The sequence below is a fragment of the Bacillus swezeyi genome, assembly GCF_001969815.1.
GTDB lineage: Bacteria > Bacillota > Bacilli > Bacillales > Bacillaceae > Bacillus > Bacillus swezeyi.
Genome location: NZ_MRBK01000005.1, coordinates 1 through 55,930 on the forward strand (window position 1 = coordinate 1; position 55,930 = coordinate 55,930).

The 55,930-nt window shown below is 45.1% G+C and carries 60 protein-coding genes, 1 pseudogene, 1 riboswitch and 1 other annotated feature (1 of these 63 cut by a window edge); of the genes and pseudogenes, 18 read left to right on the top strand and 43 right to left on the bottom strand.

Annotated elements, in window-relative coordinates:
- Positions 1 to 342: 342 nt before the first annotated feature.
- The 3 genes from BTA30_RS05555 to BTA30_RS23315 all read left to right on the top strand — a co-directional run bounded on the left by BTA30_RS05555 (position 343) and on the right by BTA30_RS23315 (position 2,208).
- A complete protein-coding gene (locus BTA30_RS05555; protein WP_076760275.1) occupies positions 343 to 741 on the top strand; it encodes a globin domain-containing protein in 399 nt (132 codons plus the stop codon).
- Positions 738 to 1,640, top strand: coding sequence for a protease adaptor protein SpxH (spxH, locus tag BTA30_RS05560; RefSeq protein ID WP_076760276.1), 903 nt, complete (start codon positions 738 to 740; stop codon positions 1,638 to 1,640). Before BTA30_RS05555 ends, spxH begins: the two co-directional genes overlap by 4 nt.
- 400 nt (positions 1,641 to 2,040) lie before the next feature.
- Positions 2,041 to 2,208 (top strand): hypothetical protein, encoded by a 168-nt coding sequence (locus BTA30_RS23315; protein WP_094777299.1) that lies wholly within the window; start codon positions 2,041 to 2,043, stop codon positions 2,206 to 2,208.
- Between the two features lie 70 nt (positions 2,209 to 2,278).
- Here BTA30_RS23315 and pepF read toward each other — a convergent pair whose 3' ends face one another.
- Both pepF and BTA30_RS05575 read right to left on the bottom strand, forming a co-directional pair.
- Positions 2,279 to 4,321, bottom strand: coding sequence for an oligoendopeptidase F (pepF, locus tag BTA30_RS05570; protein ID WP_076760277.1), 2,043 nt, complete (start codon positions 4,319 to 4,321; stop codon positions 2,279 to 2,281).
- Positions 4,318 to 5,466, bottom strand: coding sequence for a competence protein CoiA family protein (locus BTA30_RS05575; RefSeq protein WP_076760278.1), 1,149 nt, complete (start codon positions 5,464 to 5,466; stop codon positions 4,318 to 4,320). The genes pepF and BTA30_RS05575 overlap by 4 nt, the downstream gene beginning before the upstream one ends.
- A 185-nt stretch (positions 5,467 to 5,651) precedes the next feature.
- Between BTA30_RS05575 and BTA30_RS05580 the strand changes: the two genes are divergently transcribed.
- Both BTA30_RS05580 and BTA30_RS05585 read left to right on the top strand, forming a co-directional pair.
- The gene (locus tag BTA30_RS05580; protein WP_239693672.1) at positions 5,652 to 7,208 is read left to right on the top strand and encodes an ATP-binding protein; all 1,557 of its coding nucleotides are present in this window, start codon (positions 5,652 to 5,654) and stop codon (positions 7,206 to 7,208) included.
- A complete protein-coding gene (locus BTA30_RS05585) occupies positions 7,205 to 7,927 on the top strand; it encodes a response regulator (RefSeq protein WP_076760280.1) in 723 nt (240 codons plus the stop codon). Before BTA30_RS05580 ends, BTA30_RS05585 begins: the two co-directional genes overlap by 4 nt.
- A 19-nt stretch (positions 7,928 to 7,946) precedes the next feature.
- Here the strand turns inward: BTA30_RS05585 and BTA30_RS05590 are convergent, their stop codons facing one another.
- The 5 genes and pseudogenes from BTA30_RS05590 to BTA30_RS22985 all read right to left on the bottom strand — a co-directional run bounded on the left by BTA30_RS05590 (position 7,947) and on the right by BTA30_RS22985 (position 11,970).
- Positions 7,947 to 9,452: a tripartite tricarboxylate transporter permease gene (locus BTA30_RS05590; RefSeq protein ID WP_083696943.1), complete on the bottom strand. Its 1,506-nt coding sequence runs from the start codon at positions 9,450 to 9,452 to the stop codon at positions 7,947 to 7,949.
- Positions 9,453 to 9,474: 22 nt separating this feature from the next.
- Positions 9,475 to 9,930, bottom strand: a complete 456-nt coding sequence (locus BTA30_RS05595; protein WP_076760282.1) for a tripartite tricarboxylate transporter TctB family protein — start codon at positions 9,928 to 9,930, stop codon at positions 9,475 to 9,477.
- A gap of 108 nt (positions 9,931 to 10,038) precedes the next feature.
- Complete coding sequence (locus BTA30_RS05600; RefSeq protein WP_239693673.1) at positions 10,039 to 11,064, bottom strand: tripartite tricarboxylate transporter substrate binding protein; 1,026 nt, start codon at positions 11,062 to 11,064, stop codon at positions 10,039 to 10,041.
- A 160-nt stretch (positions 11,065 to 11,224) separates the two neighbouring features.
- Positions 11,225 to 11,860, bottom strand: coding sequence for an adaptor protein MecA (gene mecA / locus BTA30_RS05605; RefSeq protein WP_076760283.1), 636 nt, complete (start codon positions 11,858 to 11,860; stop codon positions 11,225 to 11,227).
- A pseudogene (locus tag BTA30_RS22985) lies at positions 11,842 to 11,970 on the bottom strand (hypothetical protein). Before BTA30_RS22985 ends, mecA begins: the two are co-directional and overlap by 19 nt.
- 171 nt (positions 11,971 to 12,141) lie before the next feature.
- On the opposite strand from BTA30_RS22985, the gene BTA30_RS05610 reads away from it, so the two are divergent.
- Complete coding sequence (locus BTA30_RS05610; protein ID WP_076760284.1) at positions 12,142 to 12,804, top strand: TerC family protein; 663 nt, start codon at positions 12,142 to 12,144, stop codon at positions 12,802 to 12,804.
- Between the two features lie 40 nt (positions 12,805 to 12,844).
- On the opposite strand, the gene spxA is transcribed toward BTA30_RS05610, so the two are convergent.
- The 7 genes from spxA to BTA30_RS05645 form a co-directional block, all read right to left on the bottom strand.
- On the bottom strand, positions 12,845 to 13,240 hold the full coding sequence (gene spxA / locus BTA30_RS05615; RefSeq protein ID WP_009328833.1) for a transcriptional regulator SpxA: 396 nt from the start codon (positions 13,238 to 13,240) through the stop codon (positions 12,845 to 12,847).
- Positions 13,241 to 13,415: 175 nt separating this feature from the next.
- Entirely contained in the window at positions 13,416 to 13,994 is a 579-nt protein-coding gene (locus BTA30_RS05620; protein ID WP_076760285.1) for a GNAT family N-acetyltransferase, read from the bottom strand.
- A gap of 236 nt (positions 13,995 to 14,230) precedes the next feature.
- Positions 14,231 to 15,151, bottom strand: coding sequence for an ABC transporter ATP-binding protein (locus tag BTA30_RS05625; RefSeq protein ID WP_076760286.1), 921 nt, complete (start codon positions 15,149 to 15,151; stop codon positions 14,231 to 14,233).
- 1 nt (position 15,152) lies between these two features.
- A complete protein-coding gene (locus BTA30_RS05630; protein WP_076760287.1) occupies positions 15,153 to 16,220 on the bottom strand; it encodes an ABC transporter ATP-binding protein in 1,068 nt (355 codons plus the stop codon).
- 13 nt (positions 16,221 to 16,233) lie between these two features.
- Positions 16,234 to 17,151 (bottom strand): ABC transporter permease, encoded by a 918-nt coding sequence (locus BTA30_RS05635; RefSeq protein ID WP_076760288.1) that lies wholly within the window; start codon positions 17,149 to 17,151, stop codon positions 16,234 to 16,236.
- A 4-nt stretch (positions 17,152 to 17,155) separates the two neighbouring features.
- Positions 17,156 to 18,091 (bottom strand): ABC transporter permease, encoded by a 936-nt coding sequence (locus BTA30_RS05640; protein WP_076760289.1) that lies wholly within the window; start codon positions 18,089 to 18,091, stop codon positions 17,156 to 17,158.
- 97 nt (positions 18,092 to 18,188) lie between these two features.
- Positions 18,189 to 19,817: a peptide ABC transporter substrate-binding protein gene (locus BTA30_RS05645; protein ID WP_076760290.1), complete on the bottom strand. Its 1,629-nt coding sequence runs from the start codon at positions 19,815 to 19,817 to the stop codon at positions 18,189 to 18,191.
- A gap of 459 nt (positions 19,818 to 20,276) precedes the next feature.
- Positions 20,277 to 20,498, top strand: a binding site (T-box leader).
- Between the two features lie 52 nt (positions 20,499 to 20,550).
- Between BTA30_RS05645 and trpS the strand changes: the two genes are divergently transcribed.
- The gene (gene trpS / locus BTA30_RS05655; protein WP_076760291.1) at positions 20,551 to 21,546 is read left to right on the top strand and encodes a tryptophan--tRNA ligase; all 996 of its coding nucleotides are present in this window, start codon (positions 20,551 to 20,553) and stop codon (positions 21,544 to 21,546) included.
- A gap of 257 nt (positions 21,547 to 21,803) precedes the next feature.
- Here trpS and BTA30_RS05660 read toward each other — a convergent pair whose 3' ends face one another.
- From BTA30_RS05660 to BTA30_RS05700, 9 genes are all read right to left on the bottom strand, one after another.
- Positions 21,804 to 22,556 (bottom strand): YjbA family protein, encoded by a 753-nt coding sequence (locus BTA30_RS05660; RefSeq protein WP_076760292.1) that lies wholly within the window; start codon positions 22,554 to 22,556, stop codon positions 21,804 to 21,806.
- A 130-nt stretch (positions 22,557 to 22,686) separates the two neighbouring features.
- Positions 22,687 to 23,601, bottom strand: coding sequence for an oligopeptide ABC transporter permease (opp4C, locus tag BTA30_RS05665; RefSeq protein WP_076760293.1), 915 nt, complete (start codon positions 23,599 to 23,601; stop codon positions 22,687 to 22,689).
- Positions 23,602 to 23,620: 19 nt separating this feature from the next.
- The gene (locus tag BTA30_RS05670) at positions 23,621 to 24,571 is read right to left on the bottom strand and encodes an ABC transporter permease (RefSeq protein WP_076760294.1); all 951 of its coding nucleotides are present in this window, start codon (positions 24,569 to 24,571) and stop codon (positions 23,621 to 23,623) included.
- A gap of 88 nt (positions 24,572 to 24,659) precedes the next feature.
- On the bottom strand, positions 24,660 to 26,303 hold the full coding sequence (locus BTA30_RS05675; RefSeq protein ID WP_076760295.1) for a peptide-binding protein: 1,644 nt from the start codon (positions 26,301 to 26,303) through the stop codon (positions 24,660 to 24,662).
- 112 nt (positions 26,304 to 26,415) lie between these two features.
- The gene (locus tag BTA30_RS05680) at positions 26,416 to 27,438 is read right to left on the bottom strand and encodes an ABC transporter ATP-binding protein (protein WP_076760296.1); all 1,023 of its coding nucleotides are present in this window, start codon (positions 27,436 to 27,438) and stop codon (positions 26,416 to 26,418) included.
- Between the two features lie 4 nt (positions 27,439 to 27,442).
- The gene (locus BTA30_RS05685) at positions 27,443 to 28,417 is read right to left on the bottom strand and encodes an ABC transporter ATP-binding protein (RefSeq protein ID WP_076760297.1); all 975 of its coding nucleotides are present in this window, start codon (positions 28,415 to 28,417) and stop codon (positions 27,443 to 27,445) included.
- A 169-nt stretch (positions 28,418 to 28,586) separates the two neighbouring features.
- Positions 28,587 to 29,375: a DUF2268 domain-containing putative Zn-dependent protease gene (locus tag BTA30_RS05690; protein WP_076760298.1), complete on the bottom strand. Its 789-nt coding sequence runs from the start codon at positions 29,373 to 29,375 to the stop codon at positions 28,587 to 28,589.
- Between the two features lie 85 nt (positions 29,376 to 29,460).
- Complete coding sequence (fabF, locus tag BTA30_RS05695) at positions 29,461 to 30,699, bottom strand: beta-ketoacyl-ACP synthase II (RefSeq protein ID WP_076760299.1); 1,239 nt, start codon at positions 30,697 to 30,699, stop codon at positions 29,461 to 29,463.
- Between the two features lie 21 nt (positions 30,700 to 30,720).
- Positions 30,721 to 31,659, bottom strand: a complete 939-nt coding sequence (locus BTA30_RS05700; RefSeq protein WP_076760300.1) for a beta-ketoacyl-ACP synthase III — start codon at positions 31,657 to 31,659, stop codon at positions 30,721 to 30,723.
- A gap of 169 nt (positions 31,660 to 31,828) precedes the next feature.
- On the opposite strand from BTA30_RS05700, the gene BTA30_RS05705 reads away from it, so the two are divergent.
- Positions 31,829 to 32,077 carry a hypothetical protein gene (locus BTA30_RS05705; RefSeq protein WP_076760301.1) on the top strand — a complete coding sequence of 83 codons (249 nt, stop codon included), beginning with the start codon at positions 31,829 to 31,831 and terminating at the stop codon, positions 32,075 to 32,077.
- Positions 32,078 to 32,130: 53 nt separating this feature from the next.
- On the opposite strand, the gene BTA30_RS05710 is transcribed toward BTA30_RS05705, so the two are convergent.
- From BTA30_RS05710 to BTA30_RS05725, 4 genes are all read right to left on the bottom strand, one after another.
- On the bottom strand, positions 32,131 to 32,316 hold the full coding sequence (locus BTA30_RS05710; protein WP_076760302.1) for a ComZ family protein: 186 nt from the start codon (positions 32,314 to 32,316) through the stop codon (positions 32,131 to 32,133).
- A gap of 13 nt (positions 32,317 to 32,329) precedes the next feature.
- A complete protein-coding gene (locus BTA30_RS05715) occupies positions 32,330 to 33,280 on the bottom strand; it encodes a BMP family ABC transporter substrate-binding protein (protein ID WP_076760303.1) in 951 nt (316 codons plus the stop codon).
- An 87-nt stretch (positions 33,281 to 33,367) separates the two neighbouring features.
- Entirely contained in the window at positions 33,368 to 33,943 is a 576-nt protein-coding gene (locus BTA30_RS05720) for a hypothetical protein (protein ID WP_076760304.1), read from the bottom strand.
- Between the two features lie 81 nt (positions 33,944 to 34,024).
- Complete coding sequence (locus tag BTA30_RS05725; RefSeq protein WP_076760305.1) at positions 34,025 to 34,759, bottom strand: hypothetical protein; 735 nt, start codon at positions 34,757 to 34,759, stop codon at positions 34,025 to 34,027.
- 240 nt (positions 34,760 to 34,999) lie between these two features.
- Between BTA30_RS05725 and BTA30_RS05730 the strand changes: the two genes are divergently transcribed.
- Complete coding sequence (locus tag BTA30_RS05730) at positions 35,000 to 35,185, top strand: YjzD family protein (RefSeq protein ID WP_076760306.1); 186 nt, start codon at positions 35,000 to 35,002, stop codon at positions 35,183 to 35,185.
- A gap of 75 nt (positions 35,186 to 35,260) precedes the next feature.
- Here BTA30_RS05730 and BTA30_RS05735 read toward each other — a convergent pair whose 3' ends face one another.
- Positions 35,261 to 35,440: a YjzC family protein gene (locus BTA30_RS05735; RefSeq protein WP_076760307.1), complete on the bottom strand. Its 180-nt coding sequence runs from the start codon at positions 35,438 to 35,440 to the stop codon at positions 35,261 to 35,263.
- Positions 35,441 to 35,622: 182 nt separating this feature from the next.
- Between BTA30_RS05735 and BTA30_RS05740 the strand changes: the two genes are divergently transcribed.
- Entirely contained in the window at positions 35,623 to 36,435 is an 813-nt protein-coding gene (locus tag BTA30_RS05740) for an undecaprenyl-diphosphate phosphatase (protein ID WP_076760308.1), read from the top strand.
- A 37-nt stretch (positions 36,436 to 36,472) separates the two neighbouring features.
- Here BTA30_RS05740 and argF read toward each other — a convergent pair whose 3' ends face one another.
- The 11 genes from argF to BTA30_RS05795 all read right to left on the bottom strand — a co-directional run bounded on the left by argF (position 36,473) and on the right by BTA30_RS05795 (position 48,065).
- On the bottom strand, positions 36,473 to 37,423 hold the full coding sequence (gene argF / locus BTA30_RS05745; RefSeq protein WP_076760309.1) for an ornithine carbamoyltransferase: 951 nt from the start codon (positions 37,421 to 37,423) through the stop codon (positions 36,473 to 36,475).
- Entirely contained in the window at positions 37,411 to 40,500 is a 3,090-nt protein-coding gene (carB, locus tag BTA30_RS05750; RefSeq protein WP_076760310.1) for a carbamoyl-phosphate synthase (glutamine-hydrolyzing) large subunit, read from the bottom strand. The genes argF and carB overlap by 13 nt, the downstream gene beginning before the upstream one ends.
- Positions 40,493 to 41,557 (bottom strand): carbamoyl phosphate synthase small subunit, encoded by a 1,065-nt coding sequence (locus BTA30_RS05755; protein WP_076760311.1) that lies wholly within the window; start codon positions 41,555 to 41,557, stop codon positions 40,493 to 40,495. The genes carB and BTA30_RS05755 overlap by 8 nt, the downstream gene beginning before the upstream one ends.
- Before the next feature lie 68 nt (positions 41,558 to 41,625).
- Positions 41,626 to 42,783, bottom strand: a complete 1,158-nt coding sequence (argD, locus tag BTA30_RS05760; RefSeq protein ID WP_076760312.1) for an acetylornithine transaminase — start codon at positions 42,781 to 42,783, stop codon at positions 41,626 to 41,628.
- The gene (gene argB, locus BTA30_RS05765) at positions 42,780 to 43,556 is read right to left on the bottom strand and encodes an acetylglutamate kinase (protein WP_076760313.1); all 777 of its coding nucleotides are present in this window, start codon (positions 43,554 to 43,556) and stop codon (positions 42,780 to 42,782) included. Before argB ends, argD begins: the two co-directional genes overlap by 4 nt.
- Before the next feature lie 11 nt (positions 43,557 to 43,567).
- Positions 43,568 to 44,788: a bifunctional ornithine acetyltransferase/N-acetylglutamate synthase gene (argJ, locus tag BTA30_RS05770; RefSeq protein WP_076760314.1), complete on the bottom strand. Its 1,221-nt coding sequence runs from the start codon at positions 44,786 to 44,788 to the stop codon at positions 43,568 to 43,570.
- 18 nt (positions 44,789 to 44,806) lie between these two features.
- On the bottom strand, positions 44,807 to 45,844 hold the full coding sequence (gene argC, locus BTA30_RS05775) for an N-acetyl-gamma-glutamyl-phosphate reductase (RefSeq protein ID WP_076760315.1): 1,038 nt from the start codon (positions 45,842 to 45,844) through the stop codon (positions 44,807 to 44,809).
- 142 nt (positions 45,845 to 45,986) lie between these two features.
- Complete coding sequence (locus BTA30_RS05780) at positions 45,987 to 46,205, bottom strand: hypothetical protein (protein WP_076760316.1); 219 nt, start codon at positions 46,203 to 46,205, stop codon at positions 45,987 to 45,989.
- A gap of 245 nt (positions 46,206 to 46,450) precedes the next feature.
- Positions 46,451 to 46,867, bottom strand: coding sequence for a VOC family protein (locus tag BTA30_RS05785; protein WP_076760317.1), 417 nt, complete (start codon positions 46,865 to 46,867; stop codon positions 46,451 to 46,453).
- A 57-nt stretch (positions 46,868 to 46,924) separates the two neighbouring features.
- Entirely contained in the window at positions 46,925 to 47,233 is a 309-nt protein-coding gene (locus BTA30_RS05790; protein WP_076760318.1) for a metal-sulfur cluster assembly factor, read from the bottom strand.
- Positions 47,234 to 47,297: 64 nt separating this feature from the next.
- Positions 47,298 to 48,065 carry a prolyl oligopeptidase family serine peptidase gene (locus tag BTA30_RS05795; protein ID WP_076760319.1) on the bottom strand — a complete coding sequence of 256 codons (768 nt, stop codon included), beginning with the start codon at positions 48,063 to 48,065 and terminating at the stop codon, positions 47,298 to 47,300.
- Between the two features lie 122 nt (positions 48,066 to 48,187).
- Here BTA30_RS05795 and BTA30_RS05800 point away from each other — a divergent pair, with 122 nt between their 5' ends.
- The 4 genes from BTA30_RS05800 (at position 48,188) to guaC (ending at position 50,636) form a co-directional block, all read left to right on the top strand.
- Entirely contained in the window at positions 48,188 to 49,000 is an 813-nt protein-coding gene (locus BTA30_RS05800; RefSeq protein WP_076760320.1) for a Cof-type HAD-IIB family hydrolase, read from the top strand.
- 99 nt (positions 49,001 to 49,099) lie between these two features.
- Positions 49,100 to 49,240 carry a hypothetical protein gene (locus tag BTA30_RS23320; protein WP_164470220.1) on the top strand — a complete coding sequence of 47 codons (141 nt, stop codon included), beginning with the start codon at positions 49,100 to 49,102 and terminating at the stop codon, positions 49,238 to 49,240.
- 2 nt (positions 49,241 to 49,242) lie between these two features.
- Positions 49,243 to 49,440: a DUF3813 domain-containing protein gene (locus tag BTA30_RS05805; RefSeq protein WP_076760321.1), complete on the top strand. Its 198-nt coding sequence runs from the start codon at positions 49,243 to 49,245 to the stop codon at positions 49,438 to 49,440.
- Between the two features lie 215 nt (positions 49,441 to 49,655).
- Complete coding sequence (gene guaC, locus BTA30_RS05810; RefSeq protein WP_076760322.1) at positions 49,656 to 50,636, top strand: GMP reductase; 981 nt, start codon at positions 49,656 to 49,658, stop codon at positions 50,634 to 50,636.
- A 112-nt stretch (positions 50,637 to 50,748) separates the two neighbouring features.
- Here the strand turns inward: guaC and BTA30_RS05815 are convergent, their stop codons facing one another.
- Complete coding sequence (locus BTA30_RS05815; RefSeq protein ID WP_076760323.1) at positions 50,749 to 51,204, bottom strand: BsuPI-related putative proteinase inhibitor; 456 nt, start codon at positions 51,202 to 51,204, stop codon at positions 50,749 to 50,751.
- 16 nt (positions 51,205 to 51,220) lie between these two features.
- Positions 51,221 to 52,063, bottom strand: coding sequence for a YitT family protein (locus BTA30_RS05820; RefSeq protein ID WP_076760324.1), 843 nt, complete (start codon positions 52,061 to 52,063; stop codon positions 51,221 to 51,223).
- A gap of 166 nt (positions 52,064 to 52,229) precedes the next feature.
- On the opposite strand from BTA30_RS05820, the gene BTA30_RS05825 reads away from it, so the two are divergent.
- Positions 52,230 to 53,090, top strand: coding sequence for a DegV family protein (locus tag BTA30_RS05825; RefSeq protein ID WP_076760325.1), 861 nt, complete (start codon positions 52,230 to 52,232; stop codon positions 53,088 to 53,090).
- Between the two features lie 40 nt (positions 53,091 to 53,130).
- Here the strand turns inward: BTA30_RS05825 and BTA30_RS05830 are convergent, their stop codons facing one another.
- A complete protein-coding gene (locus BTA30_RS05830; RefSeq protein WP_076760326.1) occupies positions 53,131 to 53,337 on the bottom strand; it encodes a spore germination protein in 207 nt (68 codons plus the stop codon).
- Between the two features lie 158 nt (positions 53,338 to 53,495).
- Between BTA30_RS05830 and BTA30_RS22700 the strand changes: the two genes are divergently transcribed.
- Positions 53,496 to 53,618, top strand: a complete 123-nt coding sequence (locus BTA30_RS22700; RefSeq protein ID WP_094777300.1) for a DUF3941 domain-containing protein — start codon at positions 53,496 to 53,498, stop codon at positions 53,616 to 53,618.
- Positions 53,619 to 53,656: 38 nt separating this feature from the next.
- Here BTA30_RS22700 and BTA30_RS05835 read toward each other — a convergent pair whose 3' ends face one another.
- Positions 53,657 to 54,505, bottom strand: coding sequence for a CvfB family protein (locus BTA30_RS05835; protein WP_076760327.1), 849 nt, complete (start codon positions 54,503 to 54,505; stop codon positions 53,657 to 53,659).
- Between the two features lie 157 nt (positions 54,506 to 54,662).
- Between BTA30_RS05835 and BTA30_RS05840 the strand changes: the two genes are divergently transcribed.
- Together BTA30_RS05840 and BTA30_RS05845 are read left to right on the top strand one after the other, a co-directional pair.
- Positions 54,663 to 55,154, top strand: a complete 492-nt coding sequence (locus tag BTA30_RS05840; RefSeq protein ID WP_076760328.1) for a YajQ family cyclic di-GMP-binding protein — start codon at positions 54,663 to 54,665, stop codon at positions 55,152 to 55,154.
- 77 nt (positions 55,155 to 55,231) lie between these two features.
- A riboswitch (SAM riboswitch) is annotated at positions 55,232 to 55,343 on the top strand.
- Positions 55,344 to 55,419: 76 nt separating this feature from the next.
- A protein-coding gene (locus tag BTA30_RS05845) for a bifunctional homocysteine S-methyltransferase/methylenetetrahydrofolate reductase (RefSeq protein WP_076760329.1) crosses the window boundary here: on the top strand, positions 55,420 to 55,930 show its beginning. The gene runs 1,319 nt beyond the window's last position; only the first 511 of its 1,830 coding nucleotides appear in the window; the start codon lies at positions 55,420 to 55,422; the stop codon falls past the right edge of the window.

Below are 55,930 nucleotides of genomic sequence, written 5' to 3' on the forward strand. Positions count from 1 at the left end.
CGTGAGCACCGACGCGCAGGCCTGACAACGAATGCGAGGATTTGTCGACACGCTGAAGCCAGAAAGTTTCCCTTTCTGGCTTTTTGCCGTTCAAAAAACCTCCAAATTTATCCTCCTGATATAAAAAATACACATTTAATAATCGGATATGATATGATATTTCATACAAAAACAGCGATTCCAATCTGCAGGCTAAAAGTCGGTTTGTTTGTAGAAATGGAACAGGGTTGATAAAATAAGTATATACAATCTTGAAATAATAAATGATGCACAAGATAAATATTTTTTTGCGATAGGAATCGTTATTTTTTCCTATTAGCCATATTAAAAGGAGTAGTCAACATGGGACAATCGTTTAACGCACCTTATGAAGCGATTGGAGAAGAACTTCTATCGCAACTTGTTGATACTTTTTATGAACGAGTGGGACGGCATCCGCTGCTCTCCCCGATTTTTCCGGATGATTTGACGGAAACGGCCAGAAAGCAGAAACAATTTTTAACGCAATATTTGGGCGGCCCCCCGCTTTATACAGAGGAACACGGGCATCCGATGCTGAGGGCTCGGCATCTTCCATTTCCGATCACACCTGAACGAGCGGATGCATGGCTTTCGTGTATGAAAGAGGCAATGGATCATGTCGGTTTGACGGGCGATATCAGGGAATTTCTTTTTGAAAGGCTGACATTGACAGCAAGACATATGGTCAACCAGCCTAAAATGGAGGATGGTTCACATTGACAATTTATCAGCGTGACCAATTTTTCTCCCATTGCCATGGACACCCGCAAAAGCCGATGGAAATTTATATGTTTGTTGACCCTTTATCTCCGGAATGCTGGGCTCTGGAGCCAGCGATAAAAAAATTAAAAATCCGCTATGGCCGATTTTTCACAATGCGCATGATCGCCGCCTGCAGCCTTACAGCATTAAATGTTCAAAAGCGAAAGAAGCACCGTCTCGCAGAGGCTTGGGAAAAAATCGCCTGCCGTTCAGGGATGTCCTGCGACGGAACGCTTTGGTATGACAAAGCGCTTTCCGCTCCATACCTCGCCTCCCTTGCGCTAAAAGCGGCAGAGCTGCAAGGCAGAAAAGCCGGAATGCAATTTTTGAGATGTATGCAGGAGAGCTTGTTTCTTAATCAGCAGGATATTACAGAAGAACAGGTGCTGTTTGATATTGCGGAACATACACAGCTCGATCTGGACGAATTTCAAAAGGATCTTCATTCACAAAGCGCCGTAAAAGCGCTGCAATGCGATATGAAAATCGCTGCTGAAATGGAAGTCTCATCGGTTCCAACCCTCACTTTTTTTAATAATCTCCGCGAAGGAGAAGGCTTAAAAGTAACGGGAAATTATTCATATGAAATATACGAAGAGGTGTTGTTTGAAATGCTCGGCGATGAGCCAAAGCCATCGCAAACTCCGCCGCTCGAGCTATTTTTTGAATACTTTCAATTTGTAGCGGATAAAGAAATTGCAGTCGTTTATAACTGGACGCTTGATGAAGTCGAACGCGAAATGAAAAAGCTCGCTTTCGCCGGAAAAGCCGAAAGAGTGGAAGCGAAACACGGCATGTTCTGGCGTTATGTGAACGAAAATGATGATGCCGGACCGCTCTATCAGTGCGAGAAATAGCACGGGTTTTTCCGTGCTTCTTTTTTATGCTTGTTACCGAACTTATGTTCTTTTTTAGAGCAGTAAGAAACCGCGCCGGGATAAGCGCGGTTTCTATTATGTCTTAACGACAACAAAGGGGATGGGAGAAATTTTTCACGGTCAAACAAAGGGGTAAATGTTTGTTTGTGATCAATTTCACATCTTTATAATATCAAATCATGTCGAGTTTTGACAACTGATTTCATTACTTTTCACATTTTTGTCACAAAACATAAAAGATAGATGTCCATCATATGATGAAAGTAGGAAAGAAAACGGCTGATTCACACGGCAAAATGCGGGAAAGAATGCGGGTTCACGCACTGTAAAGCGTCATTTTTCGCTTTTTGACATTTTATCAGTCCATAGGAGGGTTTTTATGTTACAAATGATTTTGGGACTTGCATCGATTTTGTTTTTTTTCGTATTGAACATTTTAGGCTGGATGCAGATGCTTCCTCTTTATATTACGTCTCCTCTGCTGTTTATATCCATCCTTTTTACGATCAGCCGCTTCAATCATCGGAAAACATTTAAAGGTTTTTAGGCAGTGTGTCTTAAGCTTGTGCAAAAAGGCTGCCGCTATTTACGGGCAGCCTCCAAAGCCCTGAATTCACTTATTGATTTAATTTAAGCAGAAGCTCCTCCATTTCATTGAGCCGCTCTTCAAATGTTTTGCATGCAGCTTCGATCGGTTCTGATGACGTCATATCGACGCCCGCTTTTTTCAGCACTTCAATCGGATAATCCGAGCTTCCCGCTTTTAAAAAGTCAATATAGCGGTCAACAGCTGGTTTGCCCTCTTTTAAAATCTGCTGGCTCAAAGCCTGGGCTGCGCTGAAGCCGGTCGCATATTGATAGACATAGTAATTGTAGTAGAAATGCGGGATTCTTGACCATTCAAGACCGATTTCTTTGTCAATCTCAATATTGTCTCCGAAGTATTTTTTATTCAAATCATAATAGATGCTCGTTAACAGCTCAGGAGTCAGCGGCTCTCCTTCCTGGGCCTTGACATGGATTTCATGCTCAAATTCGGCAAACATCGTCTGTCTGAATACTGTTCCCTTAAACCCTTCGAGCATGTGGTTTAAAATATAAAGCCGCTGTTTTTCATCATCTATCGTATTCAGCAGGTATTCCCCTAAAAGCGCTTCATTTGTCGTTGAAGCCACTTCGGCGACGAAAATGCTGTAGTTTCCATACGGATACGGCTGATATTTTCTCGTATAATAGCTGTGCACAGAATGGCCGAATTCATGAACGAGCGTAAACAGGTTGTTGACATTGTCGTGCCAGTTCATCAAAATATACGGGTTTGTCCCATATGTCCCGGAAGAATAAGCTCCGCTCCGTTTTCCTTTGTTTTCATAAACATCGACCCAGCGGTTGTTTAAGCCTTCCTTCAAGATGGAGGAATACTCTTCGCCCAAAGGTGCCAGACCCTTCACCATATAATCCTTCGCCTGTTCGTATGTCACCTTCATGCCGGAATCTTTTACAAGCGGAGTATACAGATCATACATGTGGACCTTATCAAGATCGAGCACTTTTTTTCTAAGCTCCACATACCGATGCAGAAGCGGCAGATGTTTATTGATCGTCCCGACGAGATTATCATAGACCTCTTCTGGAATGCTGTTTCGCGAAAGCGCCGCTTCCCTCGCCGACTTATAATGTTTGACTTTCGCATAAAAGTTATCTTTTTTCACCGCTCCGCTGAGCGTTGAAGCAAGCGTATTTTTAAAGCGTCCGTACGTCTCGTAAACCGCCTTGAATGCAGCGCGGCGGACATCGCGGTTCTCACTTTCTAAAAAGGTAATATAATTGCCGTGGGTGATCTGCCGTTTTTCTCCGTTTTCATCGGTGATCTCCGGGAATTCCATATCGGCGTTATTCAGCATCCCAAATGTGTTTGACGGGGATGAAAGCACATCTGAAGCCTCGGCCAAAATCCCTTCTTCCTCCTCGCTCAGCACGTGGGGACGCTCTTTGTTAATTTCTTCGAGAGCATGTGAGTAGAGCTTCAATTCCTCTTTTTCCAAAAGGAACTGCTGAAGTTTTTCCTCCTGAATCGATAAAATTTCCGGCACCATATAAGCTGTGGCGCTCGCTGCCTGTGTATAGAGGTTGGCCGCTTTATCATTGAGACCTTGATAAAACGAGTTTCCCGTATCTTGATCATAGCGCATATGTGCGTAAGTATACAGCTTGCCCAGCCTTTCCATTACCTTATCCTGATACGTCAGCGCCTCATATAAATCATCAGCTGAATGGCCGAGCTTGCCCTTGAATTCGGAGAGCTTAGGCAGCAGCTCTTTCACCGCTTGGAATTCCTCATTCCAAGCATCGTCTGATGGGAAGATATCCTCGAGTTTCCACGTCTCTTCTTTCTTCACCTCATCTCTTGAAGGCAGTTTCTTTGTTTGCTTTTCTTCAGCCACTGTAAATCCCCTCGCTTTCTTTACTCCAAGTCCATTGATGTTCAATAAACTTGTATTGTGTTTATCTTCTGTTTTTTCACCGTCTTTTGTCAAATCATTTGCGGAAAAAATCATGCTTGATGCGGCAACCAAAATACAACATACATACCTTTTGAGCTGAAACAGTCCGGACACCACCTTCCTTTCCTTAGGTTGGACGAAAGGCTTGGTGATCATTCGGAAAAATACCGTTCATCTCTTTTCAGCAGCTCCGCCAGCCTTGGCTTTAAAAAAATCGGACCGGCGGGATAATAAACTTCTTCCTCCTTCTTTAAAAATCCTTTTTCGTGTAAAAACTGAATATATTCACATACGGCGTTCACAACCGTCTCCCGCTGATTCCGCCTCAGCTTCAGCTTTTTTGATTGAACCAGTTTGTCCATATAAAGAACGGCCGATTGCATGTGAAAAGAAGACCGCGTCGTCAAGTACAAGTAAAGATGGCCTTGCCACACATAAACCGGATGAGCAAAAATATAGCCGCTGGGCACGGGAAGAAAGACTTCCGATGGGAAAAATGGAAGCGGAATTTGAAACCTTTCATAAAACAGCGCGGCTATCTGCTTTGACTCTTTTGATAAAAAACGGCTGGGTGTCGTCCGAAATTTGAGGAGATTCCTTTTCCATGCATCAAGCTGATACGAGGAACGGCTTTTAGAGGAGGTTAAATCGTGCCATTTTGTCTGCTGCAGAGGGAGATACCTTGCCGATGCGGATGTTTTATTTGTCAAAAACGGGATTAAATGTTCAAGGACGAGAAAAGCTTTTTGATCGGGGCAAAAAAACAAGAGCTTCGGAAGTTTTTCATTTCTCATGCTGAACTGCCAATGGAAGCCGGAAAGCTGAAAAAAGCAGCCTGCTGAGCGCTTCAGACGATTTCCGCCGACAATCCAGAGCGGCTCGATCCCGAGTTTCAGGAAGCCAGCCGTCCTTTTTTGATACTCTTTTAGATTGAGATTCGCGCATTGAAATTCAACCGCCATTTTGAGCGTCCCGCTGTTCACAAGCAAATCAGGCCTCTGTCTGATCGTCCGCAAATACGGTTCGAGCTCTGGCCTCAGCCCTTGTCCGCCAAGCCATTCATACAAGAGCCGCTTCCCTTTCAAATGATAAAGGCTTTCCGGCTCATGCGGAACAGGGCACGCTGAACCCGGCTTATGGGCAAAATGATGAAGCTTTTTGGCGCCGATTTTGAGATCGAGCTTATGATGACAGGCCGGGCAATAAAAAGTATGCCTCTCCCTCATCCGTTTGAGCTCATCTGCTCTGTATCCGTCAGCCAGACAAATCAGCCGCCCTTCTTTGCTTTGCGCGCTGAACATATTGCATTCCTCCTTTCTGTACCACTAAGTATTCAACAGGTATCTGCTCTCTCCTTTTTTTGAAAACGCTTCAAATTTAAGCTGATTTTCTATAAAGTAGTATTATAGAGCACGAAATTTTCAGAAAAGGAGTTTTTGATATAAAACAGAAATTGACCACAAAACTGACATTGCTGATATTAACGTTGCTGTTTATCTTACTTTCTGTCATGAGCGGCCTTTATCTATTGATTTTAGAAAATTCTTTAAAAACACAAATTCAGGCCAGAGCGCTTGATATGGCAAAAACGCTCTCACAAATGCCTTCCATCAGCGAAGCATTCGAAACCTCAAATCCGTCTGAAGCGCTCCAGCCGATTGCAGAAAAAGCAAGAAAACAGTCCGGTGCACAATACGTGGTCATCGGCTCGACCAATTCAATCCGCTATGCCCACCCAGATCCGAACAAAATCGGCAAACCGATGGTCGGAGGAGACAATGAGCGCGCCCTTGAAAAAGGTGAAGCATATGTTTCCGAAGCCGTCGGCACACTAGGGGCCGCCATCAGAGGCAAAGCGCCGGTCCGAGCCGCAAATGGAGAAATCGTCGGGATCATCTCGGTTGGTTTTTTAAAAGAAAATATTCAGGATGTCGTCTATCAATATCAGACAAAATTCATATTTTTATTGGGATTCGTCGTGCTGATGGGGGTTTCAGGGGCTGTCTATATTTCCCGCAATGTAAAGAAATCCATTTTCGGCCTTGAGCCTTATGAAATTAATCAATTATATACAGAAAAACAGGCGATCACCGAGTCTGTGCATGAAGCTTTAATCGCCATTAACAAATATGAAAAAATCACCCTTTTAAATAAAAAAGCCTGTGAACTGCTTGATGTGGAAAGTGAAGATCACTGGATCGGCAAGCCGATTTCCCAGCTTCTCCCTAACACAATGCTTCCTGAAGTCCTGAAAACGAAAACCGCCCAGAAAGACCAAGAACTAACGATTGGAAACGAAGAATTGATCGTCAACAGGGTGCCGATTTTTGAGAATGAAATCATCCGCGGGGCTGTCGCGAGCTTCAGAAAAAAGACGGATATTGACGAGCTATCGAAAAAATTAGCGCAAACATCGCAATACGCAGAAGGTCTGAGAGCCCAGACCCACGAATATTCAAACAAGCTGAACACAATCGCAGGCCTGATTCAGCTTGAAAGCTATTCAGAAGCGCTCGAACTCATTCAGAAAGAAAACAAAAGCCATCAGGATATGCTGCAATTTTTGATTCATTCCATTCCAGACCCTCTCCTTTCCGGGCTTTTACTTGGTAAGATCAATCGTGCGAAAGAGCTCCATGTCGAGTTAGAAATCGATGAAAGCTCCAAAATCGACGCATTGCCTCCTGAAATGGATCAGGGAAAGTTCATTACGATACTGGGAAATCTGATTGAGAACGCATTTGATGCCGTTTCGCAAAAAAAAGAGCGGAACATTCTTGTGTTTTTATCTGACGGGGGAGATCATTTGTTAATCGAAGTCGAAGATTCAGGAGACGGTATTCCCGACGCTGATACAGAAAAAATATTTCAAAAGTTTTATTCGACAAAGTCGGAAAACCACCGCGGTCTTGGGCTCCATTTAGTGAAAGAAGCTGTCAAAGCATTAAACGGAGAAATTAAAGCGGAAAAAAGCGACCTTGGCGGGGCATTGTTTACTGTCGTTATACCAAAATCAAGAGATACGCTGGGGGACCAAAGATGAAAGAATTGCAAGTATTTATTGTCGAGGATGATATCAAAAACGCCGATATTCATCAAAAATTGATCAGTAAAATTGAAGGATTTTCCGTCATCGGGATCGCCGAACATTTTCAAGATGCCAAAGACTTGCTTCCGGCCGTAAAGCCTGACCTTGTCTTGTTGGATATTTTCCTGCCGGATGGCTCCGGTATGGAGCTTCTCTGGCTGATCAGGCAGAAGCTCAGGCATACAGATGTCATGATGATTACGGCGGCCAAAGAAGTTGAATATGTTGAACAGGCGATACGCGCAGGAGCCGTCGACTATTTGATTAAGCCGATCATGTTTTCCAGATTGAAAGAAACCCTTTTAAACTACCGGTCTTACCGGCTCAAGGTGAATACATTGTCATCAATTGATCAGACAGATGTCGATACGTTAATGGCAAAAAGAAGAAATTTGATGAAAGAAAAGCAAATGGCAGATGCCGATTATCCGAAAGGCATTGACGGCCTGACATTAAAAAAAGTAGCCGCTGTTTTACATAACGGCGAAAACACGGAGGGCATTACTGCAGAAAATCTGGGCCGCACCATCGGTGTCAGCAGGACGACCGCAAGGCGCTATTTAGAATTTTTAGCAGCAGAGAAATACGTCAAAACAGAACTTTACTACGGGACCGTCGGACGCCCTGAGCGGCGCTATAAGCAGGTCAAAGCCGATGAAAGTCCGGAAACATAGCGTTCCGGACCTCAAAAGCTTATCCTTCTAAATCAATCGATTTTTTATGCCTGCTCTTCATTGCCCGGGAAATCGATGGCAAGATGAGAGACAGAAGCGCCGCCATCATCAGCCCGATCGTGACAGGGCTTTCGAAAAATACGGTCAGACTGCCGGAGGACAGCGTCATGGCCTGTCTGAACGATTCTTCCATCAGGCCGCCTAAAATAAATGCCAAAATAAACGGCGCGGCCGGAAAAGACAAAACCCTCATAAAATACCCGAGAATGCCGAAGAAAACCAAAATATAAAGGTGAACAATATTAAAGGTCACGGCATAGACTCCGATCAGACAGAAAACAAAAATGAGCGAAATCAAAAGCTGCTTAGGAATCAGCAAAATCTTTGACAGGAAAGGAATAAGCGGCAAATTTAAAATCAGCAGAAACAAATTGCCGATATACATGCTGGCGATGACGCCCCAAAAAACATCGGGATGATCCGTCAGCATAAGCGGACCAGGCTGAACACCGACAACCAGGAGTGCGCCAAGCAAAACGGCGGTTGTCCCTGATCCGGGAATTCCCAGTGTCAGCAGGGGTACAAAGGCGCCGCTCGTTGCCGCGTTATTCGACGTTTCAGGTGCTGCAATGCCTTTAATATTCCCCTTGCCAAACGACTCGGGATTTTTTGAGATTCTCTTTTCTGTAATATAAGAAATAAAAGACGCAATCGTTGCTCCAGCCCCCGGCAGTATTCCGAGCAGGAATCCGATCACCGAATGCCTTGCGATCGGTCCGGAAATCTCTTTCATTTCGCTTTTTGTCACCTTCAGGCTGCCGACTTGGGATGCTCCCTCTGTCATCGGTTTGTTTCGCGTTTTAATTAAAAATGCAACTTCAGCTAATGCAAACAGTCCAAGGGCCACGATCAGAAAGTCGATTCCTTCTAGAAGGCTTGCAGCACCAAATGTAAACCGCTCTGTTCCCGTCTGCGGATCAATTCCGATGGTGGCGGTCATAAAGCCTAATGTAGCCGAGATCAATGCCTTGACCGTCGACCCTTCTGAAAGGCTGGCAATGGCCACCAGGCCCAGCAGCATCAGGGCAAAATACTCAGTGGGTCCAAATGTAACGGCCACGTTTGCCATTGTCGGAGCCACGAGCATCAGTGCGACGACGGTGATCGTTCCGCCTGCAAACGAACAGATGGCAGCCACGGCCAGCGCTTTTCCCGCTTTCCCCTGCTTTGCCATTGGATAGCCGTCAAACGACGTGGCAACAGTCCCGGCTATACCAGGGGCATTTAAAAGGATGGAAGAAGTCGATCCGCCAAATACCGCTCCATAATAGACACCGGCCATTAAAATCAAGGCTGAGGCTGGATCCATCCCATAGCTTAACGGAATCATGATGGCAATTGCGGTAATCGGCCCGAGTCCCGGAAGCATGCCGATAACCGTCCCGATCAGTACGCCAATAAAGGCAAACATAATATTTTGCGGGGTCAATGCCACCTGGAATCCGTATAAAATGCTGTCTAACATGCTCATCCCTCCTTATCGTTGATTAAAAAGGCAAAACCCCCTGCGGAAGCATAATGTTCAGCAAATAATGAAATGAAAAATAAATCGTGCTGGTGAAAATCAGCGAAACGACAATAGCTGTTTTCCACTTTCTATATCCCAATATCGCCGGCAGGGCGATAAGCAGTATAATGGTTGACAGCAGAAATCCGGCCATTTCTAAGATCGTAATATAGATGAGCAACGAAACAACGCAAAGGGTCATGACCTTTACATCTTTTTTCTTTAATTGAAACAGCTTTTTCACATTCGTGTCTTTTTGATCTTTTTCAAAAAACAAAAATATTCCGAGAATAAGGAGCAATATACCCAAGCTTTTCGGAAGCACATCCGCATCAATGACGGCATACGGATAGCTGTCTAAATTAAAGCTGAGCACCAAATAAATGGCGGCCACAGCTAAAATCACAACGGATACGACCCGGTTTGTGATCCTCATGGTTTACACCAGCCTTTCTCGATTTCCTCCTAAGCCGGCAAGCGTCAGCCAAACGGCTTGGCCTTTAGCCTGACATGCCGGCTCCGCGATCTTCACATTCTGGTCTGTTTATTTGGCCTTTTCCCCAAGTCCGATCTCATTCAGCAGACTTTCCATCTCGTTATATTGATCATCAAGATATTTTTTGAATTCTTGATGATCCATATAGTTATCGGTCCAGCCATAGCTGTCCCGAATTGATTTCCAGCTGTCTTTCTCCATCATCTCTTTGATTTTTTCCTCATAAAACTGAACAGCTGATTCGCTCATTCCCGGAGGGCCCATAAAACCTCTCCAAACCGTGAATTCATTATCGATTCCCTGTTCTTTTAAAGTCGGAAAATCTTTGACGGTCTCCCCTTTCATGCGCTCCGGGGCGGTAATGGCCAATACTCTGACCTTGCCGGCCCGCGCCTGTTCCGCGGCTTCACCGACACCGGTCGAGTAGACATCGGCTTTTTTGCCAAGCAGCATACTCATTCCGGCACCGTCTTGCGCCGTTATATACTTAAGCTGTTTTGCGTCAACACCCGCTTTTTGAACAGCGCTTACAAACTGCATGTGATCCATGCTTCCAGGAGAAGATGTGCCCACAATGGAAACGGCCTTCGGATCTTTTTTGAGTGCATCCACAAGATCTTTCATTGTTTGATATGGCGAGTCTTTATGAACGACAAACGCTCCGTAATCGGCAATCACGCTTGCAATCGGTGTAAAGTCCTCATAACCGTATTGGGATTGTCCGTTTAAAGGCACGAACAAGATCGGCGGTGACGTGACGAACAGCGTATGATCATCGCCTTTTTTGCGGTGAACGTATGACCAGCCGGTTGCACCGCCGCCGCCAGGTTTGTTGACGACAGCCATCTTATCGATCAGTTTTTCTTCACCCAATATTTTGGATACGGTTCTTGCCGTTGTATCCCATCCCCCGCCGGCACCGGCAGGCGCAACAACCTCAATCGGTTTTGAAGGTTTAAAGCCTTTTTCTTCGGCAGCTTTATTTTTTGAAGCCGTGCTTCCGCCGCATCCTCCCAAAATGAGCGCAAACACAAGTAAAATGAAAAAGCCGCAAAGTGTACCCCTTTTTGCCATGCTGTGTTCCCCCTTTTTTGTAATCGCTTTCATTATAGCTTCGTCTGCTTCTCTTGCACAGTTTAACGGCATAATGTTCTTTTTGTTCATAAAGTTCACAAAAAAAACCTTTCCCGACACGCAGGAAAGGTTAAAAGCCGATTTCAAAAGAAACCGGCTTTTATGCAAAGTGTTTTTTTATTGTATGAAGAGCATGATCCGCTGCAACCAGTTTTCCATACTCTTTCAGCATATGAATCGTCATTTTTGATTCTGAGGCATATTCCAGCAAAATACTCAGCTGATTTTCAACCTCTTCATCAGGCAGTTCATTGAAATCCACGAATAAATAATAGCGGTTTTCATGAGAGTACAATGTCGTTTGGCAGCCGCTTATCGTCATTTTTGATAATGAGATTAAATCCTCAAAATCAGCAAATTTTAATACAAATTGCAGCTTCTGCTCTTCGGCTTCTTCCTTTTGAAAATCTTCCAGCAAAGCGTCAAGGCTTTCTTCTGCTGCATCTTGCTTTTTATCTTCAGGAATCGGCAGTTCAAGCTTTTGTCCGTCTTTAGAGAGCTGAGCTCTTGTCACAATGATTTCCAATCCCTTATCAAGGGCCTGCACTTGAATCCAAAGGGGGCCTTCAACGGCAAACTCTTCTTCTTCGTGCACTTCGTCCATCATTTCCCAAAAAAGCTCTTCACTGCGTTCTCGATTGTACCAAATTTCTTCTCTGTCAAACCCTCGGTCTTCTATATCACCGTAGGAAATATAAAATTTAACCGTATGTTCGTTTATTCTTTCGATTTCCATTTGCCAACCTTCCCTTCTTTGTAAGATGTTGAAGGGATAACTAAGCTCCCAATTAATTGTACTTTACTACACTTTACCCATTACGTCCACTTCTTAACCTTATACCTGATCAATCTTTATTTTCTATTTTATGATAAAAAAGGCGCAAAAGAAATAAAAATGCATGAAAAGACAGGCTAACATAAATTCCGGCCCTCTTCATATATTAGTTGTACAAGCAGCAGCTGAAGATGCGGGCTTCGCCAAAGAGGCAGCCCGCCAGCAAAGTGAGGTGCCAGTTGATGGAACACGAATTACTGATGTCATTCCTTGTCATCATAGGAATCGACCTCATTCTCGGCGGTGACAATGCTGTTGTCATTGCGATGGCGAGCCGCAATTTGCCTCCACAGCAAAGACAAAAAGCAATCATCATCGGCACATGCATTGCCATCTTGTTGAGAATCATGCTGACCACAGCAGCAGTATATCTGCTGGCGGTTCCCTACCTGCAATTTACCGGAGGAATTTTTCTTCTGTATTTAGGATATCAGCTCCTGATTGAAAAGAAAGACGCCCAGCATGTCAAAAGCGGGACATCCTTATGGAAAGCGATTCGTATTATTGTGGTTGCCGATTTGTTCATGTCCCTCGATAATGTCATTGCTGTTGCCGGAGCCTCGCACGGACGCCTGATGCTTGTTGTGGCCGGCCTTATGATTTCGGTTCCGGTGATCATTTGGGGCAGCAGGCTGATCCAGACCGCCATGGCCAAATTTCCGCTTCTGATCTATGCTGGAAGCGGGCTGCTCGCTTATACAGGCGGCGAAATGATTGTCAGGGAACAGGAGCTGTCTTCCTTTATGGCAAGGCACAGCATCCTTGAAATGCTCCTTCCAATCCTCACGGTTATTTTTGTTGTTTTAGCCAGTATTTATTATGAACAAATGGGTGAAAAACATTAAAAAAGAAGGCTGAAAAATTCAGCCTTCTTTTTCTTCATCATCAGTTTGCCAAGCGTTGCGCTTCCCTTAATTGGAATGTGCGCACTTTGCGAGGAAGGAATCGGCGGATTTCATCCTCATTGTATCCAACCTGCAAGCGTTTTTCATCGATGATGATCGGACGGCGCAAGAGGCCTGGATGTTCATTGATGAGCTGGTAAAGCTCCTGAAGAGGCATTGTTTCAAGGTTGACGTTCAGCTTTTGGAACACTTTTGAACGAGTTGAAATGATCTCGTCTGTTCCGTCTTCCGTCATCCGTAAAATTTCTTTTATCTCATCAATTGATAAAGGCTCAGAAAAAATGTTTCTTTCCGTAAATGGAATATCGTGCTCTTCCAACCATGCGCGCGCCTTTCTGCAAGACGTACAGCTTGGTGATGTATATAATGTAACCATCATGCTTCACTCCTTAAAAAGTAGAATGAAATAGCGTATTCTTAAATTGAAATAAATCTAAAAAAGTAATCTTTATAGAGTATTATACTATAAAAAAGTAAGTGTGAACAGTCTGCAACAGAATTTTTTTGACAATCCTGCAACTTTTGTTCTTTTCGCCTATTATCATTCTCAGTTAGTTTAGTTCATCGAAAATGTTTTTTTGCTTTTGATCATCAACGATTTCCAGCACATCATCGACATCTTCAAATGATTCTCCATACCATTTTTCATCTTGATATGTATGGATTTTTTCATACGTTTCTTTCATTGCTTCAAACACTTCTTCTTCCGTGTTTGATTTCGGGGACCAGTATAAAATCTCCATTTTGCTGACTTTGCCGGTAGCCAGCGACCGGCGGCGGTAACCGATTGACTCAGCATGTTTAAAGTTTTTCTTTTGATAAAATTTAAGACGTTTTGCTGTATCTGCATCATCTTCATCTACTGGCTCGACCTCAAGGAGTATCGGTTTGTTTTTCTCTTTGAGCTTCTCGATCAGTTTGGAACCGAGTCCCTGACCTCTGGCGTCTTTAGAAACGAAAAGATAGTCGATGAAAATAAAGGAATCAAACTCGGCATACATCAAAATATGATGGCGGCCTTCTTCTTTATGGTAAATATCGTTTTGTTCCTTTAATAGCGCTTCCATGTGCTCTTTTGATTTCATTTCTTCAACCGGAAAATACTCGCTAAGCTTTTCATACCAGTTCATAGATTTGCTCCTTATGAATTTTCTTATGATTCACACCTTAGATATACCCGCTTTCTCATTAGTTTAAACAAGATCTTTCGGAAAAGAACAAGGAGCTTATCAAGCTGAGCATGTTACCTATATATACTAAGACGAACGTCATCGCCGAAGGTTTCAATTTTTTTCACAAAAAAACGAAGCGGATGCTTCGCTTTCACCAAAAAAGGCAGCGGTCAGGCTGCCTTTCAAATGTTTATTTAGATTTGATATGCTTGAAACTCTTCTTCAGAACACATGACAAAATGTCCAGGCTTCACTTCGCGAAGCTCCATCTGTTCGCCGTCTTTCAGCTTATGGACCGACGGATCATACGTTTTCCGCACACGGGTGCGTTCGTAATCCGGATCCGGAAGCGGGATGGCCGAAAGCAGTGATTGTGTATACGGATGAAGCGGATTTTCATATAATTCATCGGCCGGCGCCAATTCAACGAGCTTTCCGAAATACATGACACCGATCCGGTCGCTGATGTATTTCACCATGGACAGATCATGGGCGATAAACAGGTATGTCAGTCCCCGTTCCTTTTGCAGATCCTTCATTAAATTGACGACCTGCGCCTGAATGGACACGTCAAGCGCCGAAATCGGCTCATCGGCAATGATGAATTCCGGTTCGACCGCAAGCGCTCTTGCGATTCCGATCCGCTGGCGCTGTCCTCCGGAAAACTCGTGAGGATAGCGGTTTGCGTGTTCTTTGTTTAGACCGACAAGATTCAGCAGCTCGTTCACCCGTTCAACACGTTCTTTTTTCGTTTTTGCCAAACCGTGAATGTCGATTCCTTCGGCGATGATGTCGGCAACCGTCATCCGCGGATTTAATGAGGCATACGGGTCCTGAAAGATCATCTGCATCTTCCGGTTGAATTCGAGAAGATCTTTGGCAGACTTTTTGTCGTGCACATTCTTTCCTTTAAATAAGACCTCACCGGATGTCGCTTGATATAAACGAATGATTGACCGGCCTGTCGTCGATTTTCCGCAGCCCGATTCGCCGACAAGGCCAAGCGTTTCTCCTTTGTAGATGTCAAAAGAGATGCCATCTACAGCTTTAACAGTTCCTTTCGGCGTTGAAAAGTGCTGTTTTAAGTTCTTAATTTCGAGAAGTTTTTCTGCCATGTCATTCACCTTCTTTCACTTGAACCGGTTTTTCATATTGATCTTTAAACTCCCGCATTTTGCTTTTGACAGCAGCCGGCGGCTCGACCTTCGGTGCATCTGGATGCAAAAGCCATGATTTCACATAGTGAGTGTCGGATATTTTAAACATCGGCGGCTCTTGTTCAAAATCGATTTTCATCGCATAAGGGCTCCTTAATGCAAATGCATCTCCCTTTGGCGGATTGGTCAAATCAGGCGGTGATCCCGGGATTGCCATCAATTCTTCATCACCGTCATTATCAAGGCTCGGCATTGAAGCGAGGAGCCCCCAAGTGTATGGATGCTTCGGATTATAGAAAATTTCGTCAACCGCTCCAATTTCAACAATCTGTCCGGCGTACATCACGGCGACTCTGTCCGCCACATTGGCGACGACGCCGAGATCGTGCGTGATAAAAATAATCGATGTTTCAATCTTTTTCTGCAAATCTTTCATCAGTTCCAAAATCTGCGCCTGGATCGTCACATCAAGAGCCGTTGTCGGTTCATCGGCGATCAAGAGCTTTGGATTGGCGGCAAGCGCCATCGCGATGACCACCCGCTGTCTCATTCCTCCGCTGAATTCATGAGGATATTGATTGACGCGCCGTTCAGGCATCGGAATCCCTACCAGGCTTAGCAGCTCAACCGCCCGCTTATGAGCGTCTTCTTTTGAGATTTTCTCATGCTTAAACAACACTTCTGTGATTTGGCGGCCGACTTTCATTGTCGGGTTCAAAGAAGTCATCGGATCTTGAAATATCATGCCGATATCTTTGCCGCGAATCGACTGCATTTCTTTTTCCGTTTTCGGCACCAAGTCTTGTCCGTCAAATAAAATTTGTCCGTTCTTAAAGTAGCCCGGCGGCATTGGAATCAGTTTCATAATCGCCTGTGAAGTGACGCTTTTGCCTGATCCGGATTCGCCGACGATCGCAAGCGTTTCCCCTTTGTCAACGTGAAAATTGACGCCGCGGATAGCCTGAACTTCTCCGGCGTAAGTTTTAAAAGAAATGGCTAAATCTTTCACTTCCAGTAAGTGTTTCATCTTTCTCACTCCTTTATTTACGAAGCTTCGGATCTAAAGCATCGCGCAATCCGTCGCCGATAACGTTAAATGCAAACATGGTCAGGCAGATAAATGTAGCCGGGAAGAACAAGCGCCAAGGGTAATATTCCATGCCCTGCACACCGTCGGTTGCCATCGTTCCCCAGCTTGCCAGCGGCTGCGGCACGCCAAGACCTAGATAGCTTAAAAATGCTTCATAGAAAATCGCCGTAGGGACGGTTAATGTCATCGTCACCAAAATCGGGCTCATAATGTTTGGAAGCAGGTGTTTTCTGATAATGCGTGAGTTTTTCGCCCCTAATGTTCTCGATGCAAGGACGAATTCCTGATTTTTAAGCTGCAGCACTTGTCCGCGCACAATTCTCGCCATATTGATCCAGCCTGTAATGACCATCGCAACGATCATCGTGATCAAACCTTTGCCCATGACAACGAGGAGCAGAATCGTCATTAATAGTGAAGGAATCGCCCATAAAACATCTGCAACTCTCATCATGATTTCATCTGTGCGTCCGCCTTTGATACCGGAAATCGCTCCCCATATCACACCGATCAAAACGTCGATCAGCGCCGCGGCGAGGCCGATAGTCAGCGAGATACGAGCGCCGACCCATGTCCGGACAAACACGTCTCTTCCAAGGTCGTCTGTACCAAACCAGTGCTCAGCACTTGGCGGTAGATTCGTATTCGTTAAATCGGTCTCTTCGTATTGAAAGCTTGAAAACATAGGCGCAAAGATAGCCATTAGAGCAATCAGGATCAGAAGCACCAGGCCGAACAGCGCCAGCTTGTTTTCTTTAAATCTTAAGAATACATCCGTCCAAAAAGAAAGGTTTTTCTTAGAGATCTTTTCGGCTTCGCTATGGTCAACAGCTGCAGGTTCAAACATGTCTTTAGGTATTTGCTGCATCCTTTTACTCCCCTTTCTTAGCGCCAAACAGTTTAATGCGCGGATCAATTAAGCCGTACAAAAGATCAACAATCAAGACGCAAAGTAATAAGATCGCCCCGAAAAACACGGTAACACCCATGATAACCGTATAGTCGCGGTTCGTAATGCTCGTGACAAAGTGCATGCCGAGTCCAGGTATGCCGAAGATTTTCTCAACGACAAACGTTCCTGTTAAAATAGATGCCGCCATCGGCCCCATATATGTAACAACGGGCATGATTGCATTTCGTATCGCATGCTTAAACGTAACAGCTGACGTGCTTAAACCTTTCGCACGCGCCGTGCGGATGTAGTCGCTGCTTAACACTTCAAGCATGCTTGAACGGGTCAGACGGGCGATAAACGCCATCGGCATTGAGGCAACGGCGATTGCCGGCAGCACGGTATGTCCCCAAGACTCCCATTGTGCGACAGGGAACAAGCCAAGCTTCATCGCGAGCACATACTGCAGAAGCGCGGCCATGATGAAGTTCGGCACAGAAATGCCGACAACAGCGATCATCATCGCAGAATAATCCTGCCAGCTGTTCCTCTTCAAGGCTGCAATGACGCCGAATAACACGCCAAATGCCAGGGCGAGACAAATCGCTTCCAATCCAAGTGTAAAAGAAATCGGAAAACCGGAGCCGATTAAGTCATTCACAGTTTGTCCCTTATATTTAAATGAAGGCCCAAAATCCCACTTCATAACCGATACCAAGTAATCGAGATATTGTTTAAATAGGGGCTGGTCTAAACCATAGTAAGAATTGAGGCTGGCTTCAATTGCAGGAGGAAGTTTCTTCTCGCCTGAAAAGGGTCCGCCAGGAATTGCTCTCATCAGGAAGAAGGTAGCTGTGACAATAACCCAGAGAGAAATCAGCATATATACAAGACGACGGCCTAAAAATTTAATCAATCTTACACACCTCCGAATATTCAGTCTATTAACTTCTTATCATAAATAAAAGTATATGGGGGGAAACTCAAAAGCCCCATATACTTTTTCTGCAGTTTTATTCAAAATACGCAGTTTTAAAATAGATCTCTCCAGTACCTGTCAGAACAACGCCTTTTAAGCTTTCATCCTGAAGATAAGGCATTGTGTAGAAGTAAATCGGAGCGATTGGCAGTTCATCCATGATGATGCCTTCGGCTTCTTTCATCAGCTCCACGCGTTTATCGGCATCCGCTTCTGTAGCAGCTTTTGAAAGCAATTCTTTATATTTTGCATTCTCCCAGTTTGTATCGTTGTTTCCGCCTTCTTTGTCACGGTATGTTTCAAGGAAGTTCATCGCGTCGTTAAAATCGGCAATCCAGCCCAAGCGGCCGATTTGATAGTTTCCGGTATGGAGCTTATCAATGTATACGTTCCATTCTTCATTGCCTAATTCAACATCAACGCCTAGATCTCTGCTCCACATTTCCTGGACGGCCTGGGCGATTTTTTGGTGGCCTTCATCCGTATTGTAAGAAAGCGTGATTTTCGGAAGATCTGACGCTTTTTTCAAACCGAGTTCTTTCAAGCCTTTTTGCAAATATTCTTTCGCTTTCTCAACATCATGATCTTTGAAATATCCTTCGTTGGACTCAAACCCATGGACTGCCGGCGGCACTAATCCCATCGCAGGAATCTGTTCCGCTTGCGTGATGTTTTTGACGATCGCTTCGCGGTTGATCGCGTATGTCAAAGCTTTGCGAATGTTGACGTTGTTCAGCGGAGCCGCTTCTGTATTGAATTTGTAGAGATAAACGGCTGCGAACGGATCAACATTCAACCCTTCTTTTTTCAGGGTTGGGATTGCATCCGTCGGAATCTCGTCAAGAGGAAGTCCTACATAGTCAAGCTCACCTTTTTTATACATATTGAGGCCGGTGTTGGCGTCGTTGACCATCGCCATATTGATTTTCTTCAGTTTGACAGCATCTTTATCCCAGTACTGTTCGTTTTTCTCCAGCACGATGCTTCCGTTGTGCTTCCATTTCGTCATTTTGAAAGGTCCGTTGGATACGTAGTTCTCATCAGCTTTTGTATACCATTTCGGATTTTTCTCAGCGACCTTTTTATTCACAGGTAAATAGGTGTAGAATGCCGTAAGTTCAGTAAAATACGGTGTCGGTTTTTCAAGCTCAACTTTCAAAGTCTTGTCATTCACCGCTTTAACGCCGACGTCTTCAAGTTTTCCTTTGCCTGTGTTCGCCGCTTCACCGCCTTTTAAGTAGTAAAGCTGGTAGGCATATTGTGATTCATTTTTCGGATCAAGCGCCCATTTCCAGGCGTATTCAAAATCCTCTGCTGTTACAGGATCTCCGTTTGACCACTTCACACCATCGCGAATTGTAAATGTGTATGTCTTCTGGTCGTCGCTGACTTCGATTTTTGACGCTGTCGCTTCAACCGGCTTTCCGTCTTTGCCGATTGTCGTCAACCCTTCGAAAGTCTGGCGAAGCACGTTTGAGGAAACTGAATCGTTTGCAAGTCCTGGATGGAGTGAAAACGGCTCAGTTTTAATATTGACGTTCACTGTGTCTTTCCCTTTACTGTCTTTTTTACCGCCGTCACCAGAGCTTGAGCCAAAACCGCAGGCGCTGAGGACGAGAGTAAAAATGAGCAGTAAACTGATTAATGACCAACGCTTCTTCAAAGAGAAACCCCCCTGTTTCATATTTTTTTAGTCCCTTACTCCTGAATATTCAGATTTATCATAAAAAAGTAATAGGCCTACTTGCCACACTTTTTTCTCTGTTTCGTCTTTTCTGAATATTTATTATGTAAAGAACCTGTAACACCAAGGTGAACAAATTCATTATAATTAATAGAATAATTTATTGCAATATTAATTTTCAATTATTTTTTTATTCAAACTATTTAGGTTTGTCAGGTTTTCTGCCAAATAAACGAATATCCTTCTCTCTTTTAAAGCATGACTACGTTAAAATGAAAGTTGATGTCCAACTGTGCAAAACGTTTTACACATATAACAATAGTCATTCTTTATAAAGAACATTACGCTGTCCAGCAAACTTTGGTCAACTTGATCTGAGCTTTCTTTTTTGGAGACTCGTGACATTCATTTTAAATTTATATATAATAAAATTATGAATAAAATGCTTTGAAAAAGAAGAGTACACATTTCTCCCCATTTAAAGAGAGTCCGCGGTGCTGGGAGCGGATAATGGCGAATGTGGAATGGGCTTTGGAGCAGCTGACCGAACTCGTATAAGTAGGCTCAGCCGGAGAAGACTTCGTTAAAAACGTCTAGAGTGATTTCATTTTGACCATAATGAAATAATCAGGGTGGCACCACGGTTCATTCGTCCCTTTTCTTTAAGGGGAGAGTGGGCCTTTTTATATTGATATGAAAAGAGGGATTCTAAATGAAGAAAACAATATTTTCCGGCATTCAGCCGAGCGGCTCTGTTACGCTTGGCAACTATATCGGAGCCATGAAACAATTTGTTGAATTACAGAATGACTACAACTGCTATTTCTGCATCGTTGACCAGCATGCGATCACCGTCCCGCAGGACCGCCTTGCGCTGAGAAAAAACATCCGAAACCTGGCCGCTCTTTATTTGGCCATCGGCCTTGATCCGGAAAAAGCGACGCTCTTTATCCAATCTGAAGTGCCCGCGCACGCCCAGGCGGGATGGATGCTTCAGTGTGTCGCCTATATCGGCGAACTTGAGCGCATGACGCAGTACAAGGATAAATCCGCCGGGAACGAAGCTGTCGTCTCGGGATTATTGACATATCCTCCTTTAATGGCGGCAGATATCCTGCTTTATGGAACAGATGTCGTCCCTGTCGGGGAAGATCAGAAGCAGCATCTTGAATTGACCAGAAATTTGGCTGAGCGCTTCAACAAAAAATACAATGACATCTTCACCGTGCCCGAAGTGAAAATTCCCAAGGTCGGCGCCCGCATTATGTCGCTTGCTGATCCGCTCAAAAAAATGAGCAAATCGGATCCGAACCAAAAAGCGTTCATCACCTTGCTTGACGAACCAAAACAGCTCGAGAAAAAAATCAAAAGCGCCGTCACAGATTCTGACGGAATCGTTAAGTATGATAAAGAAAACAAGCCGGGCGTATCCAACCTCCTGACCATCTATTCGATTCTCGAACAAGTCTCAATCGATGAGCTTGAGGAGAAATACGAAGGCAAAGGCTACGGCGAATTTAAAAGCGATCTTGCCGAAGTCGTCATTGGCGCGCTGAAGCCGATTCAAGACCGGTATCACGAATTAATCGAATCAGATGAGCTGGACCGGATTTTGGACGAAGGCGCCGAACGGGCAAACCAAACAGCCGGCAAGATGCTGAAAAAAATGGAGAATGCGATGGGCCTCGGCCGGAAAAAAAGACGATAAACAAAAACACCTTCTCGATGGTCTGTTGACAATCAGAAGGTGTTTTTCATAAAGAACAAGTATTCACCGAATCTGCCGCACTTGCAAGACGCGATATTCCTATAATGAACGCTTTGAAAAATATAGCTCTGGTCCTGAATTAGCCGTTTGGTCATATGAATATCTCTGTTTTTTTCTTTTATAATATAGAGTTTTGGATTTTTCAGGAAGCCGTTAAAAAAAGGCCGTCGACTAGCTCGACAGCCTTCATGCTGAATTTAGTTTACTTTTGACTCATTTTCGATTTCCCAAAGCTTCTCAAAAAACGGCTGTCCTTTAATTAAATTTTCGCAAAAGTCCCGGTGTTTGTCCGACCAGCCGTCAATTGTTTCATTGAAAAGCATGTCCCAGATTTCCTCAAATGTCATCCGTTTAATCTGCTCATACATATATGGGTTCCATTCCGTGTACCAATAAGTGATCTCTGCGCGGTTTTTGAGCCCTTTCAGCTGATCAAGCGCCATGAACAGCAGCTGTTTCAGCTGACGTTCTTTTCTTGTTAATCCTCTGACATGCTCCGGTGATAATGACAGAATGTGGTATTCTTTGGAAGACTGCAGCTTTTCTGGTGAAAATTCATATTCTTCTGCCTCAACGTCCTTTACCATTTCATAAACAAGCTGTTCCTGTCTTGGAATGAGGCGGCTTTTTCTGACAGGGATCGAGTATCCGGCCGTATCGACCGCAAGAATTCCGATCCCGTCCGTTACGACAAAGCAATGATCAAGCTGTGTACGTTCATGATTTTTTCGAATATACGCTTTTTGATGAACATCCTTTAATAATTCGGACGGAAGCTCTGATAAATCATTTTCTATGTAGTGAAATAAAACGGACGGAACCCTTAGTAAAGGCACCTGATCGAGCAGTTCAACACTGTCTTCCTTCCTCCATTCATGAAAGTGGCAGACATTATAGCCATTTTCTTCTCCCTCAAACCAATTCACCCACACATCATGAAGAAATAACATTTCTAACCCCTCACTTTTATAAAAACTGTTGTCCACAGTATAGGCAAGGGGAAAGGAATTTATTCCATCTGACAAAGATTATGGCAGTGCTTCCTCAAAAAAAGCCAAGGGCGGCGGCGCCCCGGCTCTTTTATTTAATATTTTTCGGATCAAGCGCATCACGAAGTCCGTCTCCGACAAAGTTAAAACACAAAACGGTGAGTAAAATCATCAATCCAGGAAACAGCGGATACCACCACGCCTGAATCATGATCGTAAAGTTCTGCGCGTCTTGAAGCATGTTGCCCCAGCTTGCCATCGGCGGCTGAACGCCGAACCCGAGATAGCTTAAGGCAGATTCCGCGAGGATCACCGTCCCGACAGACAGCGTCGCCGCCACGATGATCGGTCCCATCGCATTCGGCAGAATATGCGAAAAAATAATCTTGTGGCTTCTTGTGCCGATCGTTTTCGCGGCTAAGACGAATTCCCGCGACCTTAAAGATAAAAACTCGCTTCGCACGAGCCGTGCCGTTGTCGTCCACCTTGTCAAAGCGAAAATTAAAATCAGCTTGTCAACGCCGGGCTGGAAAATGGTGACGAGTGTAATCAAAAGGAAAATGTCGGGTATGGATAACACAATATCAACCAACCGCATCATGATGGCGTCGATCATTCCGCCAAAATAGCCGGCAACAGCTCCGATCACAGTTCCGATCGTGATCGAGCCGAGTACTGAAGCGAAACCGACAAGCAAAGAAACACGTGCGCCATACAGCAGCCGGCTGAAAATATCGCGGCCGAATTTGTCCGTTCCCATCAGATGCTCAGCGCTGGGAGGCTTTAATTTATTGAGCAGATTTTGCTGTTCAGGCGGATACGGAGCGATCACCGGCGCAAAAATGGCTGACAGTATAATGATAGATAATAGGATGCCTCCGATGACCGCCAGCTTATTTTTGAAAAACTTCTCAAAAAAGATTTTTGTCATTGTTTCGGGCTTTGGCCCGATATTTTCCTGCAGTGTGATCTCCGGCGAAGGTGTCGATGGATTTGGCTGTGTCATGAATAATCTCCCTCCTTCATTAATACTCAATCCGCGGATCGACCATCGCATAGAGAATATCCGCAATTAAATTCCCAATGACAACAAGCGTCGCAGAGATGACGGTCATGGCCATAATAACGGGATAGTCCCTTTGAAAAGCGGAATCGACAAACAGCTTTCCAAGCCCAGGCCAGCTGAAGATCTGTTCGGTCACGACAGCCCCGCCGATAAAAGAAGGAATCATCAATCCGAAAATCGTAATGACCGGCAGCAGGCCGTTTCGAAGGCCATGCTTGTACACAACCCGATTTTCTTTAAAACCCTTCGCCCGCGCCGTCCGCATGTAATCCTGTCTGAGCACATCAAGCATGCTTGACCTCGTATAACGCGTGAGCCCCGCCATATCGGCGGTGGCAAGTACAAAAGCAGGCAAAATCAAGTGATGGATGCGGTCCCATAAACTAAAACCGGCATTAAGCGTCATCACCCCGCCGGTTGGAAACCAGCCTAAATTGACCGCAAGAAACATGATCAGAATCAATCCCAGCCAAAAATTCGGAACGGCAAGGCCGATAAACGAGGTAAACGTGATGCCGTAGTCCAATTTTGAATAAGGCCGCCTTGCCGAAAGCACCCCGAGCGGAATCGATATAAGAAGCGCCAATATGGTTGAAACGAGCATCAATAAGAGCGTGTTCGGCAGTCTTGCAACAATCAGGTCGGTCACCGGTGTTCCTTTTCTGACGATTGACGTGCCGAAGTCACCCTGAACCATATTGCCGAGCCACTTTAAATATTGAATATGCTCGGGTTCATTCAATCCGTATTTTTCAATGAATTTTTCGCGGTCTCCCGCACTGATGGTCGGGTCCATCATCAATGCCATTGGATCTCCCGGTGCGGCTTTCATAATCGCAAATGACAAAATGGTAATGCCAAATAAAATCGGAATAGACATGAGCGTCCTGCGAATGATATATGTAATCATTTTTTTATCCCCTTTTTTATCAAATTCTTAAGAATGAAGGGGAAGGAAGCTCAAGTTAAAAACTTCCCTCCCCTCAAGGGAATTTCCTTTATTTTTGATCTAACCACCAGTTTTCGGCTTTGTAAAAGTCCTCTTTCGGATGGAATACGTAGCCTTTCATATTGGTCGGCATCGCTCTGTGGTAATTCGTATAATACAGGAACGTATACGGCTGATCTTCCGCCAATATTTCATAGATGTCTTCATAGGCCTTTTTATAATCTTCCCGATCTTTCAGTGTTTTTGCTTTGTCCAATAATTTATCGAGCTCTTTATTTTGATACCATACATAGTTAAGCCCTTTTTCCGCTTCTTTTGAGTGGAAAATGTTGCTCTGATCAGGGAACGTAGCCAGGCTCCAACCCATGATCATCGCATCAAAATCCCAATTCGGCGGGTTCATCTGTTCGATTAAAGCGCTCCATTCGACGATTTGCGGTTTCGCCTCAATGCCGACTTCTTTTAATTGCTGCTGAACGACGACAGCCAGATCTTCTCTCGTTTTATTGCCTTGGTTTGTTTTGATCACGAAAGAGAATTTCTTGCCGTCTTTGTCTAAAATGCCGTCACCGTCTGTGTCATCCCATCCGGCTTCCTTCAGCATTTTCTTCGCTTTTTCAGGATCATGGCTGAACGTTTTGATGTCATCCTTGTTTTCCGGGTAGTTCCATGACAGCGGGCTCTCTGGAATGTTTGCGATTTCGCCGTCACCGTCAAGAACCTGGTCAACCATGGCCTGGCGATCAAGCGCATATGTCAGCGCCTGTCGCACCTTTTTGTCTTTGAAGAGCTCATTCCTTTCATTCCAGCCGATGTACGTATAGTTCAAGCCCAAATCTGTTTCCATTTTCACATTGTTAAATTTCTCCGCTGTTTTGTAATCCGGACCAGGCGTAACGACTAAATAATCAATATCTCCGGCTTGAAGCTGTGACATCGCCGCATTTGAATCCGGAATGATTTTATACGTAATCGAATCCAAGCGGGCGCGTTCTGCGAAATAATCGTCAAACGCCTCCACTTTGACGTATTGTCCTTCTTTCCACTCTTTAAACTTAAACGGTCCGGTTCCGATCGGATTTTTGCGGTTGAATTCGTGTTCACCGAGCTCGCTGATCGGAACGTCCTTTAAAATATGCTTCGGCAGGATGCCGTAGCTTGTAAGCGTGACATTATAAAAGTAAGGATCGGGATTCTTCAATTTAAATTCCACTTCATATTTGCCTTTTTTCGTGACGGATTCAATGACTTCAAAGTTTGAGCCGCGCTCTCCGACATAGTCGTCGCTCATCGGAATGCTGTACGTAAACACAACATCATCAGCGGTCATTTCTTCGCCGTCATGAAACTTGACGCCTTCTTTGAGCTTCACGTTGAATGTCTTGCCGTCCTCAGACTCTTTCACATCTTCGGCGAGCTGATTTTCCACTTCAAGCTTTTCATTGACATCCAAAAGGGTATTGTAGATGAGCCTTTCAATATCTGAACTTGCCGTATCTGTTGAATACAGCGAGTTAAACAGTGTCGGCTCACCTGTGGAACCGGCGATCAAATCCCCGCCTTGCTGCGGCTTCCCGTCGGATTTGCTTTCTTTTTCGTCCCCTCCGACTTCACCGCTGTTACAGGCCGTAAGAAAAATCGATAAGATCAGCAGCAAGCTTAAAATTGAAAATCCTGTTTTGCGAATGTTCATTTTTACGAATTCCCCCTTATTAAACTGTTGTCCTTCTTTCTGCCTAATTGACCCCCGTTTTTTAAGAAGACATTCCCCCTCTCAAGGATTTAATATGTGACGGCCTCACCCTTTATTCGTAAAGGTGGCATGCCACAAAATGGTTTGTTTCCACTTCCCTGAAAGCTGGCGCTTTTTCCCCGCATATCGCTTTTGCGGCCGGACACCTCGTATGGAAGACACAGCCTTTCGGAGGATTGGCAGGGTTCGGCAGCTCTCCTTTCAAAACGATCCTTTCCCGTTTTGTCCGGCCTTTTTTTCTTGTGACAGGGACGGCGGAAAGCAGCGCCTGTGTATATGGATGAAGCGGATTGTCATACAGCTCATGCTTATCTGTCAGCTCCATCATTTTGCCGAGATACATGACGCCCACTCTGTCGCTGATATGGCGGACGACACTCAAATCATGGGAGATAAACAGATACGTCAGATTAAATTCTTCCTGAAGCTCTTCCATCAAATTGATGACTTGAGCCTGAATCGAAACATCCAATGCAGAAACCGGTTCATCGGCGATGATCAGCTCAGGATTCAGGGCAAGCGCACGGGCGATGCCGATCCGCTGGCGCTGTCCTCCGGAAAATTCATGAGGATAGCGGTTGGCAAAGGACGGATGCAGTCCGACCCTTTCCAAAAGTTCTTCGGCTTTTTCATTTCTCTCTTTGAAATTGTACATATGGTGTGTGGTGAAGGGCTCTTTGATGATGGAACGCAAAGTTTTTCTCGGATTCAGTGAGGCAAACGGGTCTTGAAAAACCATTTGGATATTTTTGCGGACGGTTTTTCTCAAAGCTTCTTCCGGCAAATCGGAAATATCCCGGCCTTTGAAAAGAATTTGTCCTGACGTCGGCTTATACAATCTGATCATCGTCCGGCCTGCAGTTGATTTTCCGCAGCCCGATTCTCCGACGATTCCGAGCGTTTCGCCGCGCTTTAATGAAAAGCTGAGGCCGTCAACCGCTTTGACATCCCCGATTTTTTTCTGAAAAATCCCTGAACGGATCGGAAAGTATTTTTTGACCTCTTTCAGCTCCAGAAGGGGCCCGTCATGGTTGATCTGCTGTGCAGGCTGTAATTGTTCTGCTGATGATGCCATCGCTTTACTCCCCCTCCTCATATAAGAAACATCTGACAGACCGGCCGTCCGGCAAGGTTTTAAGGCTCGGCTGCGAGCCCCAGCATTTATCGATTGCGCTCGGACATCTCGGCGCAAAACGGCAGCCCGCCGGAAGATTGTCAGGCGTGGGCACGTTTCCTTTAATGGCAGTTAATGTTTCAATCGAGCCGTCTATTACCGGAATGGAATTCAGCAGTCCTTTTGTGTACGGATGCAGGGGTTCATCAAATAGTTCATCTACTGCCGCGTTTTCAACAACTTGTCCGCAATACATGACGATCACGCGGTCTGCGATTTCAGACACTACGCCAAGATCATGGGTAATGAGAAGAATCGATGTATCCAATTTGTCGCACAAGTCTTTCATCAGCTCTAATACTTGGGCTTGAATCGTAACATCAAGCGCTGTCGTCGGTTCATCGGCGATGAGCAGCTTCGGATTGCAGCTGAGGGCGATCGCGATCATCACCCTTTGTCTCATGCCGCCTGACAAACGGTGCGGGAAGTCCTTCATCAGCTGTTCGGCTCTTGAAAAGCCGACAAGCTTCAGCAGCTCGACCGCTTTCTTTCCGGCTTCTTTTTTCGAAAGCTTTTTATGATAGATCAATACCTCTGTGATTTGTTCGCCGATCGTTAAAACCGGATTGAGCGATGTCATCGGCTCCTGAAAAATCATAGAGATATCATTTCCGCGGATCTTGCATAAATCTTGTTCCTTGTATGTAACGAGGTCCCGGCCTTCCAGTTTAATAGAACCATTGATGATCCTGCCGCCGGAGCCCTCGACAAGTCCCATGATCGAGAGGGATGTGATGCTTTTTCCCGATCCTGATTCTCCTACCAATGCAACGGTCTCTCCTTTTTTAATCGAAAAATCAACTCCGTCAACTGCAGGTATCGGCTGTTTTTTTCTGAAAAAATAAGTTTTTAGATCATTGATTTCCAGCAATGCGCTCATCCAGATTCCCCTTCCATAGACCAGAAGTTAAATATTATTAAAGAATCATATAATAAGACTGAATTATCTTAAAATTTTATAGTTGTATATTATTACATAATCATTACAAAAGCAAGGAATTTTTAGATTTACTGTAATAATATTAATTTAATACCATAATTTTAATGTTTTAAAGCACTGGCTCTATAAAGGCTTCTGATGGAAGGGATATGACATCGGAAACTTTTAATTTTTTTTTCGACAAATATTTTTTCACAATATTGTAACCGACAGCATATCCGAGCATATCTGGATAATAACCTTTTCCGAATAAAATATTGGAGAATAGTCTTCCTTCATGTCGTTTCAGCTCGAAATGCGGCTTGATCAGGCGGTTCTGAAAATGGTCGAGCTGTTTTTCTGAATAAATTGACGTCCATCCGGCGATTTCTGACTCTCCGAAACGTTCATAAACAGCATTTTCCGCAAGTCCTTCGAGTATGATTGTATCAAGAAGCGTCATATCTTTTTCCTCTTTCGGCACATTTTCTAACCGGCAAACATGATTATATTCATGCGTCATGATGGCAGAAATGGCAGCTTGAGAAATATGGGAGGAAAGAAATAAGAACAGTTTATCTTGGAAAGCAAGGCCTGATTTAGATCCGAAATCGACGCGAATTCTCCGGTTCCTTTCATTGACGGGAAAAACGATAATCGGAACGTCGGGGCCGTTCCATCTTTTTCGCAGCAGCCGCTCTTCCCGTTTTACATGATGAAATATCCCCTTTTTTTCGAGCTCTTTCATCGTACGCCGGCCTTCCGCCCAAGAACGAAACATGCCGTGGGCTTGCAGATGGCTGACGAGAGACATGATATCCGCTTTTAGCGCTTCCTTAAAATACGGAAGAAGACAGCTGGATAACTCCTGCATTGATGATGCTTTTTCCAGCCACTCATATGTCTTTTCGACGCTCATCTCCGATCACTCCTTTTCATTCACCTGTATGATATGCAGGCGCAAAAAAACGGCTACCAACTATGTGGCAGCCGTTTTCAAAGAGCTATTCGTATTTTTTAAAGATCAGTGTTGCATTGTGCCCGCCGAAACCAAGCGAATTGCTGAGCACAACATTTACGTCCTGACGACGTGCTTGATCGGGAACATAATCCAAATCACAATCTTCATCAGGCGTTTCAATATTGATTGTCGGAGGTATGATTCCTTCTTTAATGGCGAGCACTGAGAAAATCGCTTCGATTCCTCCCGCAGCGCCGAGCAGATGGCCTGTCATCGATTTTGTCGAGCTGACGGCAAGCTTGTACGCGTGCTCTCCAAAAACTTCTTTAATGGCGATCGTTTCAAATTTATCGTTGTACGGCGTACTTGTTCCGTGCGCATTGATATAATCTACCGCTTCAGGAGCCAGACCCGAATCTTTAATTGCCTCTTTCATAGCTCTGACGCCGCCTTCTCCGTTTGGCGCAGGCGCGGTGATATGATATGCATCTCCGGTTGAACCGTAGCCGACCACTTCCGCATAAATGTGGGCGCCCCTGTTTAATGCATGCTCAAGTTCCTCAAGAACAACGATTCCCGCACCTTCTCCCATGACGAAGCCATCGCGGTTTTTGTCAAATGGACGGCTTGCCGTTTTCGGATCTGGATTGGTAGAGAGCGCTTTATTGGCGGAAAAGCCTGCGAATGACATTCTTGTCAGCGGTGCTTCCGTTCCGCCCGAGATCATCACATCAGCGTCGCCGCGCTGGATCACTTTGAAAGCATCTCCAATGGAATTCGTACCTGTCGCGCACGCCGTAACCGTACATGAGTTGACGCCTTTTGCACCGAGTGCGATTGAAATTTGGCCTGTTGCCATATCAGGAATCATCATCGGTACAAAAAACGGGCTGACCCGTCTCGGCCCTTTTGTTAAAAATGTTTCAAACTGCTGTTCAAGCGTTTCAAGGCCGCCGATGCCGGAACCGACCCAGACGCCGACTCTGTCGGCAATTTTATCGTTGATGTCAAGCTTGGCGTCTTCGACAGCCATTTTTGCTGACACCACGGCATATTGCGTGAACCGGTCCATTTTTCTTGCTTCTTTTTTATCCATGTAATCTTCTATTTTAAAATCTTTCAATTCTGCGGCCACTTTGGCAGGATACTCATCCGCATTTACCCGTGTAATCGGCCCGACGCCGGAAACTCCGTCAACCGCATTGTTCCAGCTCGTTTTGACGTCATTACCAAGAGGTGATAAAGCTCCTAATCCGGTAATGACTACTCTTTTACTATTCATAAGTTGCACCTCACCTTTCTTCTAGCGGCCCCAGCGCATGGCAATGGCTCCCCATGTCAAGCCTCCGCCGAAACCGACCATAACAATGACGTCACCGTCTTTAATTTTACCAGCTTCCAGCTCTTCCACAAGTGAAATCGGAATCGAAGCAGCTGATGTGTTTCCATATTTATGAACCGTTTTAGACATTTTTTCAATCGGAAGCTCTAAACGTTCGCGCGCCGCCTCCATGATTCGGATGTTGGCCTGATGGGGCACCAAAAAGTCGACATCCTCTTTTAACAAACCCGCTTTTTCAATGACGTTTACACTGGATTCTCCCATTTGGCGGACGGCAAATTTGAACACTTCTCTGCCATGCATGATTGTATGATCTTTTTCATCCAAGTACAAGTGCTTTCCGCCTCTTCCGTCTGCGCCAAGCTCAAAAGAAAGAATGCCTTTGTCGTCGCTGACAGGCCCGACAACCGCTGCTCCCGCTCCGTCTCCGAATAAAACGGCCGTGTTGCGGTCATCCCAGTCCGTAATGCTTGAGAGCTTTTCGACCCCGATGACAAGCACATGCTTATATGTTTCGGCCTCAATAAACTGTTTTCCAGTGACAAGGCCGTACATAAAACCGGCGCAGGCTGCACTGATATCCATCGCACACGCGTTGAATGCGCCGAGCTTTTCTTGAATCATGCAGGACACTGTCGGAAATGCCTGATCAGGAGTAACGGTGGCGACGAGAATCATATCAAGATCTTCCGCCTCAATGCGTGCATCTTCCATCGCTTTTTTTGCGGCGGCGACAGCCATATCAGACGTCATTTCGTCTTCGGCTGCGATTCTTCTTTCTTCTATTCCTGTTCTTGTACGAATCCACTCGTCAGAAGTTTCAACCATTTTTTCCAAGTCGAAATTAGTCAGCACTTTTTCAGGGATATACCGGCCAATTCCAATAATTCCAGCTTTCATAGGAAAGACTCCTTTATTCATGATTTTTTCCAACTAATGTTATGAGTAATTATTAGTATCTGGTACTAATCCTACCCTATTTTTTTTCAGTTGGCAATATATCCGTCTAATCTATTAGACCAAGACCTTCATATAGTAGTGGTATATAGAGTAAAGGAGGCTTTGAAGGATGGCGAATGACGATTTTTTCACGAAGATGATGTTCGGCACAAATGTGCCAAACAGCCGTGAAGAACAGGATGACGCTACACAGGATGGCGTGACAGCTGATGAAGAAGCTGAATCCGCACAGCAGCCTGATTACATGCATGTCATGAACCAGGTCGGACAAATTATGGATTCGATTGATGAGCTGAAACCGTTTTTTAAAGAAATCGGATCAGTGGTCAGCGCTATAAAAAATAAGATCTCCATGTGAAAAGCCACTTCCCATAAAAAGTGGCTTTTCACCCATGTGTTTTTTAGTCTGTTTTAAGCGTCTGACCCAGCATCTGCTTTCCCGAGTTCATAAGCTTCCGCCATGACTTTTGTAAATAAATCCATAAACGGCTGAAGCATCTCCGGTGAAAGCTCAATTCCCGCCTTCTCCATTTCTTCTTTCGCTTCTGGAATGTATTTCATGGCAATTTGTAAAAATTCCATTGATTTTTCGTGCATCTGAATCACCTCATTATTCATTTGGCAGTTTGTTTGTGTTTTTGTATTGTTCGATCAGCCCTTTGATCTCTTCTTGAAATGATGGATCGACGACCGGGCTGAACGCGCCCATTTCTATGACGCCCTCCTGCATGTCGAAGGTTCGCCGGCCTCCTTTAAGCGCTCCTCTATTAAATTCGTCGGCGGTGAGTTCGTAAGCCTCGTCAACATGCTGGATGGTGCTTGTCAAAACGACGTTTTCCCCCAACTCCGACTGGTCGCTTACATAGCCTATGGCGTACAAACCGTCTTTTTTGATTTGTTCAATGACAGGGACATTATACCCGTCTCCGGCGGGATACACAACATCCGCGCCGGCCTTTTTCATTTTTTCATACAGTTCCACGGCTTTTTCAGCATCATCCCACTGTCCTGCATACTCAGTGATAACCTCGATGTTCGGATCAACGTATTGCGCGCCTTCAATGAATCCTTTCACTTCAGGCTGCCACTTTTGCGTCGCAAGCACGCCGATTTTCTTTGATTTTGACTCGTGGGCGGCCGTCATTCCGCCGAAAAACCCCATCGCTTTTCCTTCAAGGGAGATGCTTGTCACATTGTCATGCTCAGCCTTGCTGTTCATTAAGACAAAATGAATATCGGGATAGTCCTTGCATATGTCATTAAATATTTTTTCATATTCGCTTCCATGTCCATAGATTAAATTGACGCCTTTTTTACGAAAATCCTCTACAGCCATTTTGATTGCTGCTTCATTGTCAATCCCTTCTTTATAGTAGACATCGACATTGAAAACAGACTGTATTCTTAATAAGCCTTTATATCCTTTCGTTCCCCATACTTGATCACTTATTGTATCAGGGACAAGCAACCCGACTTTTTCAATTTTCCCTGTCAGCGGCGATGATCCGCAGCCGCCCAGAACAAAGAGAATCAAAAAAATCACGCCTAGCCTGTACACCATGCCATGTTCAACTCCCTTTCAAAACAAACAAGCAAATCTAATCTATCTTTATTGTATCCTTTCAAGTGCAAATAAGGAAGATCTTTCTTATTTTTTGTCGAAAAATGTAGACATTTGTCTTTTCCATTCCTCAATTATGGCATCCGCCTCTTCTGCTGTCGTTTGCTGTTTGAACTGCAATCCTGAGGGATCGTTTTGAGCTGTGTAAACGGCGAGCTGAGCTGCTATGTCATCCACAAAAAAACACGATTCCCTTTGTACACCGTCATCTTCCCGGACGTCCCACGGACCGTACATGTCCGGGAGAACGATGATGTCCGCGCCTTTTTGTTCAAAACGCTCTCTTAAATCCTCTACCATTTGATGCTTATAGACAAATAGAAAAACAGGCTTGTTTTGAATCAAGTCATCGAGCTCTTCATCAAGCATGCAGCCTGTATATTGGATAAAAACCTTATCATACTCGGTTTCAGGCTCTTTTTCAATCATGCGGAAATGTTGGTTTCTCACCAGCCACATCAGCCGCTCTTCAAGGTAAAGCCGTTTGGTTTCATCGCTCGGATCATCTAATTTGACCCCAATGTCTACGCCCTCTTCAAGAAGACATTCGCAAAATGAAAGGCCGAAGAATTCATCTGCTCCATACACCAGCGCGGATTTCATATGCCAGACCACCTTTCGATTCAGCTGTTCTGCCAAGTAAAAACAGCCCTGATCAAAAACGGGCTGCTATCATTCTATTCTCTATAATACTTTTTCATGCCTTTTGAAAAAATGAGCGATCGCCGAATAGATGCGCTGCGGATGATCAAATAAGTGCAGGGTCAGCCCCACTTGATAATCGCCTTTTTTCTGACGCTCCTCAAACGTTTTTGCATGGATCATATACGGATATGAAGAACCGTTCAGCCTTTGCCAAATATGGACAGGCACAAGATTGTGATAAGGGGATATGCTTTTGAACGGGTAATCGGCGGCCTCTCGTTCAGAAATACCGTAGCTGTCTGCAATCTCTTTAATAAACTGCTTATAAAAAAATTTATTGTCTTTTTCCCTTTGATGTTGAGCCTGAAGATCGAGGCAAGGATTAAGCATCGCTGCAGAACGTATTTGATCCGGAATCGAGCGGAGAAGTTCATCAGCTACGAGAGCGCCTGTTCCCTCTGCCAGCAGATGAATTTTTTCATTTAAAATCTCCTGCCTGAACACATAGTGAATCAGCTGCTTCGCGTAATGAACCGCTTTTTCGGAGCCCCAGTGCCTGCCGAATAAATTGCTGTTCACAAGCGTGTAGCCCTGGTTTCTTAAACTTGTCAGAAGCTGATTTCTGCCGTGATGCTGCATCCAAAAGCTCGATTCTTCCCCGACGAAATGGTTGCGGTCGCCGAAAATAAAAACCGCAAAACCGTTTGGTCTGTATGGAAGATGAATCACGTTCCATTCTGAGCCGACTTTGAAAAAACGTTCAGTTATTTTCATCGCTTGCCTGCCTCCTTCCTGCCGTAATCTGCTCATTATTTTATGTAGAGAACGGATCAAACGAATAAGGAAAAGTCCCAGTCGCAAGATGAAAATGAATTTTTAATAAATCTCCCATTCTGATATTTCTGAAAAAAAGTGTTGAAAGCCTTATCTTGTTCACTAAAATGCCCTTTCTCGTTTACTTTATGTGTGGTATGATAAGTTTTAGAATTGAATGCGAAGGACGAGGTGTGAAACGTGCGTTTTGTCATGACTTTTATTTGGACATTTGTTTTGACGCAAATGGCCTGCTACATTGTCGGCGCCATGAACGGTGCTGCATATGACTTTCAGACCAGTTCAATTATGGGCGTGATCATCACTGTAGCCGTTATTGTTCTTGGAGAAATTATGCCTGTTAAACAGGATGCGAGTCAACATTAAAAACCCTGCTTTAAAGCGGGGTTTTTGTTTTCTCGAACTTTGATGTACAGCCGTCCAAAAAAGGACGGCTGTTTTTTATGGCTTTCTTTTATATGTCCAAAGTCGGTTATGGTTGGAGTTCTCAGGGAAAAATTCACCGGCTGACAATTTGATTTGCTGCGGATTTTTCACCATGCTCCCTGTTTCTCCGATTTCAACATATACACCATTGTTAGGCGCTTTTTGGCCCGGGCGGAATTGATGCTGCTGTCCCATATGTTTCACCCCTTTTTAGAGATTAGATTGCCCTGTTCCGGAGAAAAACATGTTTATTTTATCTTTACATTCATTTGTTTTATGTAGTTTAATGTAAAAAGCGCTTGAATATTGAAACTAACCGCCTTTTCTTACCGTCTGTTAAAAGGGCGTCAGATTCACTTTAGAAACGGAGGAGAAAAATGGATTTTTTAATGATGATAAAGTATATCCTTTTGGGGCTGCTGCAGGGATTTACCGAACCGATCCCAGTCTCATCAAGCGGACACCTCGTGCTGGCACAGCATTTTTTAGGCTTGGAAATTGAAGGGTTCAGCTTTGAACTTTTGATGAATGCAGGCTCTTTGATTGCCGTTTTGCTCGTTTATAAAAATGATATCATTCGACTGGCAACAAACGGATTGTCCTATGTGGCGGCAAAAAATGAAAAAGGAAAAGCCGATTTCAGATTTATCGTTTATTTGATCATTGCAACGATTCCCGCAGGTGTCGTCGGCGTTTTATTTGACGACGAAATTTCCGCTTTCTTTAAAGACGGTGTGCGGATCACCGCTGTCACACTGCTGATCACAGGTTTGGCATTGTTTTTGATTCGAAATCTGCGCGGACGGAAAAACGATGGGGAAATGAGATTGAAAGACGCCGTGATCATCGGACTTTCGCAAATGATTGCACTCGTCCCCGGCATCAGCCGTTCAGGAGCGACGATTGTACCGGCCATGGCGCTCGGACTCAAATCAGATACTGCGCTGCGCTTTTCATTTTTATTGTACATACCAATCAGTCTGGGCGGAACCATTTTAAGCATTACCGACATTTTTCAAGATCCGCGTTTATCAGAGCTTTTCCTTCCTTATTTGTTTGCGTTCATCGCATCCATTATTGCCACATATTTTTCATTGCGCTGGTTCATGAATATTATGGCGAAAGGGAATTTGATTTATTTCTCAATCTACTGCTTTATCATCGGTATCGCGGTATTCATCTTCGCATAAATAAAACTGCTGATCTTTTTGATCAGCAGTTTTTCGTTTAAGCAAGCAATGCTTTCAGCAAGGCTTTTTGCACATGAAGACGGTTTTCAGCCTGCTGGAATACGGCTGAATTCGGCCCGTCAATGATCTCCGCCGTGACTTCTTCTTCCCGGTGCGCCGGAAGACAGTGCAGAAAGATGTAATCTGGTTTGGCGTGGGAGACGAGTGAGACGTTGACTTGATATGGTTTAAAGACATTCAGCCGTTCGTTTGCCTCTGCTTCCTGTCCCATGCTTGTGAAAACATCGGAATAAATGACATCAGCATTCTTGACAGCTGATTCGGGATCATGTGTAATGTTCACTTCCGCACCTGATTCTTCGGCAAATGTCTTGGCAAGCTGAACAACTTCCTGATCCGGTTCATAGCCTTTAGGCGATGCAATCGTAATGCTGCAGCCGACTTTTGCACAGGCGATTAAAAGCGAATGCGCGACATTGTTTCCATCTCCCACATAGACGGCTTTCAGTCCGTTCAAGGTTCCTTTCGTTTCTTGAATTGTCAAAAGATCTGCGAGCGCCTGGCACGGATGAAAAAGGTCGGTCAAACCGTTGATAACCGGGACTTCCGCGTGCAGTGCAAGCTCTTCAACTTTTTCGTGTTCAAATGTGCGGATCATGATCGCATCAACATAGCCTGACAGCACTTTTGCCGTATCAGCGATTGTTTCGCCTCTGCCGAGCTGCATGTCTTCGCTGCTTAAAAATAAGGCGCTTCCGCCAAGCTGAGCCATTCCCGCTTCAAACGAGACACGCGTTCTCGTCGATGATTTTTCAAAAATCATCGCCAATGTCTTTCCTTTAAAGACGTTTTGAATTTTATTTTGTTTCATGGCGGCTGCTTCCTGCAGCAAATAAAGGATCTCTTCTTTTGTAAAGTCCTTCAGGCTTAAAAAATCCTTGCCGGACAAATTGGTCTGCGGGGACGCCCCGATGTTTACTGTAGACATGTTTCCACTTCCTTTTTATATAAGTCCTTTAGTGAGACCGATTGTGTCGATCCATTTCCGCTTGCTAAAAATGCCCGCACCGTCTCTTCTTCCGTCATTACCGCCACACCGTGGGTAATGGCTTCCATCCGCTGCCGTTTCGCCTCGTTCGAATCGGTCAAATTGATGTGAAGCGCTTTGTCCTCCCGTTTGATCCAGCTTGCAAAATCGGCAGACTGGACGATGAATCCCGCTTGCTCTGCGAGAGATTTCAGGTCGCCGGCTTCTTCAAGGTAGATGCAGCCTTTCGTTTTCCAGACGCCCGCAAAAATTTTCTTCAGGGCGCTTTCAGGGCTGTACCCGACATACATGCCTTCCCCGGTCGACTTCATTTCAGGTCCGAGCTTCAAATCGACATCCTGAATGGCATGTGATGAAAAAACCGGAAACTTCACGGCTACACCGCGGCTGTTTTGTGAATCTGGTTTCAGCTCTTTTAATGTCAAACCGGCCAAAAGCTTAGATGCCAGCGGAATCAGCGGTACGCCCATCACTTTGCTGACGACGGGTACGGTCCGGCTTGCTCTCGGGTTGACTTCGAGGATGAGCAGCTCATCTGCATCAGCGATAAATTGAATATTCATAATCCCTTTAAAGTCGAGCTTGCGGACGATTTTTGCCGCTGCCGATTCTGCAGCGCGCTTCATCTTATCCGTCACGGACGGCCCCGGCAGGATCGCATAACTGTCGCCAGAATGCACACCGGCCTTTTCAATATGTTCGATATAGGTCGGGATATAAATGTCCTGTCCGTCGCTGACAAGGTCGATTTCAAATTCCTTTCCGGAAATGTATTGATCGATTAGAATCGGATATGGCATCGCCGCTGCACCTTCAAGCAGCTCGAGGAGCCCATCTTCAGAATGAACGATCATCATGCCCATCCCGCCGATGACATAGGACGGTCTGATCAGGACCGGATAGCCGATCTCATTTGCTTTTTGCACCGCTTCTGTTTTTGACGATGCCGTTTCCCCTTTGGCATGAGCGATGCCAAGTTCATCAAGCAGCTGATAAAATTGATCGCGGTCTTCAAGGACATCAAGTGTGTCTGAAGAGGTTCCCAAAAGAGTGACGCCCGCTTTTTCGATCGCTTCCGCCACATTGATGGCGGATTGGCCGCCGAATTGAACAATCGCAAAATCAATGTCTTCAGCTTCAGCCACATTTAAAATATGTTCGGGCGTAATCGGTTCAAAGTACAGCCGGTCTGCCATTTCATAGTCCGTGCTGACCGTTTCCGGATTGTTGTTCAGCATGATCGTTTCAAACCCGAGGCTTTTCATCGTCATGACGCCGTGCACGGCGCTGTAGTCAAACTCCACTCCTTGGCCGATCCGAATCGGTCCGGAGCCGATGATCAACACCCGCTTTTTCGTTTTTTTGGAGAAGTCTCCATCGCTTCCTCCAAAATAGGTTGAGTAAAAATAATTCGTCTTCGCATCAAATTCCGCGGCGCACGTATCGACGATTTTAAAGGAAGCCGTTATGCCTTTTTGCTTGCGGAGCGCGCGGACTTCTTCCTCCGTTTTTCCGATTAAAGAAGCGATCGTCGAGTCGGTGAATCCCTTTTCCTTCGCCTTTTTCAAAAGATCGCAAGAAAGGACGCAGCCCTCTTCCATCAGCGTGTTTTCAAGCTGAATCATGTTTGAAAACACATAAAGGAAATAGTAGTCAATCTTCGTTTTCTCATGGATGTCTTCGATTGAAATTCCGCGGCTTAACAGTTCCATGACCGTAAAGAAGCGGCGATCATCGGGCGTCTCAAGCAGCTGCCATAAAGCATCTGAAGAGACGCCGCCAAGCTCCGGTAAATGGGTTCCGGCCGTTTTCAGCTCAAGGGATGCGACCGCTTTTTGCAGAGCCGCTTCAAGATTGCGATCGATCGCCATGACTTCCCCTGTCGCTTTCATTTTCGTGCCGAGCTTACGGTCGGCATGTTTAAACTTGTCAAACGGCCAGCGCGGAAATTTAACGACAACATAATCAAGCGCTGGCTCAAAGCTGGCATATGTCGAATCTGTCAGCGGGTTTTTCAGCTCGTCAAGCGTATAGCCGACAGCAAGTTTGGCAGCCATTTTCGCAATCGGATAGCCGGTCGCTTTTGAAGCGAGGGCGGAAGATCGGCTGACCCTCGGATTCACTTCGATCACGTAATAGTTTTTGCTTTCGGGGTCTAACGCAAATTGAATGTTGCAGCCGCCGACCACATCCAGTGCGGAAATAATCTTCAAGCTTGCCGAACGCAGCATTTGATAGTCTGTATCTGTTAATGTCTGCGAAGGGGCGACCACGATCGAGTCCCCTGTGTGAATGCCAACGGGATCAATGTTTTCCATGTTGCAGACGGTGATGCATGTATTGTTGTTGTCACGCATGACTTCATATTCGATTTCTTTAAAGCCGGCAATGCTTTTTTCGACAAGACATTGGTGAATCGGACTTGCCAGAAGAGCACTTTCGATCAAAGGCATAAACTCCTCCTTTGTCTTCGCAATGCCGCCTCCTTTTCCGCCCAATGTGTAGGCCGGCCGTACGATGATCGGAAAACCGATGGAAAGCGCAAAACGAAGCGCATCTTCTTTGTTATCGACGATTTCTGAATCCGGCACCGGTTCATTCAGTTCTTTCATCAATGCGCGGAATTTTTCTCTGTCCTCGCCCTTTTCAATCGTATCTACAGATGTCCCGAGCAGCTTCACCCCGTATTTGTTTAGAATGCCGGCTTTTTCAAGCTCGACAGCCAAATTCAGCGCTGTTTGGCCGCCCAAATTTGCCAGCAGGCCGTCAGGTTTTTCCCGCTTGATAATTTGAGTGAGACTTTCCAGCGTCAATGGTTCAAAATAGATCTCATCGGCAAACGATTCATCTGTCATGATCGTCGCCGGATTGTTGTTGACGAGAATGACCCGAAAGCCTTCGCTTTTCAGCGCCATGCATCCTTGGGTTCCCGAGTAGTCAAATTCTGCGGCCTGCCCGATGATAATCGGTCCTGATCCGATAACCAGTATGTTTTCTATGCTGTGATCTTTAGGCATGGATGACTTCTCTCCTTGCTTCGTTCAATTTCTGCAAATATTCGTTGAAAATCCACTCGCTTTCGACCGGTCCCGGATGGGCTTCAGGATGAAACTGCACAGATATGACAGGCAATGTTTTATGCATCAGCCCTTCTACCGAACCGTCATTTACATGATGGAACCTGACTGAGAATTCCTTTGTGCTGATCGTCGTTTCATCAACGACATAGCTGTGATTTTGGCTCGTCATGAAAACGCGTCCGATTTCTCTGTCAATCACCGGATGATTGGCTCCCCTGTGGCCGAATGGAAGTTTATACGTGTCACCGCCAAAGGCGAGAGCGATGAGCTGATGTCCAAGGCAAATGCCGAGGGTCGGGTAAGATTTGATCAATTCCCGAAGCGTTTCCATATACGAAAGGATGGCTTTCGGGTCCCCCGGACCGTTTGAAAGAACGATCCCATCCGGATTCAGCTTGGAGATGCCGTCCATCTCTTGATATGGAACAACCGTGACTTTACAGCCTTGTTTCACGAGGGATGCAGCGATCGATTTTTTATAGCCGAAATCTATCAGGACGATATGTGTCGCTCCCTCTCCAAATGTGCCGTTCTCATTTTGTCCGGCCACCTGTGCCGCGAAATTTTCCGATTCGCGCGGAGCAGGCCTGCTGTCTTTTTGATTGGTCAGTTTGGCATTGAGCGTCCCTTTGGCCCTGATATGCTGGACAACCGATCTTGTATCAACGTGTGACAGCAGCGGAACATCCCATTTTTCCAAGTACTCCCGCAGGCTTTTAGTCGCCTGATGGTGGGAAAATCGGTCGCACGCTTCATAGACGACAACCCCTTTCACTTGCGGACGCTTGCTTTCATCATCGCTTTCATTGATGCCGTAATTTCCGATCAGCGGATATGTGAAGACAATGATCTGGCCTTTATATGAAGGATCTGTCAATACTTCCTGATAGCCGGTCATGCCTGTAAAAAAGACGACTTCACCGGTACAGCCTTCAAAACCGTCTAATTCTCCGCTGAAGGATGTTCCATCTTCAAGAACTAAGTATCCTTCCATTTTATGCCCACCTCTGATGAATAAATAATAATATTTATGAATTTTTATACCTTTTATCCGAAAAAAAATTACTGTTTTACCGACGAATGATGTGCAAAAACACGGTTCAGCTTCTCGACAGCTTCACTGATTTCATTTTTCGCGACCGAAAGCGGCGGCAGCAGCCTGATCACATTCAGACCTGCAGGAAGCACGAGGAGCCCATCTTTCTGAAGGTCTTCGATCAGCGGCTGAACGGGGGCTTCGCATTCGATGCCGGCGATCAGGCCTTTTCCTCTGATTTCTTTAATACATGGAAATTGGAGTTTTTCTTTAAGCTCTTTCTGCAAAAATTCTCCTTTTGCACTGACTTCTTCAAGAAAGCTTTTTTCAAAAATAATGTTCAATGTCGCGTTGGCCGCAGCCATGGCCAGCATATTTCCCCCAAAGGTCGTACCGTGTGAACCAGGTGAGAACGCTTCTGAAAGCTCTTTTTTTCCGATAACCGCTCCGACCGGAAATCCGCTGCCGAGCCCTTTTGCGACGGTGATAATATCTGGAGAAAGCCCTCCATGCTCGTATCCGAAGGCTTTTCCCGTCCGGCCGATACCCGTCTGGACTTCGTCAACAATGAGAAGAGCTTGTTTTTCTCGGCAAAAAGCCTGAACTTCTTGCAAAAACTCTCTGTCCGCCGGAATGACGCCGCCTTCTCCTTGGATGGTCTCAAGCATAACCGCGGCAATGTCATCTTGGCCGCTTAATGTTTGGAATGCCTCCGGCTCATTATAAGGAAGGTAATGAAATCCGGTCAGCATCGGTCCGAATCCGTGTTTAATTTTTTCCTGTCCGGTCGCCGCCATTCCAGCATATGTCCGGCCGTGAAAAGATTGCTTGAACGTTATGATTTTCGTTTTCTGCGTATATTTTCGCGCCAGCTTTACAGCCGCTTCATTTGCTTCAGCTCCGCTGTTGCAGAAAAAGACAAGATCGCCGGTACTGTGGTTTGTCAATTGCTCTGCGACTTTTTCCTGAAGGTCGTTTTTGAATAAATTTGAAACATGCCAGACATCATCGAGCTGTTTTTTGATGGCGTCTGCCACCGCATCCGGACAGTGCCCGAGATTGCAGACTGCGATTCCCTGAACGAAATCCAGATAGGTTTTTCCGTTTTCATCTTCGGCGATGGTGCCTTTCGCTTTTTTTATATTGATATTCCAGCGGCTGTACGTCTGAAATAAATGACTCACAATAGGGCCTCCTTTTGTTTCATAATTTTTGTGCCGATAAATGCATCTTCCCGCAGAAAGGAACCTTTTCCGCTGACGATCATCACTTCATTGACTTGACCTGTAAGAGCGGCTGCCGCAGAGTTCACCTTCGGTATCATTCCGCCGGAAATCACGCCTTCTGCAATAAGGTCCTCTACCTCTTCAGGTGTTAATGCTGAAAGCATTTCGTCGTTTTTCATGATCCCTTTTACATCTGTCACAAACATCAATTGATCGGCATGCAAAGCCCCGGCTACAGCGGATGCCGCCAAATCGGCGTTTACATTCAGCGTCTCACAGCCATCTGTCATTGACAGCGGTGCAATGACCGGAATGAATCCTTTTTCCATGAGCGTTTCCGCCATCTGTCCGTTTACCTTTTTTATGCGCCCGACTTGGCCGTATTCCTTTTCGTTTAAATAATCGGCAAGGAGAAGCCGCCCGTCTTTTCCCGAAACTCCGACCGCCGGAAGCCCATGTTTGGCAAGCTCTGAAACGAAATACTTATTGATTGAACCGGACAGCACCATCTCTGCGACTTCCAATACCGGTTTAGTCGTTTTCCGCTGTCCGTTGACAAACTCTGTTTGGATATTTAATTTTTCCAGCATCCTTGTAATATCAGGTCCGCCTCCATGGACGACTGCGATTTTCCATCCCGCTTCAAACAGCTCTTTTAGATTTTGAAAAAACTCGTCAGAAAGTTCACGAATGACGCTTCCGCCGCATTTAAAAACGATTGTTTTGCTCATTGTTTTCCCCTTTACGTACGATAGCTCGCGTTAATTTTGACGTATTCATAAGTTAAATCACAGCCCCAGGCCGTTCCTGTTCCTTCGCTTTCATTCATATAAACAGCGATTTCCACTTCGCTATTTTCTAAATATTGCTTCGCATGCTCTTCGGAAAACGGCTGTGGTTCATTGTTTTTAAAGAGGCACTGTCCGCCGAGATGGATTTCCACCTTTTCAGGTGTAACAGAAGCCATGCTGTCTCCGATCGCGACGATGATTCTGCCCCAGTTGGCATCCGTCCCGTACACCGCTGTTTTAACAAGATTGGAGCCGACGATTTTCTTTGCGATGATTTGCGCTTCAAGATTGGTTTTTGCCCCTTTGACTTGGGCTTCGATTAATTTTGTCGCCCCTTCACCATCTTTTGCGATTTTTTTGGCGAGATCCGTGCAAACCAGCTGCAGGCCTTTTTTAAATACCGGCCATTCTTCATGCCCTTCGTGGAGGCATTCATTTTCGGCGCAGCCGTTCGCCATGACGAGAACCATATCGTTTGTGGATGTATCACCGTCGACCGTAATCTGGTTGAATGAAACATCTGTGATCTCTCTTAAAGCCCTTTCCAGCGCACCTTCTTCAATGCATGCATCTGTTGTGACAAATCCGAGCATTGTCGCCATATTCGGGTGGATCATGCCAGAGCCTTTGGCAGCTCCGCCGATCGTCACTTGTTTACCGCCGATCATCAGTTGATAACAGGTTTGTTTTGTCACCGTGTCCGTCGTCAAAATCGCTTCCTCGAAATCACCTTCGCCGGGCTTTGTATCGCCGAGAAGGACGATTCCTTTCTGAATCTTCTCCATGTCGAGGTATTCGCCGATGACGCCTGTTGAGGAAACGGCTACAAGCGCCGGTTCAATGCCGAGGATTTCAGCTGTTTTCTGACGCATCTCATATGCATCCAAGAGTCCCTGTTCACCTGTACATGCGTTGGCATTGGCACTATTAACAATCACTGCTTGCAGGTGCGCACCCTTTTTGAGGCTGTCTTGCGTCACCTTGATCGGTGCAGCCTGGAAGTAACTTTGTGTATAAACGGCGGCGCTCACCGCCGGAACCGAGCTGATGAGCAGCCCCAAATCCTTTTTTGAATAGCGGAGTCCGCAGTGAATCCCTTTTGCCTCGTAGCCCTTAGGAGAAGCTATGCTTCCATCTATTTTTTTTATGCTGTCTTGACTCACCTGAATCATGATTTGTTCTCTCCCGTCTTATGGATAAATTGGCGTAAAATCGAGTCCCGCCGTTTCGCTCCAGCCGTTCATGATGTTAAAGTTCTGAACCGCCTGCCCTGCGGCTCCCTTCATTAAATTATCAATCACTGATACGATCGTGACCCTGTTCGTCCGTTCATCTAAAGCAACACCGATATCACAGAAATTGCTGCCGTATACTTCTTTTGTAGCCGGAAATTGTCCCGATTCTCTCACTCTGACAAAATAAGAATCTTGGTAAAAATCAGAAAAAAATCGCTGCAGCTCATCACCTGACAGGCTTTCTTTCAGCTCTGTATAAATGGTTGCCATAATTCCCCTTGTCATCGGCGCTAAATGCGTGCTGAACGTGATCGGTTTAAAAGCGGGGTTCCACCGCATTGCAGCCTGTTCTATTTCAGGTGTATGCTGATGCTCATTGACCTTATATATTTTAAAATTGTCATTGATCTCTGAAAAATGAGTTCCCATTGAAGCTTTTCTGCCGGCTCCCGATACCCCTGTTTTGGCATCAACGATGACAAACGATTCGCCGATTAATCCGTTTTTGACGAGCGGAGCCAAACCGAGAAGAACCGCTGTCGGAAAACAGCCGGGGTTGGCTATGTACTTCGCCGTTTTGATTTCCTCCCGATGAAGTTCGGACAGTCCATACACCGCTTTTTCAAGCACGTGTTCCGGAGCCGGCTCCCTTTTATACCAGCTTTCATATACAGACGGATCTTTGATTCTGAGATCGCCGGACAGGTCAATAACCGGTATGTCATATGAATCAAGCTGAGGCGTCAGACGGCTTGATACGCCCGGAGGGGCCGCCATAAACAAAAAATCGATCTCATCTGCAATCTGCTCAATCTCAATCGGTTTAAGGATTTGATTCGTCAGTTTTACAAGATGCGGATATGACTGATGGTATGGAACTCCTTCATCACTCGATGAATATAATATACATTCGCCCACATGAGGATGCGACCTGATGATTCTTGTAATCTCTGCTCCCCCATAGCCAGTAGCACCTATAATACCTATTTTCAAAACAAGTTCACCTTCTTGGTCTTTGTGAAATTATTTAACATTATAACATGAATAAAAATTAATTCAATTGTATATTTAATATTTTTTTATTCATCTTGGAGAATGGTTCTTTATTCATCTCCAGCATAGGTGAAAGTCCCGGTCAGCAAAACATCCAGACTTTTTTAAACAGCATTTGCTCTATGTTCAATCTCTCGGGCAAGTGCATATAACACAACGTCAATACAAAATGGGCAGAGGACTGATTCGGGTCATGCCGGGGATAGCCTTCAACAAAGTCCACCCCAATAATGCCTCTCCTGCAAAATTCGTAGACAAGTGTAAGCAGCTCATACGAATTCAGTCCGTGTAATTGCCCCATCCCACCGCTCCTTCTCTTGGAACTCTCCGCAGAAAACCACGTCAGCATTGCCTGTTTCCAGCCAGATGGCTCGCGTTTCGCGCGCCCAAAAAGCGCGGAGTATTTGCATACAGCATATTTGACAATTTGCTCACCCCAATTTTGCGATTGAAATGCGAATCGTAAGTTTAACTTCCCGATCTATCACTTTTCAAAACCGAGGAAGGTGCGGCCCCCATTTTTCAGCGAAAAAAAAGAACGCTTTTTCAAGCGTTCTTTTTTGATCCCGATGATGAAAGGTCAATCTGCCATGATATGCCGAACTGATCGACAATCCAGCCGAACTTTTGGCTGAAGCCGTAATCGCCGAGCGGCATCAGCACTTCTCCGCCGCGAGCCAGCTCCTGATAAAACCTGTCGATTTCCGCTTCTGTATCACATGTCAAAAACATCGAAAATGAAGGGGTAAACGTAAAATCGTGTTCTACAGGACTGTCAATACACATAAATTCCTGTCCTTTCAAGGAAAAGACACCATGCTTAACACTCCCCTTTTTCCCTTGTTCATCTGCACCATAGCGAACCAGACTCTTCATTTCCGAATCCTCGATTAAAGATATGTATGTGTTCATGGCTTTTTCTGCATGTCCTTGAAACATTAAAAATGGCGTAACCTTTGTCATCCTCATCACCCTTTCATCAAAAAGAGCCTGTCAAAGGTTGAGCAGGCTCTTAGGTGTTTACTGTATACCAAGTGCAATTTTCGCATAGCGAGACATTTTATCCCGTGTCCAAGGCGGGTTCCAGACAATGTTAACATCAACCTCTTTGACTTCAGGAATATCTGCCAGCGCTTTTTTGACTTCATCTACGATAACCGGCGCCAGCGGGCAGCCCATAGATGTCAAAGTCATGGTGACATCGGTTTTTCCATCCTCATCCATATCGACGTCGTAAACGAGGCCGAGGTTCACGATATCGACGCCCAGCTCAGGGTCCACGACCTGTTCAAGAGCGCCCATGATGTTTTCTTTTAATGCTTCATCCACAGTTCTTCACTCCTTTTTTCATCAGTATAACGCACTTTGGATATTTTCTAAAACGAAAGTACTTCTAGAGATGCTTGTCAAACCATTCAACCGTCTTCAAAAGGCCTTCCCTGGACACTTTATGGCCGGCGCGTTCATCTGCGATAAAGTGAAGCCGTCCGGGCTTTGATTCATATTGGTCAATGACCGATTCATAGAATCGGTGCGCCGGTGCAAACGGAACTGTGCTATCTTGCTTGCCGTGCCAAAAAAGAAGCGGTCTGCCTTTAAGTTTTTCCGGCTGAAGTGCGAGGTCAAACCGCTTCAATTCATCGCGCTGCTGTTCAATTTTCTCTTTAGATACAGGGAGTCCAATTTGTTTTTTACGGATAAATTCGAGCTGTTTGTCGAAGAATTCTACATAAGAAGGACAGCCCATCAAACTGACAGCAGCGGTGATCCAATCGTATTGGGTCAGAGCGCCCAGTGTGACGATTCCGCCCATCGAGGTTCCCGCTACACCAATGCGGCCGTTTTCGATCAGGTTCTCCTGTTCAAAATGGTTTTTCAGCACGTCCAGCTCTTTAATTTCATTCACGACAATACCCCAAAACCTGGAAGCGAGGTCTTCTTGGGCAAGCTGTCCCTCTCTCTCGCCATGGTAGGCCGCCTCAGGCAAAATGACGCGCATTCCTTTTTCAGCAAGCAGGTATGCATAATGAAGATTATGTTCTTTCGCGCTTGTAAAACCGTGTATAAAAAAAACAAGAGGAAGAGCCTTATCTTTTTGATCCTCTTTTACGATATGTAAAAAAGGGATGTTTGACATATTTTGATTTTCGATTATGATCACGATTGTTTCTTCCTCCTTTAGGATGTCCATCATCATCAGTTTAACATGTAGACAATAAAGAAGGTAAAAAGATACACTATAGATAAGTCAGAACTTTTAAATTTACGGTTAAAGGAGCACTTATGGAAACAAAACCATATTTAATCGCATTAGACTTAGACGGTACATTATTAAAAGATGACAAGACCATATCTGAAGGCTCTGCCCAAGTCATTCGCCAGCTTCGGGAAGACGGCCATAAAGTGTGCATCTCTACGGGCAGGCCGTTTCGGGCAAGCTCATTGTATTATGATCAGCTTCAGCTCGATACGCCGATCGTCAATTTCAACGGAGCGTTCGTCCATCACCCGAAGGATGAGAGCTGGGGAAGATTTCACACATCGCTCGATCTCGATGTGGTCAAACGGATAGTTGAAGTCAGCGAGTCATACAACGTACATAATATACTTGCTGAAATCGTTGATGATGTGTACTTCCACTACCATGATGAAAAATTGATTGACGTCTTTACAATGGGAAGCCCGAATATCACAGTCGGTGATTTAAGAACAAATCTCGGCCAAGATGTAACAAGCGTTCTCATCCATGCCAAAGAAGAGGATGTTCCGGCGATCCGTTCCTATCTGTCAGACGTTCATGCGGAAATGGTCGACCACAGAAGATGGGCCGCTCCATGGCATGTCATCGAACTGATCAAAAGCGGCATTAATAAAGCGGTCGGCCTGCAAAAGATTACGGATTACTACGGTATTCCGCCTGAGCGCGTCATCGCCTTCGGTGATGAAGACAACGACCTCGAAATGCTTGAATTCGCAGGCTGCGGCGTGGCGATGGGCAATGGAATCACAGGCGTCAAAAGCATTGCCGACCAGGTTGCAAAATCGAATGAAGAAGACGGCATCGCTCACTTTTTGAAGGATTACTTCGCTTTATAATTTTATAATTTGCCATTCATAAACAGGTTTTCAAAACGGCAATACTAGGAGAAGGCGGTCGTAAAAGACCGTCCAACTCGTTTTAAGGGGGCAGTCAAGATGGGTAAACGAAGCAAATCGAAACGGTTTATTCAGCAAGGCAAAGACTCGCTTAAACAGCATGCCGAAAGGTTCCCTTATCGTTCCACATTAGAAGAAGCTGAACAGCGCACCGGTCCGACGGAATGCGGAGGACTGTAAACATGAGAAACGAATTGTTTCAAATGGCAAAGACAGCCGTTCAGGAAGCTGAAACATTGGCAAACACAGCGGAAGCGAGCGAGCAAATGAAAGCGATTGAAAGAGCGAAAAATGCCGTTTCTTCCGCATATGCCAATTCCACTGATGCAGAGCGCCGCGAGCTTCACACTCTTCAGGAACAGCTAGACAAACTATCATAAAAACAGACTTGCAGGAAAACCATGTCCTTGCAAGCTAAAAAGAGTCTGTGCCGGCGGCACAGACTCTTTTTTTCATCGTAAAATCAAGATTTTGTCTTTAGCGCCCCTCATCATTCCACAAAAAGTTTGACATCTGAAGCAAAAGAGAGTACATTATAAAAGGCGAACATTTTATATAAAATTAAAATTATCATTCGTTTTTAGAGGTGAATATCATGGAAAACGTGTTTGATTATGAAGACATTCAATTAATTCCTGCAAAATGCATTGTCAGCAGCCGTTCTGAATGCGATACATCCGTCAGTCTTGGCGGACGGACATTTAAGCTGCCTGTAGTGCCGGCCAATATGCAGACCATTATCGATGAGAAACTGGCGGTTTCATTGGCCGAAAACGGTTACTTTTATGTGATGCACCGCTTTGAACCCGAGAAACGGCTCGGTTTTATAAAGGACATGCGCTCGCGCGGCTTATTTTCTTCCATCAGCGTAGGGGTCAAAGATGAGGAATATCAATTTGTACAACAGTTGTCACAAGAAAATATAACACCTGAATATATAACGATTGACATCGCACACGGACATTCTAATGCCGTCATTCAAATGATCCAGCATATCAAGAAACATTTGCCGAATAGTTTTGTCATCGCCGGAAATGTCGGAACGCCGGAAGCGGTGAGAGAGCTCGAAAACGCCGGAGCGGACGCGACAAAGGTCGGGATCGGACCCGGAAAAGTATGCATCACTAAAATTAAAACGGGTTTTGGAACCGGCGGTTGGCAATTGGCTGCGCTGCGCTGGTGCGCCAAAGCCGCAAGCAAACCGATCATCGCCGATGGAGGCATCCGCACCTATGGAGACATTGCAAAGTCAATCAGATTCGGCGCAACCATGGTGATGATCGGCTCATTATTTGCCGGACACGAAGAGTCCCCAGGGCAAACGATTGAAAAGGACGGAAAGCTCTATAAAGAGTACTTTGGCTCAGCTTCAGAATTTCAAAAAGGCGAAAAGAAAAACGTAGAAGGCAAGAAGATGTATGTCGAACATAAAGGCGCGATGATGGATACGCTGACTGAAATGGAACAGGATCTTCAATCCTCTATCTCCTATGCGGGAGGAAAAAAACTTGACGCGATCCGTAATGTAGATTATGTAGTCGTCAAAAATTCCATCTTTAATGGAGATCAATATTAAAAATGCAAAAGAGGCATCTGGTGAAGATGCCTCTTTTCAATACCATTTATCAGGTTTTCGGCGCAGTCTCCCGGCTGTATGCCGTCATCTCATCGGCCAGACCAGCTTCTTCTCACTTCACTTCAAATGTTTTGCTTGCCCTCAATGCTGAAGCAAGCTGTTCCGTCCTTCCCTTGAACATAACGTTCACTTCATATTGACCCGGTTCGGGCACTTCTTTCCAGACATCTGTCAAATCGTATGTCTCTTTTGGATTCAATGTCATCGTCTGAAAAGCCTGGGTAAACATCTTTCCTTTTGAATAGCGGTATCTCTCATTTCCTTCCTGATCTGTAACGACTAGCTCGAATTTCTGACCGCTGCTGAATTCAAAATCAACCGCTTCGTCCGTATTGTTCACAACTGACATTTTAAATTCGATTTCCCCCGGTTTTTGCACCGGTTCGACCGTTAACACAACACTCCCGTTCTCCACTTCTCCAGATACCTCCTTGTCAGGGCCGTATTCCCCGTTTTGACCGCATCCACCGACAAACAGCAGCATCACAATCATTGAAATCAGCCGCATTCATTCAACCCTTTCATTAATCTTTGCGGAAAAACCCTAAAACCTGAGTTGTTTGTACGACATTTGTAAAAGCGTTTGGATCAACTTCATTAATAATTTTTTCTAAATCGTATAATTCATACCTCGTGATGACAATGACCATCATATCTTTTTGCTCATTGGTAAAAGCGCCTTTTGCCGGTACGGTTGTAATGCCGCGGACCATTTTTCCGTAGATTGCTTCCTTGATCTCCTCCGCTTTCTTTGTGACGATCATGACGGTAAGTTTGGCATGGCGGGTGTGAATCGCATCAATCACCCTTGTTGTCACATATAGTGTAACGAGCGTATATAATGCTTTCTCCCAACCGTTCAATAATCCTGCTGTTAAAATGATCGCTCCGTTTAAAATAAAGAAATAGGTGCCGATCGGTTTATCTTTCCATTTCGCCAGTATCATGGCGATGATATCCAGACCGCCCGTTGAAGCCCCGTATTTCAGCGTCAGACCGATGCCGATCGCAGCGATCACCCCGCCAAAAACGGCGTTCAGCAAAATATCGTTTGACAGACTGGTTTCAGGAAGCATCCCTAGAAACACCGTTGTCAGTGCAACGCTTAAAATGCTGTAAATCGTAAAAGAACGCCCGACCTTCAGCCAGCCTAAAATGCCGACTGGAATATTCAAAATAAACAACAGCGTTCCCGTTGAAAAATAGATGGGGCTGTACTGGTCAAGCGCACTCGATAAAAGCTGCGCTACACCTGTAAATCCGCTGGCATAGACATCTGCTGGAATGAGAAATAAATTTAAGCCGATGGCATTCAGCAAGGCGCCGATGATGACAATGAACAATTTTTTTGCTTCAGCTATGACCATTTTTTGAGTTCCTCCGCTTATTCCGTATATATTTGGTTTACCCATAAAACAATATTTTGAAAACGTCAATATTAAAATATATGATATAGTTGATCTGAAACGAAACCAAGCCTCCGAAGGCCGGCAACCTTTTTATATCAACCATTTTCAGAAAGAAGGGGTTCAAATGACCGTTCACCTTTTAGCCGACAGTGCGGCTGATTTGCCTAAATCATTTTATGATGAGCATCACATCTCGTTCATTCCTTTACGAGTGCTTCTCGATGAAAAAGAATATGATGATCTCCTGACGATTCAGCCTCTAGACGTCTATGAAGCGATGCGCAATGGCAAAGCGCCAAAAACCTCCCAGCCGTCTCTCAAGTTTTTGAAAGACACCTTCAGTGAACTGGCGGAACAAAACAAACCCGCTTTATATATCGCCTTTTCCTCAGAGCTTTCGGGAACATATCAGACGGCTGTAATGGCAGCAAACGAGGTCAAGGAAGAATTCCCGGACTTCGATTTGCGAATCATTGATTCGAAATGCGCTTCATTAGGCTATGGGCTTGCTGTAAAGCACGCTCTCACGCTCGCAACTAACGGCAATACAATACAAGAAATTGAGCCGTCTGTAAAGAACTTTTGCGAACATCTTGAACATATTTTTACCGTCGACGATTTGACCTACTTGGCCAGAGGCGGCAGAATCAGCAAAGCATCGGCATTTGTCGGGGGGCTTTTGAATATTAAGCCGCTTCTGCATGTTGAAGACGGAAAGCTTGTCCCCTTGGAAAAAATCAGAGGCAAAAAGAAATTGCTGAGACGAATCATTGAGCTGATGAAAGAAAGAAGCCTGGATTTAAGCGATCAGACGATCGGCATCAGCCATGGGGATGACGCCGAAACAGCCGAAGAAATCAAAGGGCTGATAGAAGCTGAATTTCAGCCGAAAGAGATCGTCGTCAACATGATCGGTTCAGCCGTCGGCGCCCATGCGGGTCCGGGAACCTTGGCCATCTTTTTCCCAGGGAAAGAAAAAAGATAATGAAGTCAGGCCTGCTTTTATAAAAGCAGGCCTTCATCGTTCAGCTTTCTTCGGTAATTGTTTCTTCGCCGACTGCCGGCGAAAGCTGGCTGCCAAAAAAGTCGGCAGCCGCAAGGCCGATATTTGGACCTCCGGCACCCTCAACGACTTTCTCCATCGTGATCGGACTAATCCTGTACGCCCCGCCAAAATTCACAATTCCTCCGTCTCCAACATGATGAATGTAAACCGAACAGCAATGTTTCATACCATTTCTCCTTTTTTTGGGTCATATAAATATATTTATGCTGTTGATACTAGAAGGCATAAACTTCCCGGCAAAAAAACATCAGGCTAAAGAGAGTACATAGTTTCCATCCTAGGTGAGCATTCTAAAAGCAACATTTTGACGGGAGGTGCCGCCTCATGAAAGATGACGATAAAAAACCGGTTGACAACAACGCCGTCAACCAGCAAAAAAACCGGCTCGCCGAAAAGAACAGACAAGCCGGAAAACACCAAGATTCGAAAAAACCGCATCATCTATAAAAAATTGGCGGCGTCCAAACAGAACGCCGCCGCTTCCTCTATTTTTTCTCGTATGTCCAGCCTTCTTCCTGATAGACCTTATCCTGTTTCATCAGGTGGCCGAGCGCCCTTTTAAACGCCGCTTTGCTCATATTGAACCGCGTTTTGATGTCTTCAGGATCGCTCTTATCCCAGTACGGCATCGCGCCGTTTCTCGATCTCATATAGGACAGAATTTCTTCGGCATCTACAGACAAGGCATCCTGCTTTCTCGGCAGAAGCGACAAATTAACCGAACCGTCTTCTTTGACTTTAATCACCCTTGCCGTCAGCTTCTCACCCAGCCTCGGCTCTTCTTTTCTTTCCGATGAATGGATGAACCCCCTGATGCCGCCGTCGGAAATCATAAAAGATCCCGAAGCGATGAGACGGTATACAGTTCCTGAAAGCTCTTTATTCATGAAATCAGGCGAAGCATCGTGAAAAAGCTCGCTGATCTTATCCTCCGGAGCCGGCTTGGCAAACATCCGTCCATGGCTCGTGATTTTCAGCATGCAGTACAGCCTGTCCCCTTTTTTAGGCCAGACTGATTCATAAGGCGGTAGATGTTCGTTGGCGACAAGCGCATCCTTTGTGAGCCCGACATCGACGAACACCCCCATGCCGCTGACGGCATCCACGACTTCCACCCAATCGTAGTGATCAGCGCTGATGATCGGTTTTCTCATCGTAGCCGCCAAGCGCCCCTCATGATCGACATACACAAAGACGTCGACTTCTTCCAGACCATCTATATCCTCGATGATCTCGCTGTGATGGAGGAGAATCGATTCATCTCCGTCCGTCAAAAAGTACCCGTAGTCGGCTTTGTGATCTATTTGCAAAGTTAATTGCTGTCCCGGTCTCATATTGATTCTTCCTTTCTTCATGCACCTGTTCTATTAATGTATTCCTCCAATGTTCAAATTATTGCCAGATAACGGCCAGGCAAAACCGTACCATATTGGAAGTTTCACCTTATTCTACTATAATTGACTCATAAGTAAAATGGATGGAGGTTTTCACATGGCAAAAGAAAGCTCATTTGACATCGTGTCAAAGGTTGAGATGCCTGAAGTTCAAAACGCAATTCAAACCGCTCTTAAAGAAATCGGCGCACGCTATGATTTCAAAGGATCAAAAAGCAACATCACACTTGACGGTGACGAGCTTGTGCTTGTCTCAGACGACGAATTTAAAATGAACCAGCTCAAAGACGTCCTTGTCGGCAAACTGATCAAGCGCAATGTCCCGACAAAAAACATCGAATACGCCAAACTGGAAAACGCTTCCGGCGGCACCGTCAGACAGCGCGGCAAATTGGTGCAGGGCATCGATAAAGAAAACGCAAAGAAAATCAACAATTTGATCAAAAAATCGGGGCTTAAGGTCAAATCCCAAGTGCAGGATGATCAAATCCGTGTAACCGGAAAAAATAAAGACGAGCTCCAGCAAATCATCGGCCTTGTCAGAGAAGCCGACCTTCCGATTGACGTCCAATTTATAAATTTTCGATAAATTCTTAATTTACTGTTGATTATTCCCCCGATTTTCGGTAAATTGAGTAAAAGTAAACAATACAAATTGAATAGCTGTTCTTATCAAGAGAGGCAGAGGGACTGGCCCTATGAAGCCTCAGCAACCGGTGAATGAATATTCATGACCAAGGTGCTAAATCCAGCAAGCAGACTGCTTGGAAGATAAGAAGACGGACATTTGTCGCTTAAAAGTCTTCTTCTTCAGAAGACTTTTTTATTTATCATAATTTTCAAGGGGGAAAACAATGGGTTTATTTGAAGATATAAAAAGCAAAATTTTAATCGCTGACGGCGCCATGGGTACGCTGCTCTATTCTTACGGAATCGACCGCTGTTTTGAAGAATTGAATATCTCAAAGCCCGATGAGGTGAAACGCATCCATGAAGCGTACGTGCAGGCAGGCGCCGACATCATCCAAACGAACACGTATGGTGCAAACTTCATTAAGCTGTCCAGATACGGACTTGAAGACGAAACGAAACAAATCAATGAAAAAGCCGTCCGCATCGCCCGTTCTGCCGCGGGCTCCGCTCATGTTCTCGGAACGCTCGGCGGCATCCGGACGTTTAATAAAAACGCGTATTCACTCGAAGACATTAAAAGAAGCTTTCGCGAACAGCTTTATCTTCTACTAAATGAACAGCCAGACGGTCTTCTTCTTGAAACCTATTATGATCTTGAAGAAGCGCGCGAAGTATTGAAGATTGCCAGAAAAGAAACGGAACTCCCGATCATTCTGAACGTTTCGATGCATG

What these genes read in the sequence shown, in the direction of transcription:
- BTA30_RS05555 (WP_076760275.1), top strand. Translation starts at nt 343, where the DNA reads ATGGGACAATCGTTTAACGCACCTTATGAAGCGATTGGAGAAGAACTT.
- BTA30_RS23315 (WP_094777299.1), top strand. Translation starts at nt 2,041, where the DNA reads ATGTTACAAATGATTTTGGGACTTGCATCGATTTTGTTTTTTTTCGTA.
- pepF (WP_076760277.1), bottom strand. Translation starts at nt 4,321, where the DNA reads ATGATCACCAAGCCTTTCGTCCAACCTAAGGAAAGGAAGGTGGTGTCC.
- BTA30_RS05575 (WP_076760278.1), bottom strand. Translation starts at nt 5,466, where the DNA reads ATGTTCAGCGCGCAAAGCAAAGAAGGGCGGCTGATTTGTCTGGCTGAC.
- BTA30_RS05585 (WP_076760280.1), top strand. Translation starts at nt 7,205, where the DNA reads ATGAAAGAATTGCAAGTATTTATTGTCGAGGATGATATCAAAAACGCC.
- BTA30_RS05590 (WP_083696943.1), bottom strand. Translation starts at nt 9,452, where the DNA reads ATGTTAGACAGCATTTTATACGGATTCCAGGTGGCATTGACCCCGCAA.
- BTA30_RS05595 (WP_076760282.1), bottom strand. Translation starts at nt 9,930, where the DNA reads ATGAGGATCACAAACCGGGTCGTATCCGTTGTGATTTTAGCTGTGGCC.
- BTA30_RS05600 (WP_239693673.1), bottom strand. Translation starts at nt 11,064, where the DNA reads ATGGCAAAAAGGGGTACACTTTGCGGCTTTTTCATTTTACTTGTGTTT.
- mecA (WP_076760283.1), bottom strand. Translation starts at nt 11,860, where the DNA reads ATGGAAATCGAAAGAATAAACGAACATACGGTTAAATTTTATATTTCC.
- BTA30_RS05610 (WP_076760284.1), top strand. Translation starts at nt 12,142, where the DNA reads ATGGAACACGAATTACTGATGTCATTCCTTGTCATCATAGGAATCGAC.
- spxA (WP_009328833.1), bottom strand. Translation starts at nt 13,240, where the DNA reads ATGGTTACATTATATACATCACCAAGCTGTACGTCTTGCAGAAAGGCG.
- BTA30_RS05620 (WP_076760285.1), bottom strand. Translation starts at nt 13,994, where the DNA reads ATGAACTGGTATGAAAAGCTTAGCGAGTATTTTCCGGTTGAAGAAATG.
- BTA30_RS05625 (WP_076760286.1), bottom strand. Translation starts at nt 15,151, where the DNA reads ATGGCAGAAAAACTTCTCGAAATTAAGAACTTAAAACAGCACTTTTCA.
- BTA30_RS05630 (WP_076760287.1), bottom strand. Translation starts at nt 16,220, where the DNA reads ATGAAACACTTACTGGAAGTGAAAGATTTAGCCATTTCTTTTAAAACT.
- BTA30_RS05635 (WP_076760288.1), bottom strand. Translation starts at nt 17,151, where the DNA reads ATGCAGCAAATACCTAAAGACATGTTTGAACCTGCAGCTGTTGACCAT.
- trpS (WP_076760291.1), top strand. Translation starts at nt 20,551, where the DNA reads ATGAAGAAAACAATATTTTCCGGCATTCAGCCGAGCGGCTCTGTTACG.
- BTA30_RS05660 (WP_076760292.1), bottom strand. Translation starts at nt 22,556, where the DNA reads ATGTTATTTCTTCATGATGTGTGGGTGAATTGGTTTGAGGGAGAAGAA.
- opp4C (WP_076760293.1), bottom strand. Translation starts at nt 23,601, where the DNA reads ATGACACAGCCAAATCCATCGACACCTTCGCCGGAGATCACACTGCAG.
- BTA30_RS05670 (WP_076760294.1), bottom strand. Translation starts at nt 24,571, where the DNA reads ATGATTACATATATCATTCGCAGGACGCTCATGTCTATTCCGATTTTA.
- BTA30_RS05675 (WP_076760295.1), bottom strand. Translation starts at nt 26,303, where the DNA reads ATGAACATTCGCAAAACAGGATTTTCAATTTTAAGCTTGCTGCTGATC.
- BTA30_RS05680 (WP_076760296.1), bottom strand. Translation starts at nt 27,438, where the DNA reads ATGGCATCATCAGCAGAACAATTACAGCCTGCACAGCAGATCAACCAT.
- BTA30_RS05685 (WP_076760297.1), bottom strand. Translation starts at nt 28,417, where the DNA reads ATGAGCGCATTGCTGGAAATCAATGATCTAAAAACTTATTTTTTCAGA.
- BTA30_RS05690 (WP_076760298.1), bottom strand. Translation starts at nt 29,375, where the DNA reads ATGAGCGTCGAAAAGACATATGAGTGGCTGGAAAAAGCATCATCAATG.
- fabF (WP_076760299.1), bottom strand. Translation starts at nt 30,699, where the DNA reads ATGAATAGTAAAAGAGTAGTCATTACCGGATTAGGAGCTTTATCACCT.
- BTA30_RS05700 (WP_076760300.1), bottom strand. Translation starts at nt 31,659, where the DNA reads ATGAAAGCTGGAATTATTGGAATTGGCCGGTATATCCCTGAAAAAGTG.
- BTA30_RS05705 (WP_076760301.1), top strand. Translation starts at nt 31,829, where the DNA reads ATGGCGAATGACGATTTTTTCACGAAGATGATGTTCGGCACAAATGTG.
- BTA30_RS05710 (WP_076760302.1), bottom strand. Translation starts at nt 32,316, where the DNA reads ATGCACGAAAAATCAATGGAATTTTTACAAATTGCCATGAAATACATT.
- BTA30_RS05715 (WP_076760303.1), bottom strand. Translation starts at nt 33,280, where the DNA reads ATGGTGTACAGGCTAGGCGTGATTTTTTTGATTCTCTTTGTTCTGGGC.
- BTA30_RS05720 (WP_076760304.1), bottom strand. Translation starts at nt 33,943, where the DNA reads ATGAAATCCGCGCTGGTGTATGGAGCAGATGAATTCTTCGGCCTTTCA.
- BTA30_RS05725 (WP_076760305.1), bottom strand. Translation starts at nt 34,759, where the DNA reads ATGAAAATAACTGAACGTTTTTTCAAAGTCGGCTCAGAATGGAACGTG.
- BTA30_RS05735 (WP_076760307.1), bottom strand. Translation starts at nt 35,440, where the DNA reads ATGGGACAGCAGCATCAATTCCGCCCGGGCCAAAAAGCGCCTAACAAT.
- BTA30_RS05740 (WP_076760308.1), top strand. Translation starts at nt 35,623, where the DNA reads ATGGATTTTTTAATGATGATAAAGTATATCCTTTTGGGGCTGCTGCAG.
- argF (WP_076760309.1), bottom strand. Translation starts at nt 37,423, where the DNA reads ATGTCTACAGTAAACATCGGGGCGTCCCCGCAGACCAATTTGTCCGGC.
- carB (WP_076760310.1), bottom strand. Translation starts at nt 40,500, where the DNA reads ATGCCTAAAGATCACAGCATAGAAAACATACTGGTTATCGGATCAGGA.
- BTA30_RS05755 (WP_076760311.1), bottom strand. Translation starts at nt 41,557, where the DNA reads ATGGAAGGATACTTAGTTCTTGAAGATGGAACATCCTTCAGCGGAGAA.
- argB (WP_076760313.1), bottom strand. Translation starts at nt 43,556, where the DNA reads ATGAGCAAAACAATCGTTTTTAAATGCGGCGGAAGCGTCATTCGTGAA.
- argJ (WP_076760314.1), bottom strand. Translation starts at nt 44,788, where the DNA reads ATGATTCAGGTGAGTCAAGACAGCATAAAAAAAATAGATGGAAGCATA.
- BTA30_RS05780 (WP_076760316.1), bottom strand. Translation starts at nt 46,205, where the DNA reads ATGGGGCAATTACACGGACTGAATTCGTATGAGCTGCTTACACTTGTC.
- BTA30_RS05785 (WP_076760317.1), bottom strand. Translation starts at nt 46,867, where the DNA reads ATGACAAAGGTTACGCCATTTTTAATGTTTCAAGGACATGCAGAAAAA.
- BTA30_RS05800 (WP_076760320.1), top strand. Translation starts at nt 48,188, where the DNA reads ATGGAAACAAAACCATATTTAATCGCATTAGACTTAGACGGTACATTA.
- BTA30_RS23320 (WP_164470220.1), top strand. Translation starts at nt 49,100, where the DNA reads ATGGGTAAACGAAGCAAATCGAAACGGTTTATTCAGCAAGGCAAAGAC.
- BTA30_RS05805 (WP_076760321.1), top strand. Translation starts at nt 49,243, where the DNA reads ATGAGAAACGAATTGTTTCAAATGGCAAAGACAGCCGTTCAGGAAGCT.
- guaC (WP_076760322.1), top strand. Translation starts at nt 49,656, where the DNA reads ATGGAAAACGTGTTTGATTATGAAGACATTCAATTAATTCCTGCAAAA.
- BTA30_RS05815 (WP_076760323.1), bottom strand. Translation starts at nt 51,204, where the DNA reads ATGCGGCTGATTTCAATGATTGTGATGCTGCTGTTTGTCGGTGGATGC.
- BTA30_RS05820 (WP_076760324.1), bottom strand. Translation starts at nt 52,063, where the DNA reads ATGGTCATAGCTGAAGCAAAAAAATTGTTCATTGTCATCATCGGCGCC.
- BTA30_RS05825 (WP_076760325.1), top strand. Translation starts at nt 52,230, where the DNA reads ATGACCGTTCACCTTTTAGCCGACAGTGCGGCTGATTTGCCTAAATCA.
- BTA30_RS05830 (WP_076760326.1), bottom strand. Translation starts at nt 53,337, where the DNA reads ATGAAACATTGCTGTTCGGTTTACATTCATCATGTTGGAGACGGAGGA.
- BTA30_RS22700 (WP_094777300.1), top strand. Translation starts at nt 53,496, where the DNA reads ATGAAAGATGACGATAAAAAACCGGTTGACAACAACGCCGTCAACCAG.
- BTA30_RS05835 (WP_076760327.1), bottom strand. Translation starts at nt 54,505, where the DNA reads ATGAGACCGGGACAGCAATTAACTTTGCAAATAGATCACAAAGCCGAC.
- BTA30_RS05840 (WP_076760328.1), top strand. Translation starts at nt 54,663, where the DNA reads ATGGCAAAAGAAAGCTCATTTGACATCGTGTCAAAGGTTGAGATGCCT.